The sequence below is a fragment of the Desulfobulbus sp. genome (assembly GCF_030824455.1).
Classification (GTDB): domain Bacteria; phylum Desulfobacterota; class Desulfobulbia; order Desulfobulbales; family Desulfobulbaceae; genus Desulfobulbus.
This window is the reverse complement of sequence record NZ_JAVBXR010000033.1, coordinates 57,394-98,453: the sequence shown is the minus strand read 5'-3', so window position 1 is coordinate 98,453 and position 41,060 is coordinate 57,394. Positions and strand designations below refer to the sequence as shown.

Sequence of the window (41,060 nt, the reverse complement as noted above, 5' to 3'; positions counted from 1 at the left end):
ACCTTGACGATTGCCTGTCCTGAGGTCGACGGCCGGAGTCGCTGCCGACTGCGCAGCGTTGACGTCACCACCTTGCCGTACCCCGGTTTCCCCACGGATCTGCAGGCCCAGTTCATGGCCCTGATGGCCCAGGGCGACGGAACGTCGATTATCCACGAAACGATTTTTGAAAATCGGTTCATGCATGTGGCCGAACTCAAACGATTGGGGGCCGACATCGCCATCGAAGGTTCCCGGGCCGTGGTGCGCGGCATTGGCCGCGACAAGCTTTGCGGCGCGCCGGTCATGGCCACCGACCTGCGGGCCTCGGCCTCACTGGTGATTGCAGGACTTTCCGCAAGCGGCGTCACCGAGATTTCAAGGATTTATCACCTTGAACGGGGCTATGAAAACATGGTGGAGAAGTTAAGCGGCCTGGGCGGCAGAGTGCAAAAAATCAGGGAATAGTCAGGGCGCAGGAGTTTGCGGGAGGGGGAGGCACAGCCGCATGACGCACCCCTGGGATGCTGTCTCGCCGATTTCAATCGTGCCTTGGTGGTTTTCCACAATCTGCCGGACAATGGCCAGGCCCAGGCCGGTGCCGTCGGTGCGGGTGGAGAAAAAGGGGGTGAACACCTTGTCGCGCAACTCAGACGGGATGCCCGGCCCTTGATCCTTTACCTCCAGGCAAAAGGCCCCGGCGCCCTTTGCGTTGGTCTCGCGGGCAACAACCACGATGCTCCCTTGGCCGCCGCCTGCCGCGTTGCAGGCGTTTTCCAGCAGTTGGTTCAGAATGGTCTGCATCTGCTGGCGATCCCCCCAGCAGTGCAAATGATCCGGAATTTCTTTGCGGATGGTCGCGGCCGCTGTGGTGTTGGCGTTTTGCAGCAAGCGCGCAATCACCTCGTCTACCAGTCGGCTGAAATCGAACCACTCGGGCTGGATTGTTGCCGGTCGGGCAAACTGCAGAAAATCGGTGATGGTTTTCGCCATCCGGTTGGATTCCCGCAAAATGATGCCGAGCAGGGTTTTAAAGGTTGCGGCGTCCAGCGTCTCAAGCGGATTTTGCTCCATGGTCAGAATCTGGGCCGATCCTGAAATTGCCGCCAGCGGATTCCTGAAATCATGGGCAATCGAGGCGCTCAACTCGCCGATGGCCGCCATTTTCTCCGCTTCCCGCACCTGCTGTTCCATCCGCTCTATCTGGCTGATGTCCTGCAAGGTAATCACCTTCCACTTGCCCGTCTGCTCCGTCTGGGCCTCCTGTACCGGCATGTTGAGATACGAGAAAGAGTAACCGATGCGGATGCGAGCCCCGTCGTTTTTTTGGAAGTCGCACACGCTCCGCCCTTGTTTTTCCTGCAGACGAATGTCGGGGAACACCCGATTGAACGGCTGTCCCAGGATTTTTTCGCGGCCGTAGCCGGTGATTCGTTCCGCCGTCTGATTGTAGGAGGTGATGAAATCGCCCCAGTCGGTGGTGATGATGCCGGTTGAGATGTCGTCGAAAATTTGTTTGTAGAGGATGGAAAGCCGGTCATATTCAAGCGACGTCCTCCGCAGCTTTTCCTCAATGACGCGCAGCCGTCTGGCCAGTTGCCCGCTCAAGATCGCAGCAAGAAAGAAAATCAGGCCATAGATGGCAAAAAGATTGACGCCCACAAGCACATTGGCAGGCGGTTTGTACGACGCTGTCCAGAAATACGAGGGAATCCAGCCGGACAGTTCAAGCGCCAGCACGCCGCCGTAGAGGAAGGTGGCGCACGCCGCCAGGAACAGGCCGCCTATTCGATAGAGGATCAAACCGCCGGCGATGACCGGCAAGATCAATAGGGCGGTGAAATTGGACTGGCTGCACCCGGTGGCGTAGACGAACAGCCCATAAAAAACGAGGTCGGAGAGGAGTTGGATGACGCCAAAGCGCCGCGCCCGCCAAACCTTTTTTTGCAGGAGGAGGACGGAGGCTATGGAGTGTCCGTACACTCCAAGAAGAAACAGGGTGGTCGCCGAAAGAGGCGGCAGGATGACCGGATGTCCTTTGCCGCGCAAATACGACGTGATGCTGAGGAGAAAGGAGAACAGCGCCACCCGGATCAGGAGCCACCAGAAAATATGCCTTCTGGTCTCCTGTTCGCCGTCAGCGGCCGGAATGAATGCACGGGAGATAAAACGAAACATAGGCGTGCCGGTTGCATTTGATGGAAAGCGGGACAGCCCCCTGCGGGAGGCTGCGGTTTCAGTCGAGGCCGTGTTTTTTCGTTTTGTAGCGCAGGCTGCGGAAACTGAGTTTGAGCAGGTCGGCGGCGCGCATCTTGGAATGGTCGGCTTTGGCCAGGGCGTGGAGAATCATCTCTTTCTCCACCCGTTGCAGGATCTCTTCCAGCCCCTGCTCAAAGAGTTCGTTTTCGTCGGCTGCGGCCACAAACAGCGGCGCATTGGCCTGGCTGTGCGCGCCTGCGGTGGTGGGCTTGTTTTTTTCCTGACGGTGCAGCGACAAAATCAAACTTTCCGGCAGGATGATATTGGACGACTCCAGAGCCACGCCGCGTTCAATGATGTTTTCCAATTCGCGAACATTGCCGGGAAAATCATACTGCATCAGCACCTCCATACCGTAGGAGCTGATGGTCTGCACCTCTTTGCCGAGCAGGGTTGAGTATTTTTTAAGGAAATGGTCGACCAACAGCGGCACGTCGCCGATGCGCTCGCGCAGCGGCGGCACCCGGATGGGCACCACCGCCAGACGGTAGTAGAGGTCTTCGCGGAATTTTCCCGAGATAATTTCTTGCTCCAATATTCGGTTGGTGGCGGCGATGATCCGCACGTTGACCTGGCGGGTCTTGGTCGAGCCCACCGGCATGAACTCCCGCTCCTGCAGCACGCGCAAAAGTTTGGTCTGAATGATCGGCGTCAGCTCGCCGATCTCGTCGAGAAAGGCGGTGCCCCGGTCGGCCTGTTGAAAGAGTCCGGCCTTGTCGGCAATCGCCCCGGTAAAGGAACCTTTGACGTGGCCAAAGAGTTCGCTCTCCAGCAGGCTTTCGGGAATGGCGCTGCAGGTAATGGGCACAAAAGGGTTGGTCGCCACCCGTGAGCGATTGTGAATGGCTTTGGCCACCAATTCCTTGCCGGTCCCTGATTCGCCGTAAATGAGCACATTGGCCGGGGTGGGCGCTATTTTGGCGATCAGTTCAAAGATTTTCATCATCTCCGAACTCTGCCCGATAATCTCGGGGAAGCCGCAGGGGATGCAATGTTCAGCCTGCGGTCTTTTCTTGAGCGCCGCCCGGACCACATTCTTGATCTCGTCGACGTTGAAGGGCTTGGTGATGTAATCAAAGGCCCCGTTTTTCATTGCCGCCACCGCGTCGTCGGGCGAGGCAAAGGCGGTGATCATGATCACGCCGATATCCGTTTGCAGCTGTTTGAGCCGCGCCAGGAGTTCCAACCCGCTCATGCCGGGCATGCGGATGTCGGAGATCATCAGGTCAAAAGGGGTCTTTTCGGCGAGCGCGAGCGCGCTTTTGCCCTCGGCCGCTGTCGTTACCCGGTACCCCTCTTTCTCAAGCAGGATCTTGAGAAACTCGCGCATGCTCAGCTCATCGTCGACAACGAGAATGGAAGCCATGTTCATCCTTGTAAAAATCCTTGCAAATCAAACCATTGGACATATTGGCCAGTGTATCCGCAAGATGAAGTTGAAGTCAAACATTATCCATAACCAGTTTACTTTAGCCCGGCGATGGGGTAAAAAGCAGAGCAAATATTTTCTCGAATCACGAACTTGGATGGAACAACGTGGACGCACAGGAACAATTTGATCAACAGACCCTGACCGAGCACCTGGCCGAGTTGCGCTCCTGTCTGCTGATTTCCCTGGCCGCCGTGGCCGCCGGTTTTGCAGTCGCTTACAGCGTGGTCCAACCCTTGGCCGACTGGTTTCTTCGCCCGTTGATCAAGGTTCTGCCCGAAGGCAAAACACTGATTTTCACTTCCTACCAAGAAGGGTTTTTTTTTATCTAAAGCTCGCTCTGGTCTGCGGCGCGGTTCTCGCCAGCCCGGTCATCTTTGTGCAAATCTGGCGATTTATTTCCCCCGGCCTGTACCACCACGAAAAGCGGGTGCTGGTCCCTTTTACGGTGATTTCCACCCTCTGCTTTATCGGCGGCGCAGCCTTTGGCTACTTTGTCGTCTTTCCGCCGGCCTTTCGTTTTCTGCTTGGCTATTCCAGCGCCTTCCTCGAACCTATGCCCTCGGTCGACGAGTATTTTTCCCTGGCGTTGCGGTTGTTTTTTGCCTTTGGGGTCATTTTTGAACTGCCGCTGTTCATGGTGTTCCTCGGCAAGATCGGGATCGTCAATAAGCCTTTTTTGGTGAAAAACCGGAAGTATGCGTTGTTGATTGCCTTTATTGTCGCCGCCATTCTCACCCCCACCCCGGACGTGGTCAACCAACTGCTGATGGCTGGGCCGTTGATCGTGCTCTACGAGATCAGCATTGTGGCGGTGGCGGTTTTCGCCCGCAAAACCTTGGCTGGTTTTCCGGCAAAATCCGAGGCCAGCGAGGGCGACGCTGCTGCTGAGGGCGAGCAGGAATGAGCAAGACGTCTGTGTTTTTGTCCTTGCCGATCAGGTAACAACTCGTTTATTTTGTGATATTTACCGGTATGGATCGGTCGCGCGCGCATCGCCGCCTGTCGCCGTCAACCGAATGACCCGAATGCTTGTCAACAGGAGGAAAGAATGTCCTATCTCGCTGATTTTGAAAAAGCCCTGGAAGTCGGCCGGCCGCCGAACATCAGAACCCTGTTTCCCAACTCGCGGGCGTTGATCGTCAGCGGCAAGGTCATTGACCGCGCCATGCTGGCCAAGGGCGGGGCCATGACCATTGCCGCCAACGGCAGAAACAACCTGATCATTCGCGGCGCCCTGCAGGCGGCGCAACGGGCGCATGCCGCAATTATTATCGAGATCGCCCGTTCCGAAGGCGGGGCCAACGCCTACTGCCCGGTCAACTACTGGAACATCGCCCGCCAGGTTGACGCCCTGTGCAACGAGCTGGGCATTACCGTGCCGGTGGCGGTTCACGCCGATCATTACGGCATCAAAAAGCCTGCGGACGTGCCGGCGGCGGTTGTTGAGATTCCGACAATTTTTGAGGCCGGCATCACCTCGATTGCCATCGACGCCTCCCACATGGCCGATGCCGACAACCTGCTGGCCAGCGTCGAGTTGGCCAAATATATCCCCTCGTGGGCCGGGATGGAAACCGAGGTGGGCGAAATCAAAGGCAAACTTGGGCTTTCCACCAAGGAAGAGGCCCTGTTCATGATTCAAGGGCTGAACGCCCACGATGTTTTTCCCGACTGGATTGCGCTGAACAACGGCACCACCCACGGCATTGAGGCCTCGGCCCAGGGCATTCAGGTGGAACTGACCGCCGAAATTCACAAATCCCTGGCCGGATATGCGGTTTCCGGCGCCCAACACGGCACTTCGGGCAACAACTCCGACCGCTTGCGGGCTATCGCCGCCCAGACCTACACCACCAAGGCCAATGTGGCCACTGCCCTGCAGATGGTCTCCTGGGGACTGGCGGTCAACGATTACGGCAACGCCGCGCTCGATGCAAACGGCGACTTCATCAAGATTCCCGGCGAAGGCGTGACCGAAGAATTGTGGCAGGAGATGCGCGCCTACGCCGAGAGCAAAGGCTGGAAAAAGGGCGATTACAAAAGCCTCAATCTGCCGTTTGAAAACAAGATCATGGGGCAACCGCGGGCGGTGCGCGAGCGGATGGCGCGGCGGGTGGAAAATTTTATCTACACCCTGCTGGTTGAGGTGTTCAATGCCGCCGACACCGCCCGCTTTGGGGTTGAGGCGATTCTTGAGGCCGGGTCCTACGATATCGGCCCCAAAACCGGTCGGATCGAGTCGCCTGAACAGTGGACCGAGGCCAGAATCAGAGAGCGGGCTGCAAGCCAGGCAACCGACAAGGGGCCGCAGGGCAATTTTGACGATTGAGCGCAGAGAGCATCATTATGATATTATTTTCGAAAAGCAATCGTAACAGGGGCGGCGGCGAATGCAAAAATTATTGATTACCGGCGCGGCCGGGTTTATCGGTCACGGCTTGGCGCTTCGGTTGCTGGCCGAGGGGCGGACGGTTGTCGGGCTGGATAATCTCAACGATTACTATGACCCGCAACTGAAACGGGACCGTCTGGCCGAATTGCAGGCCTACGCGAGCTTTCGCAACGCCGAATTTGACATGGCGGACCGGGAGCGCACCGCTGCTCTGTTTGCCGACGAGCAATTCGACGCCGTGGTCAATCTCGCGGCCCAGGCCGGCGTCCGTTACTCCTTGATCAATCCGCACTCCTACGTGGACACCAACCTGGTCGGGTTTGTCAATCTGCTCGAAGGGTGCCGTCACAACGGGGTCAAGCATCTGGTGTACGCCTCGTCGAGTTCGGTGTACGGGGCCAACACCCGGATGCCTTTTTCAGTGCACGACAACGTTGATCATCCGGTTTCCTTGTATGCGGCGTCAAAAAAAGCCAATGAACTGATGGCCCACACCTACAGTCATTTGTTTAAACTCCCAACCACCGGACTGCGGTTTTTCACCGTCTACGGCCCCTGGGGGCGGCCCGACATGGCGTTGTTTTTATTCACCAAAGCCATTCTCGAGGATCAGCCGATCAACGTCTTCAACAACGGCAACATGGAGAGGGACTTTACCTACATCGACGACATCGTCGAAGGCGTGGTGCGGGTGATTGACCATGTGGCCGCGCCCAACCCCGCTTGGAGCGGCGACCGTCCCGACGCAGCCACCAGTTACTGCCCCTGGCGGGTCTTTAACATCGGCAACAACAACAAAGAAAAGCTGATGCGCTACATCGAGGTGCTAGAGGAGTGCCTGGGGCGGAAGGCGCGCAAGAACTTCCTCCCCATGCAGGACGGCGACGTGCCGGCCACCTACGCCGATGTGACGGATCTGGTGGAGGCGGTTGGCTTTAAACCGGCGACCTCAATCGAAGCCGGCATCAAGAATTTCGTCGACTGGTATCGGGGCTATTACAAAGTGTGAGGTTGCGCCTTGCCGGTCCACCCAGCCCAGGCCCGGACTTTTTGCCGGTGCGTCATTGCTTTTCCCGATAGCGTTTGCAGAGCGGCGTGGCGGCGCCGCTGAAAAGCAGGGAGAAAGCCTACAATGTTATGGTAATTGGGAAAACTTTTTGGTAAAAAGGAAAATCAGTCAGCTCAAGCGTTCTGCTCGTGCTGGCTGCACCGATAGCTAGATCGCATTTGCACGGACGGGTAGCTCAGCTGGATAGAGCGTTGGCCTCCGAAGCCAAAGGTCGCGGGTTCGAATCCCGCCTCGTTCACCAATTTTCTCTATAAAAAAGCAACAAGCTAACGCTTGTTGCTTTTCTTTTTTTGTATCACAGCCGTATCGCACCAAGTGGCTTGATATACATTCCGAACTTCATCGGCCGACCAGATTAAGGCGCTGCTTTCTTTCGCCTATACCTTGTTTTTGTTCCCAACAATGAGCGGTCTGACTGACACCCGTCAAGGTCCAGGCCAACCTTTTTTCTTGCTCACCATTCCTATTCCCCCACATCGCATCAGCGAACTTCACGAATGCTATTGATGATCTCCGCCTTGGGCGAGTTTGATCCGTTGCCGGTGAAAAACATCAAAACAACCCCTTGAGTCCCGGATTTTGGCGGGAAAAGCAGGGTTTCGCTTTCGTTGTCGGTTGCACGTAAGACCTGCATCCCGGCAACGGTGGTTGCGCTGCCGCCGCCCATTTCCTCCTTGGCCTTGTTGTAGTTGGTGACCACGCCGCAGGTGATTCCGTGATCCGGGATGTCAAAGTTCCCCTGCCAGTAAAGATGGAGGGTTTGCACCCAGGATTCTGAGCTGGTTTTGTGCTGGAAGGAAGCGGGAATGCCGAATTGGAGATAGCCGAGGGTGATCTGCTTCCAGCCGCTGGGCAAAGATGCTGTTTTCTCTGCGGCAACGGCCTTGGACGGCAGAGGCGTCTGCGCGGACTCGGCCGTGGCGGCGACGGCTTTGGTTGCCGGCTTGGTCGAAGGTTCCACAGGGCCGGGTGACGGCGCCTCCGCCAGTTTGGAGTCGGCAGGCGGCGTCGTTTTTGCGGATGTGCGCGTCATTGTCCAGGAAAAACCGTTGCCACTGGTGGTGCAGTCGAATTTTCCTTTGGCGGTGTTCCCGGAAACCAGACCGGTGTACACCTGCTGTTGATTTTTGCCCGGCAGGGGACGGGTGAAGGTCACCTCGCCGGTCGTCTTGTACCCGATATTGCGGAGTGGTTCAGCCGTAGTCGGCAGGCGGAGCACGGCCGTGCCGTCGGTTCCAAAGGTCAGGGTGCCTTTCCAGCCGTTGAAATCAACCTGCCATTCTCCGGCCAGTGGAAGCGCTGGGCCATAGGGGATGGTGGTCGCGGTTTGAGGCGCTGTTTGGGGCGAAGACGGGGCGGATGTTGGCGTTGCCTGCACCGGGGGAGAGGTCGGTTTTTCCACCTGCTTTTTCGTCTCGACCGTGAATGCAACCGTGGCCAGTTCGCGGCCGGAGGTTGGATCGTTGAATCGCAGCTCATAGGCGCCCGGTTTCTCGGGAGCGATGAACTGCATGGCGCCGGACCGCTCCGGTCCGATCCGGCGGGAGGTGATGCTGAAGCGGTCATTGCCGCGGATATCGTCGTGGGAGGTGCTCCCTGGCGTCAGACTGATCCAGGCCGTATCCGCAATATTGCCCGTCGCCGACCACCTGAGGGGGACGGCCGCTTTGGGTGCAACCGTGGTCGCGCTCAGATGCAACTGGGCGGCGCCGGGTTTCCGCGCCGCCTCGTAGGCCTCTTTGAGTTGCTTGGCCCGGTCGACTTCATCTGTCTCCACCCCAACCGCAACCTGTTGTGAGGCGTGCCCAAGCATCGAGGTGTCGCCGCTCTGACCACGGACGGAAACGAGATAGTTGCCTCGAGCCGGGCAACGCAGGGTCATTCGGTTGTCAACGATTTCGGTTTTGCAGTTGGGGCTGCCGGACGGAAAGGGCTCCACGTTCCAGACATAGAACATGTTGTCGACCCCAGGAGTGATATCGGCCCGGAGGATGATTGGTTCCTGGGTGACAAAGGTGTGCGCGCCGACCTCGACCATGCTGCAGTTGTCGGCGGCAGGGCATTGCCAGATTTTGGGGCGTGGTCCTTGCGCGGCCGGTTCGGTGAGCGTCACCGCATAGGCCTCGGGCAGCCGCTTCTTTCGCAGCAGTTCCTCCAGGGCCACCATCTGCGGGTCCTTGTGTCGCGGCGGCAACCGTTCCTGGTTGATCCCGGTCTGAATATGGCCAAAACGTTCGGTGGCGGTCTTGATATAACCTTGGTCGACCAGCCGTTTGATCTCCGGCGCCTGCTTGCCGATCACCTCGCTCCAAGCCTTTTCCCAGTCTTTGTATTGAGCGACCCGTTTGGTGATTTCCGCATTGTTCGGGTTGACCTCGCGTGCCTTCTCGGCCTTGCGCACCGATTGGGCCAACGGGTTGGCCAAATTCGGATCTGCGGCGTTTTCCCGGGCCTGTTGCAGCAGGCCGTTGGTGATGCGGGTGCTCAGTTCGTAGGAGAGGTTGCTCGTGCTGCCGTCACCGGGGCCTGGGGCCATGGAGCCGTCGATCAGGTCCTTGATTCCCTTGAACCGATCAGCGGCTTCGACAAATTCGCCCTTTTCAAGGTGCGCCTTGATCGCGGCCACGTCTTCCTTGGCGCTGTTGAAATTTTCCTCACGCATCCGTTGGCGCCATTTTTCAAAGATGGCCTGGGCCTCGTTGTGACGCATTTGGGTGACGTTGTTAAAGCAGGTGTACTGGAGGTCATTGGAACCCATGGGCAGAGGCGTCTTCCAGATGGTCAACGGGCCGTTGCACTGGCAGGGGCCATGGCCGATATCCGAGGTGCAGGCGGGGTTGAAAAAACCGCCCAGGGAGCCGCCGCAGGCCCGGCACATACAGTCGAGAAAGGCCTTTTCATCCTCCGGGCGCACCCCCATCTCTTTGGCCAGATTTTTGGCCCGGTCGGTTTCCTTTTTATTGAGCACCGCCAGCCGGACCGCGGCCAGAAATTCCTTGGCGGCCCGCTCCTTGGCCTCGGCCTCCTTGGCGCCGGTGATGGCCTCGATCAGTGCATCCGGTGCATACAGGATGCCCACGGTGATGTCTCGACCCATGAGAAAGGGCGTTTTGAGGATGGTGAAGATGACGTGTTTGCTCATCCCAGGATTGCGTCCTGCCTCGACCTCGCGCATGTAGCTGGCCAGTTCCTCTTTTTCGGCCTCCTCGTAGGCGTAGCCGATGCCGGTCCCGTACCAGGCGGCGTTTTTGTAGACTTTATAAAAGAAGTCGAGCTCGGTATCGGTGGCCTCGGTCTGTTCCAGGGCGTGGTAGACCCCGTCCTTGCCCATGAAATACGCCCCGCCGGCAATGATGCCGACCTTGAGCGCCTTGACTCCGGTCTTGCCCAACTTGTCGACCGCCCGATCCGCCGCGGAGAGCCCGACTTCATCAATGGTGCGGGTCACGGGTTTGGAGAGCTCCGCCAATCTGCGGCTTTCGTTGGCAATACTCTTGGTGAAGTTGGGGCCCACCGTCTGCTCGAGCCGTTTCAGGGCCTCGCCGACCTTGGCCGGGGGCAGGTTGTTGAGTTCGGCGGCAATGGCCCGGCGGGCCTGGTTGGCCTTCATCGGATCGAGCTTGGCAATCTCCGCCAGGGTGTCGATGGTCTGATCGGTGGCCTTCTGCAGCAGTTGCTCTTCCAGGGCGCGCATGGCCGATGCATCGGTGGCGGTTTGGGTGCCCCGGTTAAGGGATTTGATGTTGTCCCGGGCTTTGTCGAGGCCCTGGAGGAGGTCTTCGCCGTCAACGGCCGTGCTTTTGGGAATTTCCGGCAGACCATTGGCTCGACGGAGGTTGTTGTTCACCTCCTCAATCCGGCTGACGTATTTCGAGGCCTGGGATTCGTAGAGCTGGGCCTGGGCTTCAAGTTTCTCCGCCAGGCCCGGATTGGCCTTGCGGATGGCGGCCGCGTCTTGGCGCAGCGCTTGAGCTTCGGAAAGTTTATGTCGCGCCAGGGCCTTGCCTTCGGTGGTGAAGGAGATGGCCTCGTCCAAATCAACGGGAGCGGTGGACTTGCCGTCGAGCTTCATCTGGGCGTTGACCGCTTCCGGGCTCTGGTAGGCCGTGCCGCCGTTGGCATTGATATGCTCGGCGCATTTTTTGAATTCCTGGGGCGACATCTGGCCGGGATCGGGCAAAAAATCGGTGTCGGTATTGATCCGGCCCTCGGGGACGTTTAGTTTTTGCCCTTCGAAATGCTGGCGGGCAATGCGCTGATAGTTGCTCTCGATCTTTTTCAGATCCTCCAGCCCGATCTTCTTGCCCGCCGGGGCGCGAAAATTGACATCGGTGTCGGTGCCGGGATTGATTTTAGCCTGGGCCGAGCGCTGCTTGAAGTCGGTCTGGAATCCTGCCTCTTCAACGGCCTGACCAGCAAATTTGGTGTTGAGCGACTCGAAATTGGACTGGCAGGAGGCATAGACATCCTTGGAGACGGTCCCTTTGATCCCCATGAGGTTGATCTCCTCGTTTTTGAGGAAAACCAGCATCTGCTGCTCCGCTGAAGCCGACCCTCTGGCCACTGCTTCGGCAGCCTCCTTGAGGCCTGGGGTCCAGGCAGAAGCGTGCAGCGGCAAGAGTAGGGAGGCCAGCATGAACAGGACAGCCCACACATTGATTCTGTTCGCCGAACCACTGCGCACCTTGGTTGTCAAAATCGTTGGCAACATCTTTTGCCTCCTCGGGCGGCAAAGTCTGCTTTCGTTGCAATCGCAAATCCCAGCTCTTGCCACCCCGGTGAATGGGGGGAACTCGTTCAACAATACGATGCCGGTGAGGGCGTGCTGTTTTTTGTATACCTGCTCATTAAGGATTCACCAAAGAGAAATGGCTGCAGACCCTTATTCGGCTTTACCTGGGAACCGTTCAGCGCCGGCTGGCGGGTGACATTCTGTTGATTGGCGCGATTTGCGGCGATGTCAGTGCCTGTGTCCGTGGAGTCTGCGCCGGTTTGCCTTCCCCTTTTTATGCCAGGGAAGATTTTAATGCAGATTCAGGCGGTTGGTTGGTATGAGCACAAAGGAACCGGGGAAACACCCGGGCGGCGCTATGCAGGTGAACTGGCCCCTGACGCCTGTGGTGCATCCAGGCCGGCGCAGGCCTGGGCCAGCTTGACGAGGAGATGTTCCGCCAGGTGCGCGGCAACCGGGGCGGCCACAGCGTCGCCCATGGCCTTGTAGCCGTCGCTGTTGGTTCCCGGCAGAAGGAAGGAGTCCGGCGCGCCCATCAGTCGCGCCGCCTCGCGCGGGGTGAGGATGCGGGTATGCCAGGCGTCGTCGCGGCGGACAACCAGCATTTGCCGGCTGCTGCCTCCGGCTGGGGTGCGCAGGCAGCCGGCGACGTCGTCAAAACGCAGCTCCAGCACCTGGCGGCCATGGCGGGTTCGTTTGTATCCGGGAACCGCCGGCAGAGGGCTTTGCTGCAGACGGCGGAGATGTTCTTCGGGGATCAGGGAGAGATTGCGGCGGGACGTTGCGGCGTCATGGCAGGGTGCGGCAAGGTCAAGCAAATCGCTAAGCGTTGTCCGGTGCGGCGCCGGTTCGGGCAGGCGCCACCACACCCAATGTTCCAAGCCGTTAGCCGCGCGGCAGACGGCGGGGTTGTGTGCCCAGGTCGGTCCATCCGCCAGCAAGGACGAGGGAATGGCGGCGCGTCTGTCCACCGCGACCACGAACACCCGGGGGCGGGAATGCGGCAGCCAGCGCACGGCGTCCAGCAGCATGGCGCCGACCAGATAGCCGCGTTCGGTCAAGGCCTGGTGCAGGGCGCGGTAATGGCCGCCGTTGTGAGCGGAGACCAGACCCGCCACGTTTTCCGCCGCCAGCACCGGCGGGCGGTGGCGCATCTCGTCGATGACGCGCAGCCATTCCCAGGCAAGGCCGCTGCGCTTGGCCCGAATGCCGGCGCCGTTGCCGGCCAGCGACAGATCCTGGCAAGGGAAACTGGCCCACGAGAGCGTTGCGGCAGGCAGGTCGGCGCCGCGCACATCGACAATGGATTCCAACCTAAACGGAGCCCCTTCATGGTTTGCCCGGTAGACCGCCGCTTTTTTGGGGCAGATGTCGTTCACCCAAACCGGTTGGAAAAAAGGCGCGAGAGCGAGGCTGACAAGACCGCTGCCTGCAAAGAATTCAGTAAAAGTTGGGCGGGAGGAACGGGGGGAGAGGTTTGGGGCGTTCATGACGACGTCAGGCGGCGGGCGGCGCGGGCCGGTGAAGCGCGTGAAAGGCGTCGACCAAACGTTGGGCCAGAGTTTCCATGTCGCGCAATTCGCATTCCCAGACAACCAGCACCCGCCAGCCGAGTTGTTCCAACGCGATCTGGTGAGCCGCGTCGCGGGCAACGGTGCGGGCGAATTTAGCCTGCCAATACCCCGCATTGTCGGCAGGGGTGGAGGCCCGTTTGCAGCCGGGATGACGATGCCAGAAACAGCCGTGGACAAAAATAACGGTTTTGTGTTTGGGGAGAACGATGTCCGGTTTGCCGGGCAAATCTTTGCGTTGCACCCGGAAGCGAAGGCCCAGGCGGTGGAGCAGGCCGCGCACGATCAACTCCGGCTTGGTGTCCCGTCCTTTGACCTGCGCCATGGTCCAACTGCGTTTTTCCGGGCTGATGGTGTCCATGGCGGGGTAGGCGCGAGTCCGCGGGGGTGGGGGGCGCGTGGCTACCGGCGCATGAGTTCGGTGGCGGCGAGGACAATGCCGTCGGCGTCGATGCCCGCACTGCGCCACAGGGTGGGTTGCGGGCCGTGCTCGACAAAGGCGTCGTCATAACCGAGAAGGGTGATCGGCACATGCAGGCCGCGTTGGTTGAGCAGGTGCAGGACGCCGCTGCCGAATCCGCCCAGGACGCTGTTGTCCTCGATGGTGATCACCCGGCCGGTTTGCGCGGCCCAGGCGGCGATCAGTTCCGTGTCCAACGGTTTAAGGAACCGGGGATTGATCACCGTCGCGCTGACGCCTTGTTCCTCCAGCCGAGCCGCCGCTGCCAGGGCCGGATACACCCGGTTGCCCACCGGCAGGAGGAGCAGGTCCTTGCCTTCCCGCAGCACTTCCCCTTTGCCGATTTCCAGGTTCTGGAACGAAGAATCAAGGGCGACGCCTTCGCCGCTGCCTCGGGGGTAGCGGAGCACCACCGGTCCGTTGTGCTGAAGGCTGGTGTAGAGCATCTGCTGCAGCTCGTTTTCGTCCTTGGGCGCCATCACCGTCAGGTTGGGGATGAAATGGAGAAAAGAAAGATCAAAGACGCCGTGATGGGTGGGGCCGTCGGCGCCGACCACGCCGCTGCGGTCCAGGGCAATGGTCACCGGCAGATTGGGCAGGCAGACGTCGTGGATCAATTGATCCAGGGCGCGCTGCATGAACGACGAATAGACCGCAAAAAAAGGCCGCATGCCTTCCAGGGCCAGGCCGGCGGCAAAGGTGACCGCGTGCTGCTCGGCAATGCCGACGTCAAAAAAACGCTCGGGAAACTCGCCGGCAAAGGGCAGCAGGCCAGTGCCTCCGGCCATGGCGGCGGTGATGGCCGCCACCCGCTTGTCCTGTCGGGCCAGGCGACACAGGGTGTCGCCAAACACCTTGGTGTAGGAAACAGCGGCGGTTTTGTTCTTCTTCGGGGCGCCGGTGGCAACGTCAAAGGGACCGATGCCGTGGTAGTCGCCGGGGTGGGTCTCGGCTGGTTTGTAGCCCTTGCCCTTGGTGGTGATCACATGCACCAGCACCGGGCCGTGGTTGTGGTCGCGGACGTTTTCCAGGGTGGCGATCAGGTCTTCCAGTTCATGGCCGGGGATCGGACCGATGTACTTGAATTTCAAGGCCTCGAACAGCATGCCGGGGGTGAAGAAGCCCTTCAGGCTCTCTTCGCTTTTGCGCAGCACCGAGAGGATGTTTTCGCCCACCGAGGACAGGGCCAGCAACCGCTCCTCGATGTGGTCGCGCAGGCGGCGGATGGTCCTGCCGGTCATCTTGCGACTGAGGAAGCTCGACAGGGCGCCGACGTTTTTGGAGATCGACATCTCGTTGTCGTTGAGAATGACCACCAGATTGCGGCCCAGGTCGCCGGCGTGGTTGAGGCCTTCAAAGGCCATGCCGGCGGTCATCGAGCCGTCGCCGATAATGGCGATCACCTTGGCGTCGTCGTTCTGGATGGCCTTGGCTGCAGTCATGCCCAGCCCGTAGGAGATCGAGGTGGAACTGTGGCCGGCCTCGACCGTGTCGTATTCGCTTTCCACCCGTTTAGGAAACCCGCTCAACCCCTTGTGCTGGCGCAGGGTGGCGAACTGGTCCCGCCGGCCGGTGAGCAGTTTGTGGGCATAGGCCTGATGGCCCACATCCCAGACCAGACGGTCGCGGGGGGTGTCGAACACGTAGTGCAGGGCCATGGTCAGCTCGACCACGCCCAGGCTGGGGGCCAGATGTCCGCCGGTTTCGGCCACGGTGGCGATGATGGTGTCCCGCAGCTCCTGGGCAAGGGCTTCCATTTGCGCCAGGCTGAGCCGGCGCAGGTCGCGGGGGGAGTCAATGGCGTCCAGCAGGGCGCTGCGGTGGTCGGTCGGGGAATCCACAATGAGCATAACTATTTCTTACGGTCGACAATGAAATTAGCCAAGGCCCGGAGCGGGTCGGCCTGGCGGTCAAAGACGGCAAGGGCGGCAAGGGCCTCCTGCACCGCTTCTCTGGCCATGGTTCGGGAGATGTCCTTGCCAAACAGCGAGGGGTAGGTGACTTTGTCGGATTTGACGTCGCTGCCCGCCGGCTTGCCCAGTTGCTCGGTGGTGGCCTCGACGTCAAGCAGGTCGTCGACGATCTGGAAGGCCAGGCCGATATGATCGCCGTAGGTCTTCAGCGCATCCTCCTGCTCAACGCTGGCCCCGGCGACAATCGCCCCGCAGGTCACTGAAGCGGTGATCAGCGCGCCGGTCTTGCTGCGGTGGATGCTGCGCAGCGTTTCATAGCCCACCTGCTGCCCCTCGTAGATCATGTCCAGGGACTGGCCGCCGACCATGCCCAGGGGGCCGGCCGCACGGGCGACGGTCTGGATGATGCGGATGCGGGCCGGGTCGGCGACGGCGGCGGAAACCGGGCTGCTGAGCAAATCAAAGGCAAAGGTGAGCAACCCGTCGCCGGCAAGGATGGCGGCCGCCTCCCCAAACACAGTGTGATTGGTGGGTTTGCCCCGGCGGAGGTCGTCGTCGTCCATGGCCGGCAGGTCGTCGTGGATCAGCGAGTAGGTGTGGATGCATTCCAGGGCGCAGGCCACGGGCAGGGCGCGTTGGCGGACGGCCGCGTCGCTGTTCACCGCCTCGGCCGCGGCCAGACAAAGAATAGGGCGAATGCGTTTGCCGCCGACAAAGAGGCTGTAGCGCATGGCTTCGATGTGCTTGGCAAAGTCGCCAACAGGGTCCAGCATGAGGGCGGCGAGACGGTCCTCGACCCGTTGCCGCTGGTCATTCAGATAGGTCGTGATCTCCACCGTCTTCCTCTGCAAAGGGCACGCTCGCCAGTTTGCCGTCCTTGTTCAGCAGCAGTTCGACCTGGCTTTTGGCCTCGTCGAGCTTGCCGCTGCAGAACTGCACCAGCGTCATGCCCTCATTGAATTTTTCCAGACTTTTGTCCAGGCTGAGATCGCCGTTTTCCAGCTCGTCGGTGATCTGCTCCAGCCTGGCCAGCGCATTTTCGAAGGTCTTTTTAGCCATAAAGCGGCCCCACCCGCCTGAACTGAGAACGATTTTATTTGCCGAATAAATCGAGCAAGGGTAATCGTCTATACTAAACATTCTCCCTGTGGGTTTCAACATCTCTTTGGCAATGACCAACCTTATCGAGCGATTCGTCACCTGGCTGCTGGCGGAAAAGGGGTATTCGCCCCACACCGCCGACGGCTACGAGCGCGACGTCCGCGAGTTCCTCCGCTCGTGCGGCCCTGTGGCTGAGCCCGACGCCGTCACCGGGGCCATGGTGCAGACCTTTGTCGGCTCGCTCTACGCCACCAACGCCAGCGCCTCGGTGGCGCGCAAGCTCTCTTCCCTGCGCACCTTTTTTCGGTTTCTGCAGCGCGCCCGGCTGATGACCGCAGACCCCATCGCCGGGGTGGTCGGTCCCAAACTCGGCCATCACATCCCGGCCTTTCTTACCGTGGACGAGGTCTTTGCCCTGCTGGAAGCCCCGGTCGCCCAGGATCGCTACTGGCGGCGCGACCGGGCGGCGATGGAGTTGCTCTACTCCACCGGCATGCGCGTTTCCGAGCTGGTGGGATGCAACAACGAGGATATCGACTACCCCGCCGAGATGCTTCGGGTGCGCGGCAAGGGTAACAAAGAGCGGCTGATCCCTTTTGGCCGCGCCGCCCGGGAAGCGCTGGAGCGCTATCTGCCCGAGCGCGAGGCCCTGGGTCTGGCCCGGGTTCAGCGGGGGCATGAACCCGAGCGCAAGGCCCTGTTTCTCAACGGTCAAGGCGGCCGGCTGAGCGCCCGCAGCGTCGAGCGCTCGGTCCAGATGTACGGCCTGCGGGCCGGCATCGGGGTGACGGTCACTCCGCACGCCCTGCGTCATTCCTTTGCCACCCATCTGCTGGAGATGGGCGCGGATCTGCGCACGGTGCAGGAGCTGCTTGGCCACGTCAGCCTGTCAACCACCCAGAAGTACACCCACATCAACATCGATCATCTCACCAAGGTGTATGATCAGGCCCATCCCCAGGCGAAACGATCCAACCGCTGAATCGAGCGGTTGCCGAAAAACAGGCCGGGCATTGACGCTGTCTGGGTTTGTGGTTACACGTCAACCCCATCTTTCTTCTGTTGAACCTTTATTCCAAGACACCTATGCAGACACCAAAAATTCGTTCCACCACCATTGTCGCCATCCGCCACAAGGGCCAGGTCGTTGTGGCCGGCGACGGTCAGGTCACCCTGGGCGCCACCGTCATTAAACACCAGGCGCGCAAGGTTCGGCGACTGTATCATGATCAGGTGATCACCGGTTTTGCCGGCTCCACCGCCGACGCCTTCACCTTGTATGACCGGTTGGAACAGAAACTGGAGCAGTACAACGGCAACCTGCTGCGCGCTGCGGTCGAGCTGGCCAAGGACTGGCGCATGGACAAAATGCTGCGCCGGCTGGAGGCCATGCTGATTGCGGTCAACGCCACCCATTCGCTGCTGCTCTCGGGCACCGGCGACGTGATCGAGGCCGACGACGCCATCCTGGCCATCGGCTCCGGCGGCCCCTACGCACAGGCCGCAGCCACGGCCCTGGTCGCCCACTCCGATCTCGACGCCGAGGCCATTGCCCGCGCCGCCCTGGAGATTGCCGGTTCGATCTGCGTCTACACCAACTCCAACATCGTTGTTGAAAAGATATGAAAGGGATTAATTCGCTCACCCCCAAAGAAACTGTTGCCGAACTCGACCGGTACATCATCGGTCAGGCCGACGCCAAACGCTCGGTGGCCATTGCCCTGCGCAACCGCTGGCGGCGGCAGCAGGTCGAACCGCCCCTGCGCGAGGAGATCGCCCCCAAAAACATCATCATGATCGGGCCGACCGGGGTGGGCAAGACCGAGATTGCCCGCCGTTTGGCGCATCTGGCCCAGAGCCCCTTTCTCAAGGTCGAGGCCTCCAAGTTTACCGAGGTGGGGTACGTCGGCCGCGACGTCGAATCGATGATCCGCGATCTCACCCAGTTGGCGGTCAACATGGTGACCAAGGAGGCCGAGGAGGGGGTGCAGGGAAAGGCGGCGGCCATGGCCGAGGAGCGTCTGCTGGATCTGCTGTTGCCGCGCAACCCGGCCCAGAGCGCGGGTATGCCTGCGGCCCCGAACGCCGGCATCATCTCCCTGGGGTACGACGACAAGGGCGGCGCGGACGGCAGGCAGGAAGACTTGCGCGGCCAATCCACTCGGGAGCGGTTTCGCGAGATGTTGCGCCGGGGCGAGTTGGACGACCGGATGGTGGAGCTGTCGGTTGCCGTGGGCGGCGGCGCCCCCACGGTCGAGGTCTTTTCCGCCTCGGGCATGGAGGAGATGCAGAACTCGCTCCAAGACGCCTTTTCCAAATTCTTCCCCAAGAAGAAACAGCCCAAGAAGATGAAGGTGCCTGAGGCCCTGGAATTCCTCAAGCGGGAAGAGGCCGAACGGTTGGTGGACACCGAGAGCGTCGCCGAAAAGGCCGTCCGTCGCACTGAGCAGTCGGGGATTATTTTCCTCGACGAGATCGACAAGATCGCCTCACGCGGCGGCAGCAGCTCCGGATCGCCCGACGTCTCCCGCGAGGGCGTGCAACGCGATCTGCTGCCGATTGTCGAGGGCACTACGGTCACCACCAAGTACGGACCGGTCAAGACCGACCACATTCTGTTCATCGCCAGCGGCGCCTTCCACCTGTGCAAACCCTCGGATCTGGCGCCCGAACTCCAGGGCCGTTTCCCCATTCGGGTCAATCTCCACGCCCTGGGCGAGGACGATTTTTTCCGCATCCTCACCGAGCCGCGCAACGCCCTGATCAAGCAGTACACGGCGCTGCTGGCCACCGAGGACATCCGTCTGGTGTTTGAGGACGAGGCGATTCGGGAAATGGCGCGGATCGCGGTGCAGGTCAATCAGAAAACCGAGGACATCGGCGCCCGCCGGCTGCACACTGTGATCGAGCGGGTTCTGGACGAGCTCTCCTTTGACGCCCCGGATCGCGAGGATCTGGCCTTCACGGTCACCGCCGATTATGTCCGCCGGCAGTTGAGCGACATCTCCGAGAACGTCGATCTCAGCCGCTATATTCTCTGATTCTCCTGTGATTGCCATGCGCCACGACATTGAACCCGATTTGAACTATTGTCCCCAGTGCGACGACGAGTACCGCGCCGACATTCATTCCTGCGCCGACTGCGGCCTTGCCCTGATCAGCGGCCGGCAACTGTTGGCCCAGCAAGCGGAGCGACAGGCGCAACAGCGTTCCCGATCCCTGGTGATTGATCCCGACGAACCCCTGCTCACCGCGCGCAAGGGGCCGGTGATGCAGGTCAAGGAGTTGCAGGCCTACCTCCTGCGGCGGGGCATCCCCTCCCTGGCCGTCAAAGAGGGCGGCGGCGCCTGCGGCTGCAAGGGCGCCGAACTGCTGCTCCAGGTGCGGGCGAGCGACCAGCGCGAGGTCATGGTCGCGCTGGCGGAGGAGTATCGGCACAGCACCGGGCTTGCGGACCACGACACCCGGTTCGTCGGCGAGGTCTTTGATGTCCAGGCGGCGGAAACGGTGTGCCCGGCCTGCGGCTGCCGCTTTGCCACCAGCAACGCGACCTGTCCCGACTGCGGCCTCTGCTTTGCCTGAACCCCGGTTGACGCGGGCTTGCGGGGTTTCTTCAATGACCCCGCATAGTTCTTGACTGCGGCCCAACCTATGATAGAATACTTAGACAATACTGTGGCCTCGCGGCGTGGAAGATCCCGGATCACTGTTGAAAACATCCGGTTGGCCCGGAGCTTCCAGCCAGCGCGCGGCTTCCTCTTCAGCAACTTGCGGACTCTCTCTCTCCTGCCTTTATGGGTACAGCCTCAGCCGTCTTCACTCTGACCACTGACTTTGGCCTGCTCGATCCCTACGCCGGCCAGCTCAAAGGCGCTTTGCTCACCGGCTGCCCGTCTGCAACCATCATCGACCTCACCCACGCCATCCCCGCCTGGGATGTGGTTACCGCCGCCGTCACCATCCGCACCAGTTACGCTTTTTTCCCCACCGGCACAATACACCTGATCGTGGTTGATCCGGGAGTCGGCGGTCAGCGCTCAGTGCTTGTGGCCAGCGGCGACGGTCATTTTTTCATTGGCCCGGACAACGGCGTCCTCTCGCTGCTGATCCTTGATCACAAGATGACGGCCGTCCATCGGGTCGAGCGCGCTGAGTTCTTCGCCCCCTCCGTCAGCCCGACCTTTCACGGCCGGGACGTCATGGCCCCGGTCGCGGCGGCCCTGGCTCAAGGGATGGGGCTCGATTATTTTGGTCCGGCAGCGGCCCTTGCCGACCTGCGAATGGCGATTGCGCCGTCGACGGTCGCGACCGCTGGCCGCCTTCACGGGCAGGTGCAGCGCATCGACCATTTCGGCAACGTGCGCACCTCCATCCGGGCCGGCGGCGGTCGTTTTGATCCCACCAGCTTTGGCTTTCTCGAAATTGGCGACCAGCGCGTCGCCCCATTGGTTCGAACCTACAACGAGGCCCCAGCCGGGTCGCTGTTTGTGCTTATCGACAGCTCCGGCTATCTCGAAATTGCAGCAAACCAGGCAAGCGCCGCCGCGATGATCGACTGTGCGCCTGGCGACCCGATAACTGTACGTCTCGTGCAAAAATAGCGGGGCTCTTCTTTTATGCAGGAGGGCTGGCGGTCTCTGCATGATCGAGGTGGTCCTGGAATGTCTTTGAAACGTGTTCTGTGCCTACTTTTGTGGAAGACCGAGCCGGGCGGATGGTTGCCAGGGCAAGGTCTCGCTCAATATTAATGAAGAAGAAGGAGCTGTTATGAATCAACTGGTAAAATTTTCTACGATGATAGTGCTGTCCTCCACCCTGTTGACAGCCTGCGCCACCAATCAGCAGACCGGAACCGCCGTGGGAGCGGGAGCCGGGGCCGGCCTGGGTGCGATTTTGGGGCAGGCGATTGGGCACAACACCACCAGCACGCTGATTGGTGCCGGTATTGGCGCAGCCCTGGGCGGTATTGCCGGCAACCAGATTGGGGCCTACATGGACAACCAGGAGCAGGCCTTGCGCAATTCGACCGACGCCAGCATCAAACGCGAGCAGGATGTGCTGACCGCGACCTTCAAAAGCGATATGTTCTTTGATTCCGGCTCCGCACAACTCAAACCCGGCGCCTATAACGAATTGAATCGCATCACCAACGTGCTCAACAATTATCCGCAGACAACACTGCGGGTTGAAGGCCATACGGATTCACGCGGGTCCGATCAATACAACCAGCAATTGTCCGAACAACGGGCCATCGCGGTAAAAAACGCCCTGGCGCAACAAGGTGTTGATTCTCGACGCATCGAAGCAATCGGTTACGGCGAATCGCAGCCGATTTCGTCCAGCGACGCCATGAATCGCCGGGTGAACATCGTCATTAATCCCATTCGTCAGGGTTGAGATTGGTTTTGGGCGGCAACAGAGGCGAGCTTTTGCTTCTGTCTGCTGTTTTTTGCTCGCAGCCTGCTCTGGGCGGCGGGAGGGCCGCAATCTTTCTTTTTGTCGGCACATTTTTTTGCTTCCGGTCTTCCGGGAGCTTATAATGAAGGTGCAACACGCTGTTCGCTGTCTGGTTGTTCATGTACGTCCCATTAAAGCTACATCAACACGAGGAGGAGCACATGGCTGTTAAAATTCTGATCAAGAGAAAGGTTGCGGACAAGCAGGCTCGGGAGTTGGACGGACTGCTGAAGAAACTGAGGGCCTTGACCCTGAGCAGGAAAGGCTACATCTCAGGAGAAACCTTTACCCGGCTCGATGAGCCCGGCGTCAGCATGGTCATCAGCACCTGGCAGTCCATCGACGACTGGCGGGAATGGACCCTGTGCAAGGAGCGGATCGAGTTGCAGGAGCAGATCGACAACCTGCTCGGAGAACCCACCAAGTACGAAATATTTGAAAACGCCTGAACGCTGACAACAGGGCAGGCCGGGCGGCCGGTTCAGCCCGGCCCGGAAACACCAAAAGCGGCGCATCGTCCTCGATGCGCCGCTTTTTTTATGCCGTCGCGCCTTGTTTAATGCCCGTTGCGGCCGTTGCCGTACCCGTTGCCGTTGCGGCGTTGCTGAACCTCGGGTTTGCGCATCTGCACCATCAGCGAACGAGGGCCGCAGAGCCGGGTGATTTTGTGGAAGAGTTCGGACGAGGGGCGGATGCTCATGTCCTTCAACACCTGGATGTCGACCTCGCCCCGGTTGTCGAAATGCAGCGTCAGCAGCACCGGCGTGGCCCCGTGGTGCTGGTAGAGCAGTTCCTTCAACTCCATCATGTGCTGGCGCGAGGTCGTTGTTGCCCGCAGGGTGATCACCGCCCGCTCGGTGTACTGTTCCAGGGCCTCGCTCAGGGTTTTCACCTCCTGAGCTACAATCTTGGCGCCGCGCTCGCCCTGCTGCACCGTGCCCACCACCACCAGCGGCCGCTCGCTGGTCAACAGGTGCGAGCATTCGGCAAAGGTTGAGGGAAAGACAATCACCTCGATGCTGGCGGTCATGTCTTCCAGAATGGTAAAAGCCATGCGGTCGCCTTTCTTGGACTTGTGCTCCTTGTAGCCGGCAATCAAACCGCCGATGCGCGCCACCTGGCCGTCGCGCAGTTTCTCCGCCCCGGCAATGTCGGTGTCGACCGCCCGCCGCATGTCGTCCATCACCCCCTCAAGCGGATGCCCGGTGAGGAAAAAGCCGACCGTTTCCTTTTCAAAGGCCAGCCGTTCCAACTCCGGCCATTCCTCGATCTCACCGGGCAGTTCCACTTCGACTGCGGCGGTCTGCTTGGCTGCGGTCTGGCCAATGGAAAACAGATTCATCTGGCCGCTGAGCCGGTCGCGCTGCACCGCCTTGGCCCGGTCGATGCACTGATCGAGGATGGCCATGTACTGGGCCCTTCGCCCCTGCATCGAGTCAAAGGCCCCGGCCTTGACCAAACTCTCGATCACCTTGCGGTTGACCTTGGAACTGTCGACCCGGCCGCAGAAATCACTGAGCGAACGATAGGGGCCGTTTTTTTCGCGTTCCGCCAAAATCGAATCCAGCGCCGCCCCGCCGACGTTTTTCACCGCCGCCAGGCCAAAGCGGATCCGGTCGTTGATAACCGTGAAATCGTTGAAGGATTCGTTGATGTCCGGCGGCAGGACCTCGATTTTTTCCTGGCGGCACTCGTTGATGTACTTGACCACCTTGTCGGTGTTCTCCACGTCGCAGGAGAGCAGGGCGGCGAGGAACTGGGCCGGATAATGGGCCTTGAGGTAGGCGGTCTGGTAGGCCACCAGGGCGTAGGCCGCCGAGTGCGACTTGTTGAAGCCGTAGCCGGCGAACTTGGCCATCAGGTCGAAGATGTACTTGGCCTTGTCCTCGGGCACGTTGTTGACCTTGGCCCCGGCCATGAACTTGCCGCGCTCCTTCTCCATCACCTCCGGGATCTTCTTGCCCATGGCCCGACGCAGGATGTCGGCGTCGCCCAGGCTGTAGCCGGCCAGGATGTTGGAGATCTTCATGACCTGCTCCTGGTAGACAATGACCCCGTAGGTCTCCTGGAGCACGGACTTGATCTGCGGCAGCGGATAATCGGCGGGCTGGCGGCCGTGCTTGGTCTCGACAAAGGTGTCGACCATGCCGGAGTCGAGCGGGCCCGGACGGTAGAGGGCCACCAGGGCGATCAGGTCGGAGAACTGCTCGGGCTGCATCTTGATCAGCAGTTCGCGCATGCCGTCGCTTTCCAGCTGAAACACCCCCAGGCTGTCGCCCCGGCAGAGCAGGGCAAAGGTCTTGGGATCGTTCATCGGAATCTTGCGCAGGTCGACCTCGGTTCCCAGGTCAAAGGCCACCAGTTTCAAGGCCCGGTCGATCACGGTCAGGGTCTTGAGTCCGAGAAAGTCGAACTTGATCAGTCCGGTTTTCTCGGTGTACTTCATGTCGTACTGGGTCAGAATCTCCTTGTTGGGGCCGATGCACACCGGCAGATACTCGACCATCGGCTTGGGCGAGATGACCACCCCGGCCGCATGGGTCGACTTGTGGCGGGCCAGTCCCTCCAGGGTCTGGGAGATGGTCAGCAACTCGCGGACCTCGTCCTCCTTCATTGCCTCGCGCAGGCGCGGCTCCTTTTCAATCGCCTTTTTGAGGGTGATTTTCAGCTCTTCCGGCACCAGTTTGGCAATCCGGTCGACCACCGGCAGGGGGATGTCCAGCACCCGGCCCACGTCGCGCAACACTGCCCGGGCCTTCATCGATCCGTAGGCCACGATCTGCGACACATGGTCGTCGCCGCCGTAGCGCTGGCGCACGTACTCAAGCACCTCGTCGCGCCGCTCCTTGCAGAAGTCGACGTCAAAGTCGGGCATGGAGACCCGCTCGATGTTGAGGAACCGCTCAAAGAGCAGGCCGTAGGGAATCGGGTCAATGTCGGTGATCGACAGGCAGAAGGCGGCCAGACTGCCGGCGCCGGAGCCGCGCCCCGGCCCGACCGGGATTTTCTGCTGCTTGGCCCAGTTAATGAAATCGGCCACAATCAGGAAATAGCCGGAAAAGCCCATCTTCTGGATGACGCCGATCTCGTAGGTCAGCCGTTCCTTGTAGGTGGCCTCGGTTTCGGCGCTGACCTGCTCCATTTCGTGGAGGTGGTCCAGCCGCATCTTCAGGCCCTTCCAGCAGGCGTCGCCAAAGACCGCGTCCAGGGTCTCGCCCTCGTTGAGCGGGAAAATCGGGAAATGGTGGTCCTTGAATTCCAACTGCAGATCGCAGCGCTCCGCCACCTCCAGGGTGTTGGCTAGGGCCTGCGGGCAGTAAGCAAAATGGGCGGCCATCTCGTCGCCGGATTTGAAATACAGCTCGTTGGTGTTGAAGCGGAACCGGCTAGGGTCGTTGATGGTCTTGCCGGTTTGGATGCAGAGCAGCACCTCGTGGGCGTAGGATTCCTGCTTGGTGAGGTAATGGCAGTCGTTGGTGGCCACCAGCTTGATGCCCAATTCCTCGGCCAGCGCCATCAACCCCTGGTTGGCCACGGTCTGCTCGGGGATGCCATTCTCCTGGATTTCCAGATACAGCCGGTCGCCAAAGACCTTCTGCAGCTCCAGGGCGCGGGCGCGGGCGCCGTTTGCGTCGTTGTGGGTGATACGCCAGGGAATCTCGCCCTTGAGACAGGCGGTGAGCACAATCAACCCTTCCTGATGCGCGTAGAGCGTTTGCCGGTCGATCCGCGGCCGGTAATAAAAGCCCTTGGTCTGCGCCAGGGATGCTAATTTCATCAGGTTGGCGTAGCCGGCGGCGTTCATGGCCAGGGCCACCAGATGGAAGTTGTGGCCGGCGCTGCGGTCATGGAGTTCCATGCCGTTTTCCGCCATATAGAACTCGCAGCCCACCAGCGGCTTGATCCCCGCTTTCTTGGCCTTTTCGTAAAACTCCAGCGCCCCGTACATGGCGCCGTGGTCGGTCATCGCCACAGCGTCCATGCCAAAATCCTTGGCGTTCTGGATCAGGTCGGAGACGCGGATGGCCCCGTCGAGCATGGAGTATTGTGTGTGGACGTGAAGATGGATGAAGGGTGTGGGCATAGAGGGAAAGGTTGGTTAGTTTTTTAGGTGGAGAGTCTGTAGCGGTTTAGATTGCGTGAAGGTTGCGGTGTGTTGCGGGCTTTCCATTTCGATCGTTCCCACGCTCCAGCGTGGGAACCTGCCCCGGACGCTCCAGCGTCCAGTTTCGTTTAAAACCAAGGGTCAATCTCAATAAGCCCCGATTGTCCCAGGTAATTCCGAGCGCTTGAGTAGCGCCAATGTTCAGGCTGGTCAACATACCCCCGTTTCACCGGGTTGAAATGGATATAGCCGAGTTTTTCCTGCATCACCGGTTCGCTAAAAATCATCTCGGCATGGGAGCCTTCTTGCCAAAACTGGTATTTCCTGTCGATCTTGTGTGCCGGCTTCGTCAGTCGCAGGCGGGTTAGCAGTTGATCCGCCTTATGCTGCTCCAGTAATTCGATAATCCGAGCGGCAGTGAACGACTTGAAGCTGATCAAACACTTATCCAAACGCGGAGCCTGAGCCACAAAGTGCAGGTGATTTTCCAGGATCACGTACCCGAAGAGCTGCAACCCGCTATGAGCACGTTGATAGCTCCAACAATCAAGGAGGATCTGCACAGCATCAGGGCGAGTGAAAACGGGAAGCCACTCGACAACCGTGCAGGTCAGAAAATGAGGCTTCTCGGGTTCGTGGATGACGTAGCGGCTTCTGGTCATGCATTTTTTCGTTCATTTTGGACGCTGGAGCGTCCCGGGGCTGTTCCCACGCTGGAGCGTGGGAACGATCAAAATTCTTCCCAGCTTCTGCGAACGTTTTTTCACCTGCACCATTGTTTCTCGCAGGGAACCCCATCGTTATTTCCGTCCATTTTCGTGCCAGGACAATTATTCAAAAAAAACGTTGCTTCTTCGCATGACGTCATATGAGAGCAATGAGTTCTTCCGTCACATTTGAACCGGGAGCCTCCTTCCCAAGCCTCATTATTTGAAGTGTCATGAAAGGTCCTTTTTCTTTCCGGTGCGGCGTGAGGCAATTCCACGGCAGCAGTGTTTCCCTCCGATACGGCGGGCTGCAATTCCACAGCAGAAGTCGCCTTTGCATTCGGACCAGTAATGATTTCAGGCGGCTTGTCCTCTGACGTTTTACCAATGTCTTGTTCTCGCCACTCCCAAGGAGGCACGACATTATCCTCACTCCACATCCCTTTCTTCTGCCTTCTCGCCTCGCCTTCTGTTTTGACCCAGCCAGAACAGAATTTTTCATCGCAATATTGGTGGTAAACCCAGGCATATCCGTTCCTGATTATCATTTCGTTGAGAACGGCGCCATCAACACGCACTAAGCCAACCGTCCTGCCGTACTTGTCAACATCCTTTGATTCAACCTCTATATTCCGCCCAGCTATCAGCACGCTGGTGAGTTCTTTGGCTTTCAACCCTGCAGATTGTCCGTTATCTGGCGTGTCGATTCCGTACAATCTGATTATTTCTTCTTTCCCGTCGTGCAACACCTTGAGCATGTCGCCATCAGAAACCGAAACGACTTTTCCGGACCAAGCAAAGCTGAGGGATGGAATGGATAAAACCGCAATGAGAAATGCTGCTGCCGATTGAGCAGTGAAAAATTTTTTCATTCAGAGGATTCTGAAATGATAAGGTTTAATGGTGGCGCACCTGCTCCCCAAGACCGCCGCGCAGAAGGTTGCTAGGGTCAGATCTTGAATTTTGAATCACGTTGGAGTGTGGTTGGGTGTGATGGTAATCGATAGCTATGCCTGTCACATATTTCCAATGTATCTTCATCATGCTGGTTCGCGTTATTGCTCGCTAACTTATGATTGCCCTGAACTTAGCAAGCACATCGCTTAACACATCATCAGTGGCTCTCTCGGCGAAGGACACCCCACGTTCAACAAAATCAATGGTCTTCACCTGCTGACAGAGCACAACGCCCGATACTTTCTGGCCCTGTAAAGAAACCTCGAAAGCATGGCCGCGAACCCGGCTGGTGATCGGGGCGACCAGAGCCAATAACATTTTTTTGTTAAAAGGCTCTGGAGACAGCACCAGGGCAGGACGTTTTCCTTTTTGTTCATGGCCTGCAGTCGGGTCAAAGTCCGTCCAAACAATATCACCTCGTTTCGGGATATATTGTTTCATTACTCAATTTCCTTGCCTACCGGTTCGGCGTTTAACCAAGCCCGATCTTCATCGTCCAAAGCCAAAGACTCGGACGGGCAGTCGTTCAACAACTCTTTCAAGGAATATTCTTTGACCTGAGCGAGCGGGGTAATGATAATTTGACCGCCAACCGCTTCGATATTTACCTCTTGATCGACTCTTAACTTCCCGGTTTCAGCAATACTTTTAGGGATTCTCACTCCCAGGGAATTACCCCATTTTTTCACTGTTAACTGCATATAACGGCTCCTTTGGAAAGATATACAATGTATAAACACATGTATGTTATTCTTTGAGGTGTGTCAACAATGTTTACACTTATTCCATGGACGCTGGAGCGTCCCAATGCGTCCCCACGCTGGAGCTCGTAGGTTGGGGTGAGGAACGAACCCCAACACCATCCTGATTTTTCGCCATAGCCCTTTGAATCGATTTCGCAGATATCCGCGTCCCAATCGCCTCCAATCAGCCGTCTGGGTCACATTTTACGTTGAAAAAATTGAAGCCGCTTTAAACCCGCGCGCGCCGGCATCGTATAACATCTTTCCGTTCCTATGACACAATGTTGGGGTTCGTTCCTTACCCCAACCTACGGGCTCTCGTTCCGCCAACCATAAACGATGGAGCGTCCCCAAACGTTCCACGCTGGAGCATGGGAACGATCAATACCGGGCGGGAGCCCGATCAACCTACAGGCTCACAGACTTCCCACCTAACCCCCTACTTGATCCCCTTGGTCCCTTCTTTGAGCGTCTCGGTCAGGTCGGCCCCGTCGAGCTTGGCCCCGGTGAGATCGGCCTTGATTAGGTTGGCGCCTTTGAGCGCGGCGCCGCGCAGGTCAGCCCCGCGCAAATCGGCGCCGGGCAGGTTGGCATAGGTCAGGACCGCATCACGCAGGTTGGCTTTTTGCAAGTCGGCCCGGCGGAGATTAGCCATGCTCAGGTTGGCGCCGTGCAGATCGGCCCCGCCCAGTTTAGCCTCGATCAACTCGGCCCGACCAAGATCCACCCCGGCCAGATTGCAGCCCGGACAGTCCTTGGCCATGAATTCGACCGTGGCGGCGTTGTCCTTGGCCGCGCCCTCGCCGCTTGGGCGTTCTTCGGTGAGCTGCGGTTTTTGCGGCGCCTCCCGGCTGCCTTCCTCTTTGAGGATCGAGCGGTGCTGGCTTTTCTTCTTCTGGTCACTGTCGCTGTACAACCCTTTGCTGTCGCCTGCCGCCTGTTCCGCCGAATACTGGAGCACGCCGCTGCCGCCGGCCAGTCGCACCTTACCCTTGTCGCCGCTTTGGTAGACCGTGAAGCAGCGCAGGTCGCCGTACCACCATTTCTCCATGCGGAAGCAGAGTTCGCCGCCCTCGCTGACGTCCCATCGGCCTTTGTCTTTATCGGTGGAAACGCCCTGGGCGAAGATTTTGCCCGAAGGATCGAAATAGAGCTGGGCGTCCTCGCTAAAGGCGTGCAGCGCCAGGGTGTTGCCCTTGACCAGCTCCAGCACCTCGCGCGCCGGCAGCTGGGTGGCCCCTTCTTTGACCAGCGAGTTGACAGTGGTCGGGCCGCAGCCAGAGAGCGCAAAACAACAGAGCAAGGCAGGGAGGACGGAGTGTCGCATGGAGAACCTCTTCTTTTCTTTTATGAGTGAAAATAACAGGTTGATTGGTCGATTGGGGCCGTGTGGGCGGCCGCAGGCAGGCCGTATATTACACGGAAGGCAGGTTTTTGCACCCTTGAATTTCAGGAACCATTCCCGTTGCAATGCGGCTGGTTGGCGATCTCGGATTGTCGTCGGGCATTGACGGAGCCTTGCCATGCGCCCCTGCAACCCGAGGGCGAATCGCCGATTTCTTGGCGGCCGCTTGGAACGATGGGCAGCGCCGGCAGGGTGGAATTACAACACGGCCGGTCCCGGACGACTGCCGTGGTCGTCTTGATCCATCTGATCGTCGACCACGATATGAAACCGTTCCTGGATCAGGGACAAGGGCGTCAGATCGGCCTTGCGATCCGAGGGGGTGAGGAAGGAGAGCAGTTTGGTGCGCAGCACGGTGGGGTTGAGTTCGCACTCAATGGCGATAATCCCCTCCATGATGATTTTCTGCAGCAGCAGTTCCTGGTTGGTGCGCTCGCGCAGGTTGGCGGCAAAGGGGATGAAAAAGAAGTTGGCGAAGATCAGCCCGTAGAGAATCGAGGTCAGAGCCAGCGGCACGGTTTTGAGGATGATGCCGGTGTCGTCGATGCCGGCCAGCATGGGAATCAGGCCGGCCACCGAACCGACGATGCCAAACGCCGGGCAGAAGTCGGCGATGGTGCGCAGCACGCGCTCGCTGTCTTCGCGTCGCATCTTGAAAAAATACATCTCGGTGTTGAGGATGTCGCGAATCTGCTGCGGCTCGTAATTGTCCACCAGGCAGCCCAGGCCGCGACGGAGGAAAAGAATCGAGGTTTCGGTTTCATCCTTTTGCAGGGAGAGAATGCCTTCCATCCGCGACTTGATCGACAGATCGATGAGGATGTCGACAATTTCGGCCTCGGATTTGAGCTGGCCCCGGTAGGAAGAGCGGACCACGCGTTGGACGATTTTCAACCGATCAAGCTGAAAGCTGAGCAGGGCGGCGGTGGCGCTGCCGCCGGCCACGATCATCAAGCTGGCGATGTTGAAATAAAAGCTCAGGCTGCCCTTGATGAGAAAACCGCCGAAAAAGATGAGGCCGCAGAGCGCGAGGCCAATGATGTTCTGTCGTTTCATGGCTGGAAAATCCGTTATTGAAGAGTGGCAGGCGTGGCCGCTTGCACCTGCGGCAATTCCTTGGACAGCACGATTTCCACCCGCCGGTTGATCTTGCGGTTGGCCTCGCTGGTGTTGGGCTGCAGCGGCCGAAAGGAGCTGTAGCCGGAAACGCTGAACTGGGTGGCCGGCAACCGGGTGTCGTCGATGAGGAAGCGGGCGACCCGTCCGGCCCGGGCCAGCGACAATTCCCAGTTGGAGGGAAACCGCATGTTTTTCACCGGCCGGTCGTCGGTGTGGCCGATGACGTTGATCATGTACGGCGTTTTCTGGATGATGCTGGTTATTTTTTTAAGCGCGTCCGTGGCGCTGGGCGTCAGTTCCGCCTGCCCGGAGGCGAACAGTAGGTCGCCGGTGAGGATGATTCGCATGGTTTTGTCCGGGATTAGTTCCACCGAGGCGAACCGTTCTAGCTTCTCCTTTTCCAGGGTGACTTTGGAGAGGTCGTAGATCTTGGTGATCAGTTCTTCCTGTTTTGTTTCCTGGGGGGGCGTAACGGCGGGTTCGGGCGGCGTTGCCGGAGCTGTTTCCGCCTGCGGCGGCGGAGGCTGCTGTTCGCGCGCGACCTCGGAAATGGGCGCCAGCGGTTCAACCTGCGGTTCGGCCTGTGGTTTGTCGTCTGCCATGTTGTGGCGGATGAGCACGTCGGCCCCGGACTGTTCGTGCGCTGCCGGCATGATTTCCTGCACGGCGTCCGAAATCTTGACCGAGACGTCCTGGGAGATGGGGTGGAAAATTAGCGAGGAGGCGGCGTTGTCGACCTGCACCGGCATGGTCTCGTCGGCGATCTTGTTGGGTTTGCCGTGGGCCAGGATCTCCTGGTGGGTGCGCAGATGGGCAAAGAGGGTGAGAAAGAGGATGAACATGGTCATCATCAAATCCGACCAGGCAATCGACCAATGCACCGGCCGGGGCGGGGTGCGCGAGCGGTAAAAGGAATCCTCGACCACAAAAACCGGCTGCGAGGACTGCTGCCAGTCGGAGTTCAGAGGCGTTTTCTTTGGGGACGGCGCAACGGCAGCCGTTGGTTTGTTGTCCTCAATGGGCCTGTCGTGTGGGTTGGATGCGTTTTCCATAGCCTTTCTTCGACCGGTTCCGCCCGGAACAGAAGCAGATTGTGAGAGTATCCACGAGATGCAAGGCTACTGTACCAGAATGGTATGAAAAAGTCATAAACTGATGCGTGTGGGCCGCAGACCTCAGAAATCCACAAAAAAGCCCCTGTCGCTCAGGGGAGCGACAGGGGCACAAACAACCCAACGAACAGGAAAACTTACTTCTCGCCTTCCTGCAGCGATTTGACCAGCAGGCCGCCTGCCAAGCCCAGCAGACCGATTTCCCTGATCTGGGTTTTGGCGGTGAGCGACATCTTGGTGAGCAGGCTGCGGCGCAGGGAAACCTTGGGCATTTCCTGCGGGGCCACCTGCATCAGCAGTTCCATATCACCCTTCTTGCTGCCGAAATACATGCCGTTGGGACCGATCTGGACCGCCTTGGAGGTCAGGCCGACCGCGCCTTTGGCCACATATTTGGCCACCGCTGAATTGGGATCGTCAAGATCGCCAAAGATACGGGCGCGGGCCAAACAGGTCTGGACGCAGGCAGGCTCCAGGCCTTCGGCGACGCGCGGCATGCAGTAGGTGCACTTGTCGACCTTACCCAGGCTGTTGTCGTCTTTGAGGCTTTCGTCGACATAGCGGGCGTTGTAAGGGCAGGCGTCGCGGCAGGCGCCGCAGCCGATGCAGCGCTCGCGGTCGACCTGAACGGTGCCGTTGAACGGATCCTTCCAGGTGGCCCCTACGTCCATGGTTACGGTCTTGCCGCTCTTGGCGTCCTTGAAGGTCATACTGACCGGATCAGCCGGGCAGACCGGCACGCAGGGCGGGTTTTTGCAGTGGTTGCAGAGACCTGGGTAGTAGGTGGCGGCCATGCCGGTTGCGGTAAGGCTTGGCCCCAGGCGGTGGACCCAGTTGCGGTCGTACTGAGCGGGAACCTCCCACTCAGCCTTGCAGGCAATGACGCAGGCATGGCAGCCCACGCACCTGTCGACATCGATAATCATGCCATATTGCATAGGAACTCTCCTTCAAAGGTGGTCGTGTCTGACGGTTGCGGGATGTTGCGGCCCACGATCAGCTGACTTTCACGAGTTTGACAAAGTTATTGCGCATGCCGTGGGCGCCGGTTTCCGGATCGACCGCCAGCTTGGTGATCAGGCTGCAGTCGTCGATGCCCTTGCCCACGCCCAGGGTCAGTTCCGGATTCATCGAGCCAAAACCATGGTACATGTACACCGAATCTTGGCGGATGCCGGGGGTGACCTTGACCGTGGTGGTGGTGCGCGATTTGACCCCGTCCTGGTTGATCAGGGAGACGGTGTCGCCTTCCTTGAGTCCCAACTTGGCCGCCAGTTTGTCGTTGACCCAGACGGGGTTGCTGTCGTTTTCCGCCATCAGCCAGGCGTTGTTCTGGCTGCGGTTGAAGGTGTGGACCGGCGAGCGACCGTAGAGCAGCCGCATGAATCCTTCAGGGGCCCGTTCCACCGGAATGTAAGTGGGGATCGGCGGATAGCCGTTCTCTTCCAACTCCGGGTTGTGGAACAGCACGGTGATCTCCATCTCGCCATAGGGGTCTTTGCCCGGCTGGATGTGGATGCCGTCCTCGGCCTTGATCTTGTCGATCGACAATTCAACCCCGGCCAGCATCTTGTTGATGGCCTCTTCCTGGGACTGGACCGGAATTTTGTCGCCGTAGCCCATGCGTTTGGCGATTTCGTTGGTGATCCAGATGCTTTCCTTGCGCTCGAAACCAGGGGCCACCAGCGGCATGCGAGGGGCAATGTACTGCTTGTGCTCCTCGGCAAAATCCCACTGGGTGCCGCTCTTGATCATGTCGTACCGCTCAAGATACGAGGTGTCGGGCAGGAGGATGTCGGCGTACATGGTGATGTCGGTGGGCATGACGTCAACGCACATGACAAAGTCCATCTGCTCGAGCATCTTGATGGTTTTTTCCTGGTTGGGGATGGTCTGGATCGGGTTCTGGCCCCAGATGACGCAGCCCTTGATCGGATACGGCTTGCCGGTGATGGCGGTGTCGCGGATCAGATCGGTGGGGGTGCCGGGCGGCGAATAATGATGGACATCCGCCATTTCCCGCAGGCTCTCCTCATGTTTCTCACCTTTTGGCCAGCCAACCTTGCCCAGGCCCTTGGGCCCTTTGGGTTGGACAAAGCCGCCCTTGACGCCGAAGGCGCCGAGCACGCCGGTGAGGCAGGCCAGGGCGCGTTGGCGCTGGAAGTCGTTGCCGTTCCAGGACACGTGACGGCCGGGGTGAATGGCGACATTGGGCATGTTGGCGGCCAGCAGTTCGGCCACTTCCTTGATCTGCTCGGCGGGCACGTCGCATTCCTTGGCCGCTTTTTCGAGGGTCCATTCCTTGATGCCCTCGGCCATCTTGTCAAAACCCTCGCCGTGGGCTTCAATGAATTCGGCGTTGTACTTCTTGTTCTGGATCAGATAGTTCATGATCGCGAGCATGAAGGCGGTGTCGGTGCCGGGCCGGATTTGCACCCAGATGTCCGACTTGGCCGCCGAGGCTGAGTAGCGGGGATCGACCACGATCAGTTTGGCGCCGTTCTCCAAGCCCTTGAGATAGCGCTTGAGATGGGACACGTGGACGTTCTCGCCCAGATGGTTGCCGATGAAAAAGATGACCTTGGCGTTGGCCATGTCCACGTCTTCATTGGGCGGCAGGCCGATGGTGGCCATGTAGGCGGTGTCGCGGATGCCGCGGCATTGGAAGAACGAGGCCTCGGAGACGTTGTGAGTGCCCACGACGTTTTCAAGAAAGCCCATCGGGTAGGTGGCGGTGGAGCCGTGGGGAAACATGGCGATGCCCTTGGCGCCGTGCTTTTCTTGAATTTCCTTCAGCTTGCTGCCGCAGGTGTCGAGCGCTTCCTCCCAGGAGATGCGCTGCCATTTGGGCGCGCCGCGTTTGCCGACGTTTTTGAGCGGGTATTTGAGCCGGTCCGGATCGTAGAGCAGTTTGACGCCGGCGTTGCCGCGGGCGCAGATGGAGACGCCGTTGTCGATTGATTTCGGATTGCCTTCCAGCTTGATCAAACGACCGTCGCGGATTTTTCCAATCAGCTGACACCGCCAGAAACACATCTCGCACACGCCGCCGACCGCTGTCTGGGTATTTTTAAAAGTCCCCGGAGCAGCCAGGGGCGTTTTGACGACTCCTGATTCTGCTTGAGCCGCCACCTTGGACAGCGGCACGGACGCAGCGGCAATCGAGGCGGTTTTGAGGAAATTCCGCCTGGTAAGGTTCATTGCCATTTACTGTTCCTCCTTGGTGAAAAAATCAATTAACTGTATCGACGCCTTGTAGAAAGGATGTCGAGCTTCTTTCATACATTTTTCCTGAAACCGTTCAAACCACGGCCGAAAAAGGGTTCGCAGAAAAAGTTCTTCATCGTCAAGCCTGGCTTCACCGGCCAATGCAGCCAAAAAATCAAGCTCGAAACGAATGTGATCGGCAGGCTCGGTCTCATCCGTGAGATCATAACCACGTTCGCGGTAAAAATCCCTGGTGCGCTCGGTGGTTCGGCCGCACAGGGTGCCGTCGCCGTCCATGTAGACCGAGGCGTAGGGCGGAATGGTCGCCCGGAGCGCGGCGGTGATGAACAGCCGGGTGTATTCGGTCCGCAGATCGTCGAGGTAGTCGATGGTTGCCCCGCGCCAGACGCGAAATTCGTCGAGTTCCGTCTGCCATTCAAGGGACGCCAGCAGGGAATCCATGGCGTCGAGGAATTGGTCGTTGCAGAAGGCGGGGTCTGGGTAGCGCATGGTCAGCGCGAGAAAAGAATAGAGGGAACTGAGGGTGGCGGCTTCGGCCGCCGAGGCGTCTTCCTGGTCAATGGGGGTGCTGTTCGCTGCCATGAGACTCTATCTGGGGAATCGGTGACGGGAATCTGGGGTGACTGTTTGCGGGTTGCGAGAAGATCGATGATAGGCAATTATGAGGATTGTGAATAATGCCGAAATATTGTTGTTCTTCCGTCGACCGGATTGCCGCCTGCTTTTCTGAAAAAACCGGTCACACTGTAGCATAGAATCTTGTATTCCACAAGATGCCTCTACTTGGCCCTAAAGGTTTCCTCGGCTTTGGCCGACAAGACGATAAGGGAGAAATGCCGGCTCACGGATGAAGGCGGCAACTCTTTGTTTTCAAATCCATAATGACAACCAGGGAAGGGACATCATGAAAATTGCCGAATCGAACATCCAACTTGCCAGTTCTCACACCGCCGTCGAATATTCCGAGCGCCGGGAGTCGCTCGTTGTCTGGCGTCAGGGGAGAGAATCGGTCCGCGCCGAAAAGAAGAACAGCCAGGACGACGCGCTGCAAAAGCAGGCGGAAAAACTTGCCAAAGAGGCCGCCAAGGTCAGTTTGTCCGCCGAGGCTCAGCAAAAGGCGGCGAGCGTCGTCGAATCTGCGGAATCAGCCGAAGTCGCGGCCCTCGGAGAAGACGGGGACCTGCTGACCGATCTGAACATGCGTATCCTCAAGGCCTTGTTTGAAAAACTCACCGGCCGGAAATTCAAAACGTACAACCTTGCCGCCTCTCAACAGTCGGCGGTTGCTGCGCCGTCAACAACTTCGGCTGACGCCATGCAGGCGCAAGCGACCCCAACCAACGCCGGCTGGGGATTGCGTTATGAACGCCACGAAGTGTATCACGAATCCGAAAGCACCCAGTTCGCCGCCCAAGGGGTGGTGCGGACCGCCGACGGCCAGGAAATTCAAATCGGAGTCGAGTTGAACATGAGCCGCAGCTTCACCAGCACTCTGGATGAAAGCCTGCTGATGGGCGACGCGCGCCTCAAGGATCCCTTGGTGATCAATTTTGACGGAGTCGCAGCCCAACTGACCCAGGACACCTTCAGCTTTGACATCGACGCCGACGGCAGCGAGGATCAGATTGCCTTTGTCGGGCCCGGATCCGGTTTTATTGCCCTAGACGCCAACAACGACGGCTTGGTGAACGACGGCAGCGAGTTGTTTGGCGCGCAGAGCGGCGACGGATTTGCCGATCTGGCCGCCTATGACGGCGACGGCAACGGCTGGATCGACGAGGGCGACGACATCTATTCTCAACTGCGGATCTGGACCAAAACTGCCGCCGGCGAAGACCAGTTGCTGGCGCTGGGGGCAAAAGGCGTCGGCGCAATTTATCTTGGCCGGGTCGAGACCCCGTTCAGCGTCAAGGACGGCAACAACGAATTGCAGGGACAGGTGCGCGCCACCGGGCTTTTTCTCTTTGAACAGGGCGGCGTCGGAACCATGCAGCAGTTGGACCTAGTCGCCTGAACCTGGTTGCCTGAGGTTCGGCGTCGCATTTGCGGGCCCGACGCAGTGGCATGACGGTCGCGTTTCCTTGCCGCTTGACGGGCAGGGGTGATGCTGTTACAACCCCAGATTAACAGACGTTTTGCTTGTTTTTTTGGGTGTGGCGCCGCTTGAGGCGCGCCAGAAAATTAAAAAGCCAAGGGCCGATAGTGAGCCTGCAAGGAGACGCGAGATGGAGATCCAGATTCCCGCAGGAGTCAAGGGCAGGGAAGAGTTGGTGGTCGCCTTTGAAGACACTGCCGCCAAATACGGCAGCGGTTTGGTTGAGGTCTACGCCACGCCGGCAATGGTGGCGCTGATGGAGAAAACCTGTCTCAATTCGGTGCTGCCGTATTTGCCCGAGGGGCACGGCACCGTGGGCGTCAAGGTCGACATCGTCCACAGCAAGGCCACCCCGGTGGGGATGAAGGTGACATGTGAATCGACCCTGCTGGAAGTTGATCGCCGGCGGCTGGTGTTTGAGCTGCTGGCCTTTGATGAAAAGGGCGAGATCGGGCGGGGCCGGCACGAGCGCTTCGTTATCAACACCCAAAAATTCATGGAAAAGTTATAGGCTTGATTGCACGCGTTGTCGCCGGAGCGGCCTGCGCGGTCGGGTTGGGCGCAATCGCGCCGCGTCGGTCTACAGTGCCTTTAAGTCTACAGTTGCTTTTCCGTGGTTTGCGCCGGGGTGTTGTAGCGGCTCAGCACCCCGTAGAGCATGTCGGGCAGGTCGTTTTTTTGCCGGGAACTGCGCTGGATCTGCTTGAGGCATTTGTCAAAGGTGAGCGTCTCGCCGAGGAAAATGTGGCGAAGGATCAGCGAGATCAGGCGGGTGATGGTGGTTAAATTGGAAATGCGCGACTGCAGTTCGTGGTCGCGGTCAAAGGCGGTTGAAGCAAACACCTCCACCGGCTTGCCGTTGACCTCGCTCACCGACAGATACCACTTGTTGCGGTCGCGGTCGATGGCCCGGTAGCGCTTGCCGTCGAGCACCTCCGGCAGTTCCGCCTCGCTTTCGATGGAGCGGGGCGTTGCCGCAGGCAGGATCGGTTCGTTCCGACAGCGCAGCCATAACCGCCGCACCGTCTCCGGTTGCTCCTGCACCGCCCTGGCAAGGGCCTCGCAGGCGGGGCACAGGCCGTCCTGCGGCAGAGGGTGGTCGCTTTTTTGGCCGCAGATCGCGCAGGTGGAAGGATTGTTCTCGGATTTCAAGCTGTTGCTCCATAGACGAAGAATCATTGTAGGCTGAACCGGTCACTATTCAGCGTCAAAATACAACGACGCCGGCAAAAGAACAAGCCGGGAAGTTGTTCCCCTCCCGCCGTCGCCTGGTTGCGGCGCACGGCTCCAGTCACCCGGTTTTTCCGCCTTTTCCCTTGCACATTCAAGCTGGCTTGGTAAAATCTGCCACTTCGTGGACAGCCCAGCCGTGTCTCTTTCTCATTTGCTTAACCAGGAAAAACGATGGATTACAGGGAAACACTCAACCTGCCGCAGACCAAGTTTAAAATGAAGGCCAACCTGACCCAGCGCGAGCCCATGGCGCTCAAACGCTGGGAAAAGGAAAACCTCTACGCGCAGTTGCAGCAGGCGGCGGCTGACCGGCCGCTGTTTGTCCTCCACGACGGCCCTCCCTACGCCAACGGCAACATTCACCTGGGCACCGCCTTCAACAAGGTGCTGAAAGACATCATCCTTCGTTCCAAGCGGATGGCCGGCTTCAACGCCCCGTACATCCCCGGTTGGGACTGCCACGGCCTGCCCATCGAGCACAATGTCGATGTGGAGCTGGGCGCTAAAAAACAGACCATCTCCATCCTGGGCAAGCGCGCCGCCTGCCGCAGCTACGCCGAAAAGTGGATCAAGACCCAGCGCGAGCAGTTCAAGCGGCTCGGCGTGCTCGGCGATTGGGGCAATCCCTATCTGACCATGAACTTTGGCTACGAGGCGGTCATTGCCCGGGAGTTTAACACCTTTCTTCTTTCCGGTGCCGTGGTTCGCTCCAAAAAGCCGGTCTACTGGTGCGCCGACTGCGGCACCGCCCTGGCCGAGGCCGAGGTTGACTACGCCGATCACACCTCGCCGTCGGTGTACGTCAAGTTTCCGGTGAAGGACGATCTCGGCGCGGTTGCGCCGGAGCTGGCGGGCAAACAGGTCTCGGTGCTCATCTGGACCACCACGCCCTGGACCCTGCCGGCCAACCTGGCCATCGCCTTTCATCCGGATTTTGAATACGCCGCCGTTGCCGTCCAGGGCGAGATATGGATTCTGGCCAAGGAACTGGTCGATTCGTGCATGAAGTTGTTCGGCCTGGAGGACTATTCGATCCTGGCTGTTTTCTCCGCTGCGGGACTGGAAGGCAAGCATTGCCGCCACCCCTTCATGGAGCGCGATTCCCTGATGGTCCTGGCTGATTACGTCACCGCCGATTCGGGCACCGGCTGCGTTCACACCGCGCCCGGCCACGGCGCAGACGACTATCTCACCGGCCTGCGCTACGGCCTGGAGGTGTTGTCGCCGGTGGACGATCAGGGCCGTTACACGGCGGACGCCGGCCGGTACGAGGGGGCGCAGGTCCCGCAGGTCAATCGGCAGATCGTGGCCGATATGGCTGCCGAGGGTTCGCTGGTCAAGGAAATGGCCATCAATCACAGCTACCCGCACTGCTGGCGCTGCAAAAAACCGGTGATGTACCGGGCCACGGCCCAGTGGTTCATCTCCATGGACAAACTGCAGTTGCGCGAAAAGGCCTTGCAGGCAATCAAGGAAGTGAGCTGGACGCCAGCCTGGGGCCAGCAGCGGATTTACGGCATGGTCGAGGCCCGGCCGGATTGGTGTCTGTCCCGCCAGCGCTCCTGGGGCGTGCCGATCACGGTGCTGACCTGCGTTGCCTGCGGTGAGATTTTAAAAAACGAGGCGGTGTGCAGCCGGATTGACGAATTTTTTGGCAAGGAAGGGGCTGACGCCTGGTTCAAGCACGAGGCCGCTGACTTTATTCCCGAGGGCGTGACCTGCGGTTGCGGCGGCCATGAGTTCAAGAAGGAGTCCGACATCCTTGACGTCTGGTTCGATTCCGGAACCAGCCATGCCGCAGTTCTCGAACAGCGCGCGGAATTGCGCTCGCCGGCGGATCTCTATCTGGAAGGCAGCGATCAGCACCGCGGCTGGTTCCAGTCCTCGCTGCTCACTTCAGTGGGCGCCAGAGGGCGTGCGCCGTATCAGGGCGTGCTCACCCACGGCTACGTGGTCGACGGCCAGGGCAAGAAGATGTCCAAATCCGTGGG

The 41,060-nt window shown here is 59.4% G+C and carries 32 protein-coding genes, 1 tRNA gene and 2 pseudogenes (1 of these 35 running past the window's edge); 15 read left to right on the top strand and 20 right to left on the bottom strand.

Features of this window, described 5'->3' with window-relative positions:
- Nucleotides 1-447: pseudogene (locus tag RCH93_RS06030) on the top strand (UDP-N-acetylglucosamine 1-carboxyvinyltransferase); the annotation flags it as partial.
- Here RCH93_RS06030 and RCH93_RS06025 read toward each other — a convergent pair.
- Together RCH93_RS06025 and RCH93_RS06020 are read right to left on the bottom strand one after the other, a co-directional pair.
- Nucleotides 448-2,157 carry a nitrogen regulation protein NR(II) gene (locus RCH93_RS06025; RefSeq protein ID WP_306547425.1) on the bottom strand — a complete coding sequence of 570 codons (1,710 nt, stop codon included), beginning with the start codon at nucleotides 2,155-2,157 and terminating at the stop codon, nucleotides 448-450.
- Nucleotides 2,158-2,215: 58 nt separating this feature from the next.
- Nucleotides 2,216-3,604: a sigma-54 dependent transcriptional regulator gene (locus RCH93_RS06020; protein WP_306547424.1), complete on the bottom strand. Its 1,389-nt coding sequence runs from the start codon at nucleotides 3,602-3,604 to the stop codon at nucleotides 2,216-2,218.
- Between the two features lie 170 nt (nucleotides 3,605-3,774).
- Here RCH93_RS06020 and tatC point away from each other — a divergent pair.
- The 4 genes and pseudogenes from tatC (at nucleotide 3,775) to RCH93_RS05995 (ending at nucleotide 7,372) form a co-directional block, all read left to right on the top strand.
- A pseudogene (gene tatC, locus RCH93_RS06010) lies at nucleotides 3,775-4,574 on the top strand (twin-arginine translocase subunit TatC).
- A 144-nt stretch (nucleotides 4,575-4,718) separates the two neighbouring features.
- Entirely contained in the window at nucleotides 4,719-5,999 is a 1,281-nt protein-coding gene (locus RCH93_RS06005) for a class II fructose-bisphosphate aldolase (protein WP_306547422.1), read from the top strand.
- Between the two features lie 61 nt (nucleotides 6,000-6,060).
- Entirely contained in the window at nucleotides 6,061-7,071 is a 1,011-nt protein-coding gene (locus tag RCH93_RS06000) for an NAD-dependent epimerase (protein ID WP_306547421.1), read from the top strand.
- A 224-nt stretch (nucleotides 7,072-7,295) separates the two neighbouring features.
- Nucleotides 7,296-7,372 (top strand) — tRNA-Arg (locus RCH93_RS05995).
- 240 nt (nucleotides 7,373-7,612) lie between these two features.
- On the opposite strand, the gene RCH93_RS05990 is transcribed toward RCH93_RS05995, so the two are convergent.
- From RCH93_RS05990 to xseB, 6 genes are all read right to left on the bottom strand, one after another.
- Nucleotides 7,613-11,842, bottom strand: a complete 4,230-nt coding sequence (locus tag RCH93_RS05990; protein ID WP_306547420.1) for a hypothetical protein — start codon at nucleotides 11,840-11,842, stop codon at nucleotides 7,613-7,615.
- A gap of 377 nt (nucleotides 11,843-12,219) precedes the next feature.
- Nucleotides 12,220-13,353, bottom strand: a complete 1,134-nt coding sequence (locus tag RCH93_RS05985; protein WP_306547419.1) for a DNA cytosine methyltransferase — start codon at nucleotides 13,351-13,353, stop codon at nucleotides 12,220-12,222.
- Between the two features lie 7 nt (nucleotides 13,354-13,360).
- A complete protein-coding gene (locus tag RCH93_RS05980) occupies nucleotides 13,361-13,795 on the bottom strand; it encodes a very short patch repair endonuclease (RefSeq protein ID WP_306547418.1) in 435 nt (144 codons plus the stop codon).
- Nucleotides 13,796-13,836: 41 nt separating this feature from the next.
- On the bottom strand, nucleotides 13,837-15,744 hold the full coding sequence (dxs, locus tag RCH93_RS05975; RefSeq protein WP_306547417.1) for a 1-deoxy-D-xylulose-5-phosphate synthase: 1,908 nt from the start codon (nucleotides 15,742-15,744) through the stop codon (nucleotides 13,837-13,839).
- A 2-nt stretch (nucleotides 15,745-15,746) separates the two neighbouring features.
- A complete protein-coding gene (locus RCH93_RS05970) occupies nucleotides 15,747-16,643 on the bottom strand; it encodes a polyprenyl synthetase family protein (protein WP_306547416.1) in 897 nt (298 codons plus the stop codon).
- The gene (gene xseB / locus RCH93_RS05965; protein WP_306547415.1) at nucleotides 16,618-16,866 is read right to left on the bottom strand and encodes an exodeoxyribonuclease VII small subunit; all 249 of its coding nucleotides are present in this window, start codon (nucleotides 16,864-16,866) and stop codon (nucleotides 16,618-16,620) included. Before xseB ends, RCH93_RS05970 begins: the two co-directional genes overlap by 26 nt.
- Before the next feature lie 112 nt (nucleotides 16,867-16,978).
- Here xseB and RCH93_RS05960 point away from each other — a divergent pair, with 112 nt between their 5' ends.
- The 7 genes from RCH93_RS05960 to RCH93_RS05930 all read left to right on the top strand — a co-directional run bounded on the left by RCH93_RS05960 (nucleotide 16,979) and on the right by RCH93_RS05930 (nucleotide 22,814).
- Complete coding sequence (locus RCH93_RS05960) at nucleotides 16,979-17,890, top strand: tyrosine recombinase XerC (protein WP_306547414.1); 912 nt, start codon at nucleotides 16,979-16,981, stop codon at nucleotides 17,888-17,890.
- Nucleotides 17,891-17,994: 104 nt separating this feature from the next.
- Nucleotides 17,995-18,534 (top strand): ATP-dependent protease subunit HslV, encoded by a 540-nt coding sequence (hslV, locus tag RCH93_RS05955; RefSeq protein WP_306547413.1) that lies wholly within the window; start codon nucleotides 17,995-17,997, stop codon nucleotides 18,532-18,534.
- Nucleotides 18,531-19,949, top strand: coding sequence for an ATP-dependent protease ATPase subunit HslU (hslU, locus tag RCH93_RS05950; protein WP_306547412.1), 1,419 nt, complete (start codon nucleotides 18,531-18,533; stop codon nucleotides 19,947-19,949). The genes hslV and hslU overlap by 4 nt, the downstream gene beginning before the upstream one ends.
- 16 nt (nucleotides 19,950-19,965) lie before the next feature.
- On the top strand, nucleotides 19,966-20,490 hold the full coding sequence (locus RCH93_RS05945) for a hypothetical protein (protein ID WP_306547411.1): 525 nt from the start codon (nucleotides 19,966-19,968) through the stop codon (nucleotides 20,488-20,490).
- Nucleotides 20,491-20,702: 212 nt separating this feature from the next.
- A complete protein-coding gene (locus RCH93_RS05940; RefSeq protein WP_306547410.1) occupies nucleotides 20,703-21,509 on the top strand; it encodes an S-adenosyl-l-methionine hydroxide adenosyltransferase family protein in 807 nt (268 codons plus the stop codon).
- A 166-nt stretch (nucleotides 21,510-21,675) separates the two neighbouring features.
- The gene (locus tag RCH93_RS05935; protein WP_306547409.1) at nucleotides 21,676-22,305 is read left to right on the top strand and encodes an OmpA family protein; all 630 of its coding nucleotides are present in this window, start codon (nucleotides 21,676-21,678) and stop codon (nucleotides 22,303-22,305) included.
- 221 nt (nucleotides 22,306-22,526) lie between these two features.
- Nucleotides 22,527-22,814 carry an antibiotic biosynthesis monooxygenase gene (locus RCH93_RS05930; protein ID WP_306547408.1) on the top strand — a complete coding sequence of 96 codons (288 nt, stop codon included), beginning with the start codon at nucleotides 22,527-22,529 and terminating at the stop codon, nucleotides 22,812-22,814.
- Between the two features lie 107 nt (nucleotides 22,815-22,921).
- On the opposite strand, the gene dnaE is transcribed toward RCH93_RS05930, so the two are convergent.
- The 11 genes from dnaE to RCH93_RS05875 all read right to left on the bottom strand — a co-directional run bounded on the left by dnaE (nucleotide 22,922) and on the right by RCH93_RS05875 (nucleotide 36,323).
- Nucleotides 22,922-26,449, bottom strand: a complete 3,528-nt coding sequence (gene dnaE, locus RCH93_RS05925) for a DNA polymerase III subunit alpha (RefSeq protein WP_306547407.1) — start codon at nucleotides 26,447-26,449, stop codon at nucleotides 22,922-22,924.
- A 149-nt stretch (nucleotides 26,450-26,598) separates the two neighbouring features.
- On the bottom strand, nucleotides 26,599-27,132 hold the full coding sequence (locus RCH93_RS05920) for a transposase (protein WP_306547406.1): 534 nt from the start codon (nucleotides 27,130-27,132) through the stop codon (nucleotides 26,599-26,601).
- Nucleotides 27,133-27,233: 101 nt separating this feature from the next.
- The gene (locus RCH93_RS05915) at nucleotides 27,234-28,049 is read right to left on the bottom strand and encodes a thermonuclease family protein (RefSeq protein ID WP_306547405.1); all 816 of its coding nucleotides are present in this window, start codon (nucleotides 28,047-28,049) and stop codon (nucleotides 27,234-27,236) included.
- A gap of 193 nt (nucleotides 28,050-28,242) precedes the next feature.
- Complete coding sequence (locus RCH93_RS05910; RefSeq protein ID WP_306547404.1) at nucleotides 28,243-28,575, bottom strand: type II toxin-antitoxin system PemK/MazF family toxin; 333 nt, start codon at nucleotides 28,573-28,575, stop codon at nucleotides 28,243-28,245.
- A complete protein-coding gene (locus RCH93_RS05905) occupies nucleotides 28,575-28,835 on the bottom strand; it encodes an AbrB/MazE/SpoVT family DNA-binding domain-containing protein (RefSeq protein WP_306547403.1) in 261 nt (86 codons plus the stop codon). The genes RCH93_RS05910 and RCH93_RS05905 overlap by 1 nt, the downstream gene beginning before the upstream one ends.
- 481 nt (nucleotides 28,836-29,316) lie before the next feature.
- Complete coding sequence (locus RCH93_RS05900; protein WP_306547402.1) at nucleotides 29,317-30,204, bottom strand: pentapeptide repeat-containing protein; 888 nt, start codon at nucleotides 30,202-30,204, stop codon at nucleotides 29,317-29,319.
- A 276-nt stretch (nucleotides 30,205-30,480) separates the two neighbouring features.
- Nucleotides 30,481-31,338 (bottom strand): motility protein A, encoded by an 858-nt coding sequence (locus RCH93_RS05895; protein ID WP_306547401.1) that lies wholly within the window; start codon nucleotides 31,336-31,338, stop codon nucleotides 30,481-30,483.
- Nucleotides 31,339-31,352: 14 nt separating this feature from the next.
- Entirely contained in the window at nucleotides 31,353-32,453 is a 1,101-nt protein-coding gene (locus RCH93_RS05890) for an OmpA family protein (RefSeq protein ID WP_306547400.1), read from the bottom strand.
- A gap of 197 nt (nucleotides 32,454-32,650) precedes the next feature.
- Complete coding sequence (locus tag RCH93_RS05885) at nucleotides 32,651-33,451, bottom strand: 4Fe-4S dicluster domain-containing protein (protein WP_306547399.1); 801 nt, start codon at nucleotides 33,449-33,451, stop codon at nucleotides 32,651-32,653.
- Between the two features lie 58 nt (nucleotides 33,452-33,509).
- Nucleotides 33,510-35,720 (bottom strand): molybdopterin-dependent oxidoreductase, encoded by a 2,211-nt coding sequence (locus RCH93_RS05880; protein ID WP_306547398.1) that lies wholly within the window; start codon nucleotides 35,718-35,720, stop codon nucleotides 33,510-33,512.
- Nucleotides 35,721-36,323: a molecular chaperone gene (locus tag RCH93_RS05875; protein ID WP_306547397.1), complete on the bottom strand. Its 603-nt coding sequence runs from the start codon at nucleotides 36,321-36,323 to the stop codon at nucleotides 35,721-35,723. It lies immediately after the preceding gene.
- A gap of 322 nt (nucleotides 36,324-36,645) precedes the next feature.
- Between RCH93_RS05875 and RCH93_RS05870 the strand changes: the two genes are divergently transcribed.
- Complete coding sequence (locus RCH93_RS05870) at nucleotides 36,646-37,755, top strand: hypothetical protein (RefSeq protein WP_306547396.1); 1,110 nt, start codon at nucleotides 36,646-36,648, stop codon at nucleotides 37,753-37,755.
- 211 nt (nucleotides 37,756-37,966) lie between these two features.
- Nucleotides 37,967-38,347 carry a thioesterase family protein gene (locus RCH93_RS05865; RefSeq protein WP_306547395.1) on the top strand — a complete coding sequence of 127 codons (381 nt, stop codon included), beginning with the start codon at nucleotides 37,967-37,969 and terminating at the stop codon, nucleotides 38,345-38,347.
- 86 nt (nucleotides 38,348-38,433) lie between these two features.
- Here the strand turns inward: RCH93_RS05865 and RCH93_RS05860 are convergent, their stop codons facing one another.
- Nucleotides 38,434-38,988, bottom strand: coding sequence for a hypothetical protein (locus RCH93_RS05860; protein WP_306547394.1), 555 nt, complete (start codon nucleotides 38,986-38,988; stop codon nucleotides 38,434-38,436).
- Between the two features lie 252 nt (nucleotides 38,989-39,240).
- Between RCH93_RS05860 and ileS the strand changes: the two genes are divergently transcribed.
- A protein-coding gene (ileS, locus tag RCH93_RS05855) for an isoleucine--tRNA ligase (protein WP_306547393.1) crosses the window boundary here: on the top strand, nucleotides 39,241-41,060 show its 5' portion. The gene runs 991 nt beyond the window's last position; 1,820 of the gene's 2,811 nt are visible here — the first part of the coding sequence; it begins with the start codon at nucleotides 39,241-39,243; its stop codon lies off the right edge, out of view.

Excerpts from the sequence above, each read along its gene's own strand:
- RCH93_RS05890 (WP_306547400.1), bottom strand. The coding sequence starts at position 32,453 with ATGGAAAACGCATCCAACCCACACGACAGGCCCATTGAGGACAACAAA.
- RCH93_RS05905 (WP_306547403.1), bottom strand. The coding sequence starts at position 28,835 with ATGCAGTTAACAGTGAAAAAATGGGGTAATTCCCTGGGAGTGAGAATC.
- hslV (WP_306547413.1), top strand. The coding sequence starts at position 17,995 with ATGCAGACACCAAAAATTCGTTCCACCACCATTGTCGCCATCCGCCAC.
- RCH93_RS06005 (WP_306547422.1), top strand. The coding sequence starts at position 4,719 with ATGTCCTATCTCGCTGATTTTGAAAAAGCCCTGGAAGTCGGCCGGCCG.
- RCH93_RS05895 (WP_306547401.1), bottom strand. The coding sequence starts at position 31,338 with ATGAAACGACAGAACATCATTGGCCTCGCGCTCTGCGGCCTCATCTTT.
- RCH93_RS05900 (WP_306547402.1), bottom strand. The coding sequence starts at position 30,204 with ATGCGACACTCCGTCCTCCCTGCCTTGCTCTGTTGTTTTGCGCTCTCT.
- RCH93_RS05985 (WP_306547419.1), bottom strand. The coding sequence starts at position 13,353 with ATGAACGCCCCAAACCTCTCCCCCCGTTCCTCCCGCCCAACTTTTACT.
- RCH93_RS05940 (WP_306547410.1), top strand. The coding sequence starts at position 20,703 with ATGGGTACAGCCTCAGCCGTCTTCACTCTGACCACTGACTTTGGCCTG.
- RCH93_RS05960 (WP_306547414.1), top strand. The coding sequence starts at position 16,979 with ATGACCAACCTTATCGAGCGATTCGTCACCTGGCTGCTGGCGGAAAAG.
- RCH93_RS05885 (WP_306547399.1), bottom strand. The coding sequence starts at position 33,451 with ATGCAATATGGCATGATTATCGATGTCGACAGGTGCGTGGGCTGCCAT.
- RCH93_RS05990 (WP_306547420.1), bottom strand. The coding sequence starts at position 11,842 with ATGTTGCCAACGATTTTGACAACCAAGGTGCGCAGTGGTTCGGCGAAC.
- xseB (WP_306547415.1), bottom strand. The coding sequence starts at position 16,866 with ATGGCTAAAAAGACCTTCGAAAATGCGCTGGCCAGGCTGGAGCAGATC.
- RCH93_RS05865 (WP_306547395.1), top strand. The coding sequence starts at position 37,967 with ATGGAGATCCAGATTCCCGCAGGAGTCAAGGGCAGGGAAGAGTTGGTG.
- RCH93_RS05915 (WP_306547405.1), bottom strand. The coding sequence starts at position 28,049 with ATGAAAAAATTTTTCACTGCTCAATCGGCAGCAGCATTTCTCATTGCG.
- RCH93_RS06000 (WP_306547421.1), top strand. The coding sequence starts at position 6,061 with ATGCAAAAATTATTGATTACCGGCGCGGCCGGGTTTATCGGTCACGGC.
- dxs (WP_306547417.1), bottom strand. The coding sequence starts at position 15,744 with ATGCTCATTGTGGATTCCCCGACCGACCACCGCAGCGCCCTGCTGGAC.
- RCH93_RS05935 (WP_306547409.1), top strand. The coding sequence starts at position 21,676 with ATGAATCAACTGGTAAAATTTTCTACGATGATAGTGCTGTCCTCCACC.
- RCH93_RS05945 (WP_306547411.1), top strand. The coding sequence starts at position 19,966 with ATGCGCCACGACATTGAACCCGATTTGAACTATTGTCCCCAGTGCGAC.
- RCH93_RS05910 (WP_306547404.1), bottom strand. The coding sequence starts at position 28,575 with ATGAAACAATATATCCCGAAACGAGGTGATATTGTTTGGACGGACTTT.
- RCH93_RS06025 (WP_306547425.1), bottom strand. The coding sequence starts at position 2,157 with ATGTTTCGTTTTATCTCCCGTGCATTCATTCCGGCCGCTGACGGCGAA.
- dnaE (WP_306547407.1), bottom strand. The coding sequence starts at position 26,449 with ATGCCCACACCCTTCATCCATCTTCACGTCCACACACAATACTCCATG.
- RCH93_RS05920 (WP_306547406.1), bottom strand. The coding sequence starts at position 27,132 with ATGACCAGAAGCCGCTACGTCATCCACGAACCCGAGAAGCCTCATTTT.
- RCH93_RS06020 (WP_306547424.1), bottom strand. The coding sequence starts at position 3,604 with ATGGCTTCCATTCTCGTTGTCGACGATGAGCTGAGCATGCGCGAGTTT.
- RCH93_RS05870 (WP_306547396.1), top strand. The coding sequence starts at position 36,646 with ATGAAAATTGCCGAATCGAACATCCAACTTGCCAGTTCTCACACCGCC.
- RCH93_RS05880 (WP_306547398.1), bottom strand. The coding sequence starts at position 35,720 with ATGGCAATGAACCTTACCAGGCGGAATTTCCTCAAAACCGCCTCGATT.
- RCH93_RS05930 (WP_306547408.1), top strand. The coding sequence starts at position 22,527 with ATGGCTGTTAAAATTCTGATCAAGAGAAAGGTTGCGGACAAGCAGGCT.
- RCH93_RS05875 (WP_306547397.1), bottom strand. The coding sequence starts at position 36,323 with ATGGCAGCGAACAGCACCCCCATTGACCAGGAAGACGCCTCGGCGGCC.
- RCH93_RS05980 (WP_306547418.1), bottom strand. The coding sequence starts at position 13,795 with ATGGACACCATCAGCCCGGAAAAACGCAGTTGGACCATGGCGCAGGTC.
- hslU (WP_306547412.1), top strand. The coding sequence starts at position 18,531 with ATGAAAGGGATTAATTCGCTCACCCCCAAAGAAACTGTTGCCGAACTC.